Origin of the sequence: Rathayibacter sp. AY1C9 (genome assembly GCF_002932315.1) — a bacterium.
GTDB lineage: Bacteria > Actinomycetota > Actinomycetes > Actinomycetales > Microbacteriaceae > Rathayibacter.
Genome location: NZ_PSVZ01000007.1, coordinates 51,900 through 106,982, shown reverse-complemented (window position 1 = coordinate 106,982; position 55,083 = coordinate 51,900). Strand labels below are relative to the sequence as shown.

The following is a 55,083-nucleotide window of genomic DNA, read 5'->3' as shown; positions in this document are numbered from 1 at the left end:
TCCGCCGGGGTGTTGAGGACGACGACGAGGTCGGCGAGGACCCGCAGGCGCTCGCCCGTGCGCCCCGCCCCGCGCTCCGCCTCGGCGATCTCCTGGAGGATCCTCTCGGCGTCCGCTGCGTTCTGAGGCGTCGCGAACACGACGTCGGCCGAGCGCGCGGCGAAACGGTACGGGATGTCGGCGTGTGCGAGCGCGGCGACGACGGGCTGCCCCTGCGGCGGCCGGGGAGTGATCGCGGGGCCGCGCACCGAGAACCAGCGTCCTGCGAAGTCGACGCGGTGCACCTTGTCGGCGTCGAGGAAGCGATCGGTGGCGACGTCGCGGATCTCGGCGTCGTCCTCCCAGCTGTCCCAGAGTCTCCGTGCGACCTCGACGGCGTCGGCCGCCTCCTCGAAGAGCTCGTCGACGACGGCGCGGATCGCGGGGTCCTCGAGAAGGAGCGTGCCCGGCTCCGGCGGCACGATCGCCGCGATTCGCCGTCCGACGTGCGAGGCTTCGTCGACGCGTGACGACACCCTGACCTGCCAACCGCCCCGCCCCCGGCTCAGGTGGTCGAGCGTCGCGACGGCCTTCGACACGTGGAAGGGCTCCGTGTGCGTCACGGTGACCGTGGGCACGAGACCGATGCGGCTCGTGAGGGGGGCGACGTAGGAGGCGATCAGCAGCGCGTCGAGCCGGCCGCGGACCTCGTCGGTGCGGTCGTCGGCCAGGAAGGGGTCCGCCGATTGCAGGGCGAAGGAGTCCTCGATCGTCACGAAGTCGATCCCGCCGCGCTCCGCCCGCTGCACGATGTCCGCCCAGTACGCGCCGGTGAAGAGCGCGTCGGGACGGGCGCCAGGCTCGCGCCAGGACGCGGGGTGCCAGCCGGCGCCCTCGAGGGCGACGGCGAGGCTGAGGGGTGGGGCGGCGGTCATCGTGCTCCTCGGATCAGGGTGCCGGCTCGGACGAGCTCCTCGTCGTCGAGTGCGCGGAGGCGGCGCAGCAGCGCGCGCGCGACCTTGTCGTTCTCCCGGAACGACACCGCGTTCGTGCCCGGCCGGGAGAAGGCGCCGACGAACGGCGAGTCGGTGTACGGGCCGATCGCGTACCGGCGGCCGACGCGGCCTCCCGCCGTCGAGCGCAGCAGGGTGTCGTCCTGGTGCACGCGCAGCCTCCCGGTCGACAGGAGAGTGTCGCCGACGTCGACGAGGTCCTCGACCGCCGACCCCGACGCGACGAGCGCTCGCATCAGCGCGTCGTCACTCCTCGCAACGGACGTCCGGGGGAGGCGCGCGTCGACGAGAGCGTCAGCGAGGACGACCTGATCGGTCGCCCCGCCGCTCGCGAGGAAGCGGCCCTCCTCTTCGGAGGTCCCCACACGGATGCCCGGGCCGAGGAAGTCGACGACGCCCGCGTCCGAGAGTGCGAGCAGCTCCTCGAGACGGTGCGCGGGCGGCCCGCTCGCGAGGAAGCTGAACCAGCCGAGCCACCATCCGTGCAGATCCTCGATCCGCGAGCGGGGCGTCCACCTCGCGGACGCGGTGAGATCGGCGACGAGGAAGTGGCTGCGCAGAAGCGCGAGGAAGAGCGCCATCGTGGCGCTGTGCTCCTGCCGGCTGCGCAGAGCCAGGTCGTCCCGGATGTAGGCGCGCACCGCCTCCTGCAGCGCCGAGCCGTCGGCGAACCGCACATCGGCGAATGGGCGGTCGAGATCGGGGAGGAGCAGCCTGTCGAGGCTGTCCGGCACAGTGTCCGCGACGAGCGCGGTCAGGGACCGCGCATCTCCGAGGACCCGCTCGGCGTCGGCCCCGAGTGCGGGGAGAGCGTACCCCTGGCCCGCTTCGGGTCGCGGGCCGCGGGAGCCGGCGAGGACCGAGGCGCGCGGGTCGAGCCGCGAGAACACCTCCGAGAAGTGCGTCCAGTCGGTGCTCACCCGGTCGGGGTGCCCGGTGAAGAGCTCACGGTAGTAGCCCCAGAGCATCTCCTGGGCGATCAGGGGCCAGACGTCCTCGCTGAAGTCGAGCGGGCGGTGTCGCGAGCGCAGCTCCTCGACGACGGACGCCGAGAACCAGCGGGGCTCGGGCGCGGCTCCCTGGAGCGTCGAGCCGATCTTCGAGTGGTAGGGGACCCCGCGGCGGCTGCCGATCAGGATGCGCGGCTCACGTCCCGACGGGTGGTAGCGCAGTCCGCCGGCGTCGTCCCGTTCGAAGCGGCCGCCCCGGCCCTCGGTGAGCAGCACCAGGAGGTCGACCGCGACGAGGCCGAGGCCGCGCACGATCACGTCGTGTCCGGCGCGGAGGGATCCGAGGTCGGCGTCGGCCGTGAACGACGGCGGCAGGTAGGCGAGGCCGTGGCGCTCGGCGAACCCGGCCAGCCGGGTCTCGTCGACCGTCGGCAGAGTGCCGCTGTGCCCGAGCGAGAACAGGACCAGGTCCGCCTCGATCACGTCGCCGGAGTCGAGGACGACCCGCTGCGCACCGTTGTCGCGGCCGAGCACCTCGACGACGCGCGCCGCGTGCTCGCGGACCTCGACGTCAGGGCGGAGAGCGGCGAGCGCCTCCCGGTGGAACCAGCGCAGATAGAGGCTCTGCAGCCGGCGGGTGGGGAAGCTGTCGGCGCGGAGCCCGTCGAGCTCGCGGCGCACGGCTTCGTCGCCCTCTGCGAGCGCGATCCGGCCGGCCCGCACCGCCTCCGCCCACTCGATCAGCGAGGGTCCGGGGCGCACCGGCCCCTCGATCGTCGCGCTCGCGTCGGTGAACATCGTCACGTCGGCTGCGCGCGAGTTGAGCTTCAGCAGCGGCGACTGCTCGTAGCGCCAGATCCGGCCGGGGCCGACGGGGTACGGGTCGACGACGTGGACGACGAGCGCGGCCGGCCCGAGGGCGTCCTCGGCGGCATTCGCGGCGAGGCGCTCGAGGACCCCGACCGCGCGGGGACCTCCCCCGACGATCACGAGGGAGCGGGTCCCGTCCGATGGCGCTGACATGCGTCCACGATGACCCTTCCCCCGTGAGGACGCCGCTCTGTGACGACTCGTGACGATGTGAAGAAGTGTGTAGCGGCGGGGTTGGAGCCGGGTGGCCGCGGACCCTAGCGTCGGCCCCGACGGCGTGCAGAACGGTGCGCCCCGACAGGCAGGAGCCTCGAGTGCCCATCGAATTCCTCGGCATCGCCGCGCTCAACGACGGCAGCGAGACACGAGCACGCAGCGGCGCGAGCTTCGACCCGGAGTACACGGTGCGTCTGGCCGCGGCTCATGAGGACAGCGGGTGGGACCGCATCCTGTTCGCCTACCACTCCGGAGCCCCCGACCCCGCCGTCGCCGCCGCTTTCATCGCGTCGCGGCTCGAGCGCATCCAGCTGCTGCTGGCGCACCGGCCCAACGTCTCCTACCCCACGGTCGCGGCGAAAGCCTTCGCGACCCTCGATCAGCTGAGTGGAGGCCGCCTGAGCGTCCACGTGATCACGGGCGGGTCGGACGCGGACCAGGCCGCGGAGGGCGACTACCTGAGCAAGGACGAGCGCTACGCGCGCACCGCCGAGTACATCAGGATCGTCAAGCAGGTCTGGACGACCCGTGAGCCGTTCGATCACGTCGGGGAGCACTACCGCTTCTCCCGGTTCGTCAGCGACGTCTGGCCGGTGCAGCAGCCTCGGCCGCAGATCTCGTTCGGAGGCTCCTCTCCCGCCGCTCTGTCCGTCGGTGCCGCCGAGAGCGACGTCTACGCGCTCTGGGGCGAGCCGCTGCGGGACACCGCCGAGCAGATCCGCAGCATCCGGGAGGCGGCGGCGGCGGCCGGCCGCGACGTCGCGCCGCGCATCCAGGTCGCCTTCCGACCCATCCTCGGGGCCACCGAGGAGCAGGCCTGGGAGAAGGCGGAGGGGATCCTCCGCCGCATCGAGGCGCGCACCCGCGAGACCGCCCCCGGAGGCCTCGCCGCGCCGGAGAACACCGGCTCGCAGCGCCTCCTCGCGATCGCCGCCGCAGGCGACCGTTTCGATCGCGCGCTCTGGACCAGGGCGGGAGTCGCCGCGGGAGCGCGCGGCAACTCGAACGCCCTCGTCGGGACGCCGGAGACGGTGGCCGCCGCGCTGCTCGACTACGTCGATCTCGGGGTCGACATCATCTCGGCGCGCGGCTACGACTACGTCGACGACACCCTCGACTTCGGTCGCCACGTGATACCGCTGGTGCGCGAGGAGGTCGCTCGACGCGACGCCGCGGCCGCCCAGGCCGCCGAGGAGGCCGCTCGTGTCCTCGTCTGACACCGTCGCGGCCGACGAGTTCGTCCATGTGCGGGCCGATGACCCGCGGGCCCGGCCCCTGCTCGACGAGCTCGAGCGCGAGTACGACACCCGCTACGGCACCGCCTGGGGCGAGCCGGCATCGGCCGAGCTCGCGCGCTACCCGAGCGAGGTGTTCGCCCCGCCGGAGGGATCCTTCGTCCTGCTTCTGCGCGACGGCACCGCGATCGCCGGAGGCGCGCTGAAGAGATTCGACGACACGACCGCCGAGCTCAAGCGCATCTGGACATCCTCGGCGCACCGTCGGCAGGGACTCGCCCTGCGCGTGGTCGCAGAGCTCGAGGCGGAGGCCCGCCGGCTCGGCTACTCGACCGTCTACCTCACGACCGGGCCGCTCCAGCCGGAGGCGCAGCGGCTCTACCTCACCGCGGGCTACACACCGCTCTACGACGTGACCCAGCCTCCGGAGGTGGTCGTCCTGCACGGCTATGCGCGGACGCTCACCGATCGGCCGCTCGACGTCGCGAGGATCCGGACCGCGCACGACGACTCCTTCGCGCAGCTCACCGCGTCCCTACCCGACGGCGGAGCACGCCTGCGCGGTGGCGTCACGGGGCGTGCCTCATGAGCGGCACGATCGCGCCGCCTCGACCGCGGGACACGTCCGGCCCCCTTCCCGGAGGCATAGACCTCGCCCGACTCGGCGAGCGGCCGGTGCTGCCGCTGCGCCACCCGGTGCGCTGGGTGGTCGCCGCACTGGTCCTCGTGCTCCTGCTGAACGCCGGACAGACCCTCTTCACGAACCCGTCGTGGGAGTGGCCGAAGGTCGGGACCTGGCTCTTCAGTCCGGCGATCCTGAAGGGGCTGCAGCTGACGCTCCTCGCCACCGCCATCAGCGCCGTGATCAGCTTCGTCGGAGGCATCGTCGTCGCCGTAGCACGGCTCTCGGGCAATCCGGTGCTGTCGACGCTCAGCTGGGTCTACATCTGGCTGTTCCGCTCGGTGCCGCTGATCCTCGTCCTCATCTTCCTGTTCAATCTCGGCAACCTGTATCCGACCGTCGGCATCGGCATCCCCTTCGGTCCGCAGTGGTCGGTGCCGACGGTGTCGCTGCTGCCTCCGCTCGCCCTCGGCGTGATCGGCCTGAGCCTGTCCGAGATCGCCTACAGCGCCGAGGTCGTCCGTTCCGGGGTGCTCGCGGTCGATCAGGGGCAGCACGAAGCGGCGAAGGCGCTCGGGATCCCGCAGCGCCGCCAGTTCACCCGCATCGTCCTCCCGCAGGCGCTCCGCTCGATCGTGCCCGCCTACGTGAACCAGATCATCGGCCTGCTGAAGGCGAGCTCGCTGCTGTTCTACGTCTCGCTGCTCGACCTGTTCGGGGTCGCTCAGAACCTCGGCAGCACGTACCCGACGGACATCATCCCCCTGCTCGTCGTCGCGACGATCTGGTACCTGGTGCTGACCTCGGCGATCTCGGTCGTGCAGTTCTACATCGAGCGCTTCTACGCCCGCGGCGCGCACCGGGAGCTCGCGCCCACGCCCCTCCAGCGGGTGCGGCGCTCGCTCGCCGGCCTGAGGAGTGCGCGATGACCGCCGCCATCGAGATCCACAACGCGACCAAGTCCTACGGCGACCGGACCGTGCTCCGGGGAGTCGACCTGCGCGTCGAGGCGGGCACCGTCACGGTTATCCTCGGTCCGAGCGGCTCGGGCAAGTCGACCCTGCTGCGGGCGATCAACCATCTCGAGAAGCTCGACGAGGGGTTCGTCTCCGTGAACGGCGAGCTGATCGGGGTGCGGCTGCGCGGCGGTCGGCTCAAGGAGCTGCGCGAGAAGGAGATCCTGCGCCAGCGGGCGAGGATCGGCTTCGTCTTCCAGAGCTTCAACCTCTTCCCGCACCTGACGATCCTCGAGAACGTCACCGAGGCGCCGATCTCGCAGGGGCAGCCGCCCGCGGAGGCCCGCGAGCGGGCACGCGCCCTGCTCGAGCACGTCCGTCTCGCCGACAAGGCGGCGGCCTATCCGAGGCAGCTCTCCGGCGGCCAGCAGCAGCGCGTGGCCATCGCGCGTGCGCTCGCGCTCGACCCCGAGGTGATCCTCTTCGACGAGCCGACCTCGGCTCTCGATCCCGAGCTCGTCGGGGAGGTGCTGCAGGTCATCCGGTCGCTGGCCGAGAGCGGCCGCACCCTCATCGTCGTGACCCACGAGATCGGCTTCGCCCGCGAGGTCGCCGACCGGGTGGTGTTCGTCGACGACGGCCTCGTCGTCGAGCAGGGCAGCCCGAGCGAGGTCCTCGACCGCCCGCAGAATCCGCGGACCCGCGACTTCCTCGGCCGAGTCCTCGGCTGAGCCCCCGCACTCCTCCTCCTCTCCATCCGCACGACAGACACAGGAATCGAATCATGACCAGACCGCACATCACTCGTTGGACCAGAGTCGGGGCGCTTCTCGCTGCCGCCGCGCTGACGACGGGCCTCGCGGCCTGCTCCGGTGCCGCCGCCTCCGCCCCGGCCTCCCCGGGAGCCGCCTCCGGCACCACCACCGTCACCGTGGGTGCCCTCTCCAACGGAGCGGCGACCGAGACGGACATCGACGTGCCGGTCGTCGACGAGATCCGCGGCACGCTGCCGCAGGAGATCCTCGACCGCGGGACCCTGACGATCGGCGTCGGCGCTCTCCCCGCAGGCTTCCCTCCGCTCGCGTTCACCGGGACCGACACCGAGACCCTCACCGGCTCGGAGCCCGATCTCGGCCGCCTCGTCGCCGCCGTCCTCGGGCTGCAGCCCGAGGTGGAGAACTCCACCTGGGACAACCTCTTCGTGGGCATCGACACCGGAGGCAGCGACGTCGGCTTCTCGAACATCACCGTCACGGAGAAGCGCAAGGAGAAGTACGACTTCGCCTCCTACCGCGCCGACACCCTCGCGTTCCAGGTCCTCGCCTCGAACGACTGGGAGTTCGACGGCGACTACGAGAACCTCGACGGACTCACCGTCGCGGTCAGCAGCGGCACCAACCAGGAGAAGATCCTGCTCGAGTGGCAGGCCCGTCTGCAGTCCGAGGGCAGGTCCCTGGAGATCACGCGACTGCCCGATGCCAACTCCGTCACTCTCGCTCTCGGCTCCGGCCGGATCGACGCCTACTTCGGGCCCAACCCGACGACGGTCTACCAGAACCGGATCTCGGAGGACGGCGCCGACCCGACCCGCAACGCCGGCACGTTCTCCGGAGCGGGCGAATCGCTCGACGGGCTGATCGCGGCGACTGTGAAGAAGGACTCCGGACTCGCCGAGCCGATCGCCCAGGCCCTCGGCTACCTCATCGGGAACGGTCAGTACCAGGACTGGCTGTCGGCCTACGGCCTGCAGGACGAGGCCGTGGACGAGGCCCTGGTGAACCCGCCCGGGCTCCCGCTCGACAACAGCTGAGCCGCCCCCGCCTCGGGCGCCCCGATCGACCAGCGGGGCGCCCTCCGCCCGCTTCCCCGAGGACTCCCATGCACCTGTTCGACTCGCTCACGCGCGAACGACTCGACCGCCCGACGAGCCGTAAGTGGAGCCTCCGCCCCGGCACCATCGGAGCCTGGGTCGCCGAGATGGACTTCGGTACGGCGCCGGCCGTTCGGAGGGCACTGCACGACGCCGTGGCCGGCGACGTGCTGGGCTATCTGTCCCCCTCGACTGCGGGCGAGCTGGGCGAGGCCGCCGCGGAGTACCTCGCTGAGCAGTACGCGTGGACGGTCGACCCCGCCCGCGTGCACTCCGTCTCGGATGTCATGGCCGCGCTCGGAGTGGCCGTCACCGAGTTCTCCCGCCCCGGCTCACCGGTGATCGTGCCTACCCCCGCTTACATGCCGTTCCTCACCTACCTGTCGGCCATCGGACGCGAGGTGATCGAGGTCCCGGGAACGATCGTCGACCGCCGCTGGGAGCACGACCTCGACGGGATCGATGCGGCCTTCGCGCAGGGAGCGGGCACCGTGGTGCTCTGCAATCCGCACAACCCGACGGGCTCGGTCCTGCCACGGTCCGAGCTCGAAGGTCTCGCCGCTGTCGTCGAGCGCCACGGCGGGCGGGTCTTCGCCGACGAGATCCACGCGCCGCTGCGGTTCGACGGCGTCCCCCACATCCCTTACGCCTCGGTCTCGGAGGAGGCCGCCCGGCATTCCGTCACCGGAACGAGCGCCTCGAAGGCGTGGAACATCCCCGGCCTGAAGGCCGCGCAGCTGATCACCACGAATGACGCAGACGAGGACGTCTACTCGCGCTTCGGGTTCGCGGTGCAGCACGGTGCTTCGAATCTCGGCGTGATCGCCTCGACGGCCGCCTACCGGGAGGGCGGAGCGTGGCTCGACGAGGTCGTCGACTACCTCGACGGCAACCGGCGCCTCATCGCCGACTTCCTCGCCTCCGAGCTGCCCCGGATCGGGCACCGCACCCCGGAGGCGACGTATCTCGCCTGGTTCGACCTGGGTGCTCTCGGCCTCGCCGATCCCGCGCAGCACCTGCAGCGCGAGGCGGGAGTGACGCTCACCTCCGGACGCCTGTGCGGCGCCGGATACGCCGACCACGTGCGTCTCGTCTTCGCCATGCCGCGTCCCCTCCTCCTCGAGACGCTCGAAGCCGTGCGGGCCGCCGTGTGAACGGCGGAGCGCCTTCGCGGGGACTCGACGAGGTAGGACGGCGGAGCACCGAGGCGGGCGGCATCGCACGACAGTGGCGAGGAGCCGTCCTTCAGCGCCTCCGCTCCCTCTGCACCCCCGATGAGGCCGGGCCGCCGGCGGTGGACCGGGCAGCCTCGCGTGTCGAGGCTGTGCAGCTCGCCCACGAGATCGAGCACGGGTTCTTCCGCCCGGTGCCCGGCCGGGCGCAGGATCCGGAGTGAGACGGGGCGGACCCCCCCTACGTCCCGAAGAGGTTGGCGCGGGTCCCGCCGGGAGCGAGCTCGTCGCGGAGGATCCCGCGGCGGCGCAGGACGGGGACGAGGTCGTCGAGCATCCGGTGCAGGGTGACCGGGTGCAGGTCCCCGGAGAGGAGGAGCCCGTCGCTGCCGCCGTCGTCGCCGAGCTCCTCGACGAAGTCGGCGAACTCCTCCGCGGTGCCGACGAAGCCGGCGCGCTCGGCGACGCGGCCCTTGCGCGCCTTCCTGGTGAGCAGCTCCCGCAGCGGAGCGTCCTCCGTGCCGCCGTACAGGCCGGCGATGGTGCCGTGCGAGACGTGCTCGCCGAACACCGACCGCGGGACGGGGAGGTCCAGGTCCAGCCCGGTGAGGTCGGTCTCCAGGTCGCTCGACCAGCCGAGCGCGATCCGCCGCAGCGCGTCCTCGTCGGGGTGGCGCGACGCCTCGACGACGCGCGCGGCCTCCTCCGGGCTCGACACGATCTCGGGCTTCACGACGAAGAGCACGCGCAGGTCGTCCGCCGTCCGCCCGTGCTGCTCGGCCGCGGCGAGCACGCGCGCCCGGTAGTCGCGCACCGCCCGGGCCTCCAGAGGGGCGAGCGCGAGCTGCACGTCCGACTGCGTGCCGGCGAAGGCCAGGCCGCGCGGAGACCCGCCGGGGGAGACGACGATCGGGTCGCCGTTCGCGAAGGGGACGGCGTTCAGGGGTCCGTCCACGTGGAAGTGCTCCCCGCGGTGCCGGAACGCGTCGATCCGGGTGCCGTCGGCGTAGCGGCCCGACCCGGGGTCGGCGATCAGCGCGCCCTCGCCCCAGCTGTGCCAGAGCCGGCGGACGACCGCCATCCACTCGTCCGCCCGGTCGTAGGCCGCGTCGTGCGACAGCGGCTCCAGGCCCACGTGGCGGGCGCTGCCGACGTCGGTGACCAGGTTGATCCCGAAGCGGTCGGAGCTGAGGTGCTGCAGCGTCGCCGCCTGCCGGGCGGCGAGGTACGGGGGCGTGATGCCGGCGTTGATCGTCGGCGCCAGCCCGATCCGCTCGGTCGCCGCGAACAGGTACGGCGCCAGGAGGAGCGGATCGTGCTTCGGCCCGCCGTACGCTCCCCGCACCCGCAGGTCGAGCGTCTCCGGGGAGCCGAGCGAGACGGCGTCCTCCATCACGATCAGCTCGAAGCCGGCCTGCTCCAGCTCGCGGGCCGACTGCTGGTAGAGGCCGGGCTTCGTCCAGTCGTGGTTCCACTCCCGGTAGGGGTGCCCCCATCCCTGCGGTCCGAAGCCCCGGGAGAAGAACCAGCCGAAGTGCTGACGGCGCGCCACGCTCACACCTCCGCGAGCGCGGGGAGGGCGCGTGCGCGCACCGCGGCGAGCCCGCGTTCGAGGTCGCGGAGGAGGTCGTCGACGTCCTCGATCCCGATCGACAGCCGGAGGAGCCCGGGGTGGATCCCGGCGGCGGCGCGCTCGGCGGGGGTGCGTCCGGCGTGGGTGGTCGACGCGGGATGCAGCACCAGCGAGCGCACGTCGCCGAGGTGGGTCATGTGGCTGAACAGCTCGACGGCGTCGATGAAGGCGGCCGCGCCCGCCTCCCCTCCGGCCACGGTGAAGGAGAAGACGGAGCCCTGCCCGCGGGGGAGCAGGCGCTGCGCGAGGGCGAACGACGGGCTCGACTCCAGGCCGGAGTAGTCGACCGACACGACCTCGGGCCGCTCCTCGAGGAAGCGGGCGACGGCGAGGGCGTTCGCCGAGTGCCGCTCGACCCGGAGCGACAGCGTCTCGACGCCCTGCCGCAGCAGGAAGGAGTTCAGCGGTGACGGCGTCGGTCCGAGGCGGGAGACCACGATGTCCCGCGTGTACGAGACGAAGGCGCGCCGGCCGTGCTGCTCGGTCCAGCTGCGGCCGCCGAAGGACCGCTCCTCCTGGTTGAGGTGCGGGAAGAGCGCGGGGCGCGCCGCCCAGTCGAACGTGCCGGCGTCGACGATCACGCCGCCGAGGGCGGAGCCGTGCCCGGCGAGGAACTTGCTGGTCGAGTGCACGACCACGTCGGCCCCGTGCTCGATCGGGCGGAGGAGGTACGGGGTCGCGAGCGTGTTGTCGACCACGAACGGGAGCCCGTGCCGGTGCGCGATCGCGGCCAGCGCCGGGAGGTTCAGCAGATCGTTCTTCGGGTTGGGGATCGGCTCGCCGAAGAGGACCCGGGTGTCGGGCCCGATCCGCCGCTCCCACTCGCCGAGGTCCGACGCGTCGTCGACGAAGTCCACGCCGATCCCGAGCCGACCGAAGTTCTGCACGAGCAGCCCCCGGTTGCCCTCGTACAAGCGGCGCGACGAGAGCACCCGGTCGCCGGCCTGCAGGATCCCCAGGAGAGCGGAGGCGGTGGCCGCCTGGCCGCTCGCCACCAGGATCGCCTCGGCGCCGCCCTCGAGATCGGCGAGCCGACGCTCGACCTCCTCGGTGGTCGGGTTCCCGTTGCGGGTGTAGAGGTAGCCCTCGTCCTCGCCGGCGAACCGCTCGCGGGCGTGCTCGAAGCTGTCGAACACGAAGCCGGCGCTGAGGTGCACGGGCGTGACGCGCGCTCCGTGGGCGCCGTCGGGCGCGGCACCGGCGTGCACCTGGCGCGTGGTGAAGCCGGCCGCCGCGGAGGCGCGGTCTTCGGGCGCCGGGGTCGAGGTCGCGGCGCTCGCCGCAGTGGTCGCTGTGGTCGCCGCAGCGGTGGTCGCGGTGGTCGCCGGTGCAGTGATCGTCACGGTGTGCTCCTGTCCAGACGCCCTGAAGGCGGATGCCGGGAGCCTGTCAGGCCGAGGGGAGTGCGCGCCGGATCGTGACGGAGTGTGACTGCGAGGGGTGCTGTCGCGGGTTGTGGACGTCGACCGCTCGGAGTCCGCGGGTCGTGCCTCAGCTGTGCGTCGTGTTCGCCCGGATCTCCTCGACGGACAGCTCCGGCGCACCGCCCGCCGCAGCCGCCGGGTCCATCCAGACGAAGTCCCAGTGGTGGCCGTCGAGGTCGTCGAAGCTCTTGGAGTACATGAATCCGTGGTCCTGCTCGCCGGCCGGGGTCGCCCCCGCGGCGAGGGCCCTGCCGTGGAGGGTGTCGACCTCCTCCCTGCTGTCGGCGCTGAGGGCGAGCTGCACCTCGGTCGAGGTGGTGGCGTCGATGATCGGCTTGCTGGTGAACTCGGCGAAGAACTCCCGCGTGAGCAGCATCGCCGTGATCGTGTCGCTGATCACCACGCTGACGGCGTTCTCGTCGCTGAAGCCCTCGTTGATCGAGTAGCCGAGCGACTCGTAGAAGGCCCTCGCCCGGGCGAGATCGGCGACGGCCAGGTTGACGAAGAGCATGGTGGGCATCGGTGCACCGTTCCTGTCGGGACGCCGGTGGCGCGCCGCCGCCGGTCGTGACTGCATGATGATGACCGGCCGGCGGCGGTGTCAAGGAAGCGCTGCCGAGACGGCGGTGGATGCCCGGTGCGGGGCGACCGGAGGAGGATGCGGCGCACGGATGCCGCGGATCTGCTGGACTGGCCTCGAGCACCGCAGCACGAGCAGGAGGGAGCGGAGATGATCCGGACCCTCGTTCCCACCGTCCTCGCGGCCGCACTCCTCGCGGCCGTCTGGAGCGCGATCGGACCCTCGCATCCGGTCTTCGCCGCGGTCGCGCAGATGGTCCTCACCAGCTGGGCGGCCCTGACCTTCGGTGCGCGCACGCGTCCGCTCGAGCAGTCCTGGTTCGACGTGGGTCGCCGCGAGCCGGCGCTGCTGCGCGCGCTCGGTGTCGGCGTCTTCGGCCGGCTGCTCGACATCGTCGGGTGGAACCGCCTCGTCACCCGGGAGCGCGGCTTCGACGGCACGCGCGCGGGGCTGGCCGCACTCGATCAGCACACCCGCCGCTCCGAGGCGGTGCACCTCGCGTGCACGGCCGTCGGAGTCGCGCTCGCCCTCGCCGCGACGGTCACGGGTGCGACGGGCGGCGCGGCCTGGCTGCTCGGGTCGACGATCGCCGTCCAGCTCTACCCCGCGCTGCTGCAGCGGCTGGTGCGGGCGCGCATCCAGCGGGCGGGGCGGGCGGCGCGCGGTGCGCTTCACGTCGCGGACTCGGGAGACAGCGCCCCCGGCGGCGGACCGACCACGGCTCTGGAAGGGCAGTGATCACGGGGTCACCGACGCGCCGCGATCGTCACCGGGATCGGCCAGGGGATGGCGGCGCGCAAGGACATCGCGAGCCACGTCGGGCGGATCGCGCCGGTCGTCCTCCGCCGCCGTCAGCAGGAGAGCGAGGGCCGTGTCGGCGGGGACCCGCTGCGCTGCGCTGATGAAGCCGACGGCCTGCAGCACGGCGATCGTCCCCGGCGTGAGCGGGGCGCGGGACGCCGCCCAGCGACGGACCTCGGCGTCGTCCGTGTCCCCGGTCAGAGCGTCGGCCAGGGGGCGTGGAGGGAGGGCATGGGCGGGCCGGTCAGTGTCCGAAGCCGTGCTCGTGCTCGAGCTCGACGTCGAAGGTGATGTCGTCCTCGCTCGGCTGCACGGGGAACACTCCCGTGAGCGTCCTGGTGCGTTCGCGGATGCGGGCGACCTCGGCCGTGTTGTCCGGCTCCGGGAGATCGGAGGGAGTGGTCTCGGCGACCAGGGCGGCGCCGGCGTTGAGCAGGAACACCGCCTGCACGGTGCCGCCGTCGCCGCCGATGCCGGTGTACTCCACACGGTCCGCCGTGCTGCTCGCGGCGAGGGCGACGCCGTACTCGACCAGAGCGTCCGCCGCGTCGTCTCCGACCAGCATCGTCTTGTTCGCGAAGAGGAGATGCTTCATGCCTCCAGCGTGCGCAGCGCCGGCGCCGACGGGGGAGAGACTTGACAGCTCCTGAGGCGGTCGACAGACGCGACCGCGGCACCCGGTGACGCCCGGTCGCGCCCGATCGTCCTCGGCGTCGCCGAGACGGCACCCGTGGCGTCGGCCGTCCTCTGAGCAGGTCCGCGTCACAGGGACGTGGATCGACGGACCCGTGCTGATGTCGGCCGCCGAGACACCCGGCCGAGAGCAGGGCGACGTGACAGGCGGTGTCAGCGGGACATGCGCCGACGCCCGCGCCGCTTCTCCCCTCTGAGGATCAGGGCGGCGAGGAACGCGGCGAGGACTGCGCCGATGGTGTTCATGAACCAGTCGTTCGTGTCGCAGGAGCGGCCGATCGCCGGAACGCCCGCCTGGACCAGCTCGATCAGGGCGGACAGGCCGGAGACGGCGGCGGCGACGAGCAGGGGCCGGCCGACCGCGACCGCGAGCAGCAGGGCCCCGGGAAGCAGGAGCGCGATGTTCGCGAGGGTGTCGATGCCGTCGAACGGCACCGAGAACTGCACGGTGCAGAAGACCCGCGGCGTCCCGTCGGGCGGATACACGGTCAGCGCGATCCCCACGACGAAGGCGAGCGCGGCGAGGACGAGAAGAGACCTTTCCGCGCCGCGCCGGTGCAGCAGCCAGGCGATCGCCGTGACCACCGCGACCGCGATCCAGAAGGCGATCGGGACGAGCGCGGCGTGGTCGACGAGGAACGTGCTGATCACGGTGCTCCGCTTCGAGGTGTCGGGTTGCGGGATCGGAAGAGGCCTTCCATTGACGGACGGCCGCTCACTCCAGGTCGGCCTGTGCCGTCGGCCGGCAGGCCTTCGGCGCGAGTCAGCTCCGGAGGGGAGAGCCTGCTGCGTCGAAGCGGTAGCCGCCGAAGGCGCCGCTGAGCAGCGGGCGCGCCGTCGCGATCGCGGCCTGGACCCGGGGGAGGGCGAGGGAGGCCCGATGCGCCTCGGCGCTCTCCCACAGCTCGACGACGAAGACGGTGTCGGGCTGCTCGTCGTCGACCCCGACCTCGTAGAGCAGGCAGCCGGCGTCGACGAGGTCGTCGTTGTGCTCGGTGAGGACGGCGACGAGCTCGTCGCGTCTGCCGGGGACGGCCCCGAGGGTGCCGACGTTCACGAAGGTCATGCCGCGAGGGTACCGCCGAGGACACCGGCGGCGGGTGGCCGTCTCGCCGGTCGGAGTGCGGTCGGGACGTCACGCTGGACGGAGTCGCCGTGCTCCCGCCTGCGAACCGCAGACCGGTCGCGCTCGGCCCGACGCCACGCCCGCTCGGGAGGATCGCGTCGCGAGAGAGAGGATCCCCGGTGGTCTCCGCGATCCCCGTCGGGTCCCACCGGCCAGGCATGGGCGTGCTCGGACCGACGGAGTGCGCCCGATCAGCCGGCGGGCCTGCTGAACAGATTGACGACGTTCCCGTCCGGGTCGCGGACGAGGGTGGAGCGGTTGCCCCACGGCATGGTGCTCGGCGGGAGCACCACGTCCTCGCTCCGGGGTGCGAGCTCGGCGAAGGCGCGGTCGACGTCGGCCACCTCGAACTCGAGCAGGACGGAGCGGTTCGACGCGGGGACGACGGCGCCGTCGAGCATCGCGACCGTCGAGGTGCGGGCGATCGCGAGGGTCGCACCCGCTCCCGTGAACTGCGCGAAGACCGGCGCCGGGCGCTCGGCCGGTCGGCCGACGACCTGCTCGTAGAAGGCGACGAGGCCGTCGAGGTCGTCGGTGACGATGCGGATGGAGGTGAACGACATGGGGCTCCTTCAGGGCCGGGATGAGGTGATGGCACCAGGCTCGCCGGTCGTCGCGACACCGTCCTGTCGGTGTTTCCGAAGATCGTCCGGGACTCCGCGAGGTCCGCGGCGGCCGTCCCCGGAGCGGGTCAGTCGTCGACGACGGACCGCAGCCGTCCGTACTGGAGCGCGAGGTCCTCGGCTCGCAGGGTGCGCTGCGGAGGCCGCTCGTCGGTCACCTCGACCGACAGCATCCGGTCGCCGCGGAACGCCCTGACCCCCTCCCGCAGCCGGCACCACGCGATCAGGTACCAGTGCTCCTCCTTCCCGATCGAGCCAAGCGGTTCGACGTCGCGGACCGACTCCGCGCCGCTGCTGTCGCGGTAGCGCAGCCGGACGACACGATCCGCTCGGAGGGCCGTCGCGAACTCCGCCGGGACGACCGCCTCCTCCTCGCTCTCGAGGAAGTGCACCCGGGATGCGACCGCGCCGGCGCGGGCGGCCACGTCGTCCGGCAGGACCGCGAGCGTCTTCCGGGCGGCGGTCCGGGCCGCCTGCCGGAACGGACTGCGCTGCAGCGCGCTGAGGCCGATCAGCACGGCGACGGCCTCCTCCACCGTGAATCCGGCCGGCCCGAGGGTCGCGGACGCGTCGATGACGTAGCCGCCCGTGCGGCCGGGCTCCGCCCAGATCGGCAGACCCGCCTGCTGCAGCGCTGACAGGTCCCGCTCGATGGTCCGCACCGACACCTCGAACCGCTCGGCGAGACGGCGCGCGCTCCGCGGCCGGGGCGAGACCGCCCGCAGCTCCTCGACGAGCCCGTACAGACGATCGGTGCGGTTCACCCGACCATCATCCGCCCGGGCCTTCGGGGTGGCGTCCGTCGCCGGACTCACTGCGGAGAGATCTCCGCGGCAGCGGCCGCCGCGGGGCGCCTGCGGGAGGAGCCGTCCTGACGGTGGGCCGCCCCTGGGAGTCGCCCGTCTACTCCGCGAGCGCGCGCAGGTGCACCGCCGCCCAGGAGCGGAACGGCGTCCACGTCTCGGAGATCTCGTCGATCGACCGGTCGTCGCCGTAGCGCTTCGCGACTTCGTCGCTCAGCCTGCCCTCGTTGCGCGGCAGGACGTCGGGGAAGTTCGCGCCGCGGATCACGACGAGCTCGGCCGAGAACGGCCCCATCCCCAGGATGCTCTGCACCTGGACGAAGGCCTCGGCCGGCTGGAGCGAGCGCAGGTGGGAGCCGGAGAGCTGTCCGTCGAGGGCGGCCTCGGCGATCGCCTGCAGGTACTCCGCCTTGCGGTCGGGCAGGTCGAGGGACGCCGCACGCAGGACGGCCGGGGACGGGAAGGCTCCGTCATCACCGAGCTGCTGCGCGAGACGCGTCCTGACCGCCGCCGCCTGCCGGATCTGCAGCCGACGCGACAGGACCGTCCAGACCGCCGCCTCGTAGGGCGAGAAGAAGCCGCACGGCCGGAACCCGGGGAGCCGAGCCTGCGCGTCCGCGATGACCTCGTCGCGCGCCGCGACGTCGGGCCAGCTGCGCCCGTCGATGTCGATGGACAGCAGCCGACGGACCTGCTCGGTCGCGGCGTCCAGGTCGCCCGGGCCCTCGGCCACGATGCGGGCGGACGGCCCGTCCTGGGTGACCGCGACGTCCACTCGCTGCCAGTCGGCATCGCAGAGGAGGGCGGAGCGGATGCCCGCGGCCTGCGGCTGCGACGCGAGCCGGTTCGGGGTGAAGCCCTTCCAGAACCGCTGGGTGGTGGCCAACGACCAGGGCCCGAGGATCTCGTGAACGGTCTCGAGTCGAGTCACGGTCGGGCCTCGGGGCGCTGAGCGGCGGCAGGACCGTCGGTCCCGGAGGGGGTGGACGAGCCGTCGGGCGGTTCATCGGCGTGTGCCGCATCGGTCGACCGTTCTCCGAAGAGGAAGGCCTCGCCGTCGGAGTAATGGCTGTTCACGCTCAAGTGCTCGGCGAAGCGCTCGTCCCCGAACGCCGCTGTCAGGTCGTCGGCCGAGCGCCACTGCACGTACTCGATGATCCGATCGCTCCGGAGGTCGCGGAAGAAGCTCGTCGAGACGAAGCCCTCGAGCGTTCTGATGTGACCGCGCGTCTCGCTCTCGTTGTACTCGGCCATCCATGCCTGCTTGCCCGCGACGGGCGCCAGTCGGATGATCTCGTGGGCCGCCGTCGGGGCAGCGCGCACCGGATCGACGGGAGTCGCGTCGTCCGGGCTCGCCGTCGCCGAGGTGGTGAACCGGTAGATCCCCTCGTCCACGCGCCACGACGATTCAGTGCGGCTCAGTTCCGCCGCGAAATCCTCGGCGTCGTGGCGGCTGCGCCAGAAGAGCAGCCCTAAGAGGAGATCGGTGCCGGGGGAGGAGGGCGGGCCGAGCACGCGGCACTGCGCCAGCCGGATCGCTCCGCCGTACCCCGTCCTCGGACGTGCGAGCGCTGCCGGCGAGGTGGCCGGATCGGACCGTTCCGACCCCGCGCCGCTCGGGTGCGCTTCTGCGCTGACCACGACGACGAAGGGGGACGCGTCACCGTCGACGGTGGTGCTTCGTGGGGACACTGACATGGGAGGACCTCCGGGCTTCGAGGACGCCGGAGGTTTTCAGCCCCGGATCGACACCGCCGGTGAGACGGGTCGACCACTCCGATGAGAATCGGTCAGGCGATGACGGTACACCACTTCCCTCCCGCCGTCCCGATCCCGGACGCCCGATTCGCATCCCTCGGGTGAAGCGGTCGGTCCCGCTCGGCGGTGACGGGGACAGCCGCCCGACCGGCGACCGCGGCTCAGTACTGCGCCGGCTCGTGCACCTCGACGGAGCCGTAAAGGGGGGCGCGTCGGGCGTACCGCACGGCGTCGTCCCGGGTCGGGCAGTCGAGCAGGTAGTAGCCGACGAGGGCGGACCGCTCCTCCGCTCGGGAAGGGGCCGGAGCGCCGCTTTCTCTGCCCGCCACGGTCAGATCCGTCTCGACGGAGACGTCCCCGGAGGCGTCGGCGAAGCGTCCGGAGTCGACGAGGACGCCGTCCGCCTTCAGCGACGCGTCGTAGTCCGCCCAGGCCGCGTAGTCCTCGGGCGCATCGCCCCCGGCGTAGCTGCCGTCCGACCGCATCACGAGCATGATCTTCATCGCGCCTCCTGGTTCATCCGACCACCGTTCCCCCGGCGGCCGCCTCCGCGGTCGGATCGCCCCCGGGAACCGGCACGCCGAGCCTCCGACCATTCTGGGTCGAGGCGACCGTGCAGGGAAGGGATCGCTACGGAGCGGGATCGTCCGCGTCGAGGGCCTGCTGGAGGAGCCGGAGCGCCTTCGGCCCGACTCCGTGGAGGGTTGCGAGACGGTCGAGGCCCACCCGCCTCACGTCGTCCACATCGTGCACGCCCGCGTCCTCGAGCGCACGGGTGGCCGGGGCGCCGACAACGGGAAGCGGTCGCGGATCCATACGTCCGACACTACGAACCGGACGACCGTGCCGACAGCCGATCATTCGGCGACTTCTGGCGGCGGGTGATTCCGGCGGCTGCCGTCACGACAGCAGCGGCGGCGAAGGCGACCATCGTGCCCAGCCCGTCGAGCAGCGCTCCGAGCCCCACTGCGCCCACGGCCTGTCCGGCGATCAGCACCACGAAGAGCAGGGCCGTGCCGGTCGCCGCGCGGTCCGAGTCGAGAGCGGCGGTCCAGGCGATGAGCGACCCGGTGGCGGCGGTGCATCCCCATCCGAAGAGCAGGCAGGCCGCGAGGGCGGACGGCGTGCCGGCGGCGAGCGCCAGGCCCAGGGTTCCCGCGGCGGCGGTCGCGGTGGTGATGGTCCACGCGGTGCGAGGCGACAGGGTACTGGTCCAGCGGGCGGTGGCGATCGTGACGGCGGAGCGCGAGCCGCTGAGTCGAGCGAGACCTGTCGTCCGCCCGGCCCGTGCTCGTGGTGCCGGAAGGCCGTCGACCGTTCCGCCGATCGGAGGTCGGCACGACGCTCCGGAGGGACTCGAGAACGAGGGACGGAGAAGACCACTGTCTCGATAGCCTCTGGATCGAGACGCCCGGTCTCACGCCCTCCTCCTGCCACCGAGGCAGGGCCCTGCAGCCCCGAGAGGACCGCTATGAGCTTCCCGCCTGTCGACTACGCCACGTACCAGGCCCTGCGTGACGAGGAGATCAGCCATCCCGATGTGGAGGGAGGAGGCTGGAAGCTCGGGCACGCGACGTCCTGGGCGAGGTGGGGCGAGCGCGGTGATCTGGCCGGCCCCGTCACGGCGAGCAGTCCCGAGGAGTTCGTCGAGCTGCAGCCCATGACGACATCCGTCGTGCTGTTCGCGATCAACTGGGGCGGGAAGAACCCTCCCTCCGACCCGACGTTCTGGCAGACCTTCCATTCGCCTGGTCATCGGGGCGACGGCGCACTCCGGAACAGTGTGCGCGCCGCCTACGACGAGGTCCTCGACTCGAGTGCGCCTGTCGCCTACATGTCGGACGTCTTCAAACTGGTTCCGACCCGTGACGCGGGGGCTCTTCGGACGACTCTGCGCGACGAGCAGCAGGCGGGCAGGGACCACGTCGAACGCTGCGCCGAGCTGCTGACCTGGGAGCTGATCACCTGTCGCGAAGGAGCCGACGGCCGGACGCCGGTGGTGGTCGGCATGGGCGACGCCGCGTTCGAATGGCTGTCGGGCACAGGACCGGACACCCGGATCGCCGAAGCACTGGAGAAGGCTCTCGGACCCGACGCCCGGTCGTTCGTGAGGAGGATGCCCCACTACACGTTCGGATCGGCCACCAATCACGAGAGGACGACAGCGCTGACCCGCATCCTTCGGGAGGTTCTCGACGACCTCTGAATCCGCGGCTGATGCTCTCGCTGGTCGCGACTGCTGCCGGACTCCGGGGTCCCGACACCCTCCTGCGGTCCGCGGCCGACGCCTCGTGGTCGTGGTCCCGGGTGGAGGGAGAGGGCGCCCGGGGGAGGTCGTACGCTCAGGCCGCGGGAGCCGGACGCGGAGGCGCCGTGCTGCCACGTTCGACGATCTCAGGGCCGAGGAGGCGCACGACGTACGCCTCCTCGGTGTCGGTCGCGCCTTCGATCCGGCGGACGAGCTGACGCACCGCCATGCTCCCTAGCCGGTCGGGTGCGCTCTCCACGAAGGAGTAGGGGAGCGAGAAGGTGCGCGCGAACTCCTCCGAGAACCGGCCGAGCACGGAGACGTCCTCCGGGCTCCTCGTGCTCCGCGCTCCCAGAACGCTCGGAAGTGCCGCTGCGGCCGCCTCGTTGTTGACGAGCAGGCCCGTCGCCCGAGGGTGCGCGTCGAGCAGGTCTCCGAGCGCCCGGCCGACGTCCGGCTGGGTGGAGGGCGCGAACGACGTGTGCAGTCGGATGCCGTGGGCGTCGGCGGCCTCGAGAGCGGCGTCCTGCAGGCGCCAGACGTAGGCGCCGCCGCGATCGACGACGTGCTGGGGCGGGGACACGAGCACGAGCTCCCGATGCCCGAGGGCGTGGAAGTGCTCGATCATCGCGCGACCGGTCTCCTCGAAGTCGAGGTCGAAGACGTCGACGCCGGAGCAGTCCCTCGGCAGGCCGACGAGGGCGCCCGGCTGCCGGGCGTTGCGCAGGATGTCCAGCCGCGGATCGTCCACGGCGACGTTGAGCAGGACGATCCCGTCGACCATGCGGGAGTCGCTGATGCGTCGCAGGGCGCTCGTGCCGTCGGCGTCGGTGACCAGCAGGATGTCGTATCCGAGCTCGCGGGCCATGTTCGAGACGCCGAGGGTGTACTGCAGCATCGCGGGGGCGAACTCGTCCTCGAGGAACTGCGCCAGCAGGCCGATGACCCGGGTCTGCGAGGTCGCCAGCGATCGCGCGCCCGCGTTGGGCGTGAACTCCAGGCGACGAGCCGCAGCGAGCACTCGTCGGCGCACTTCGGCCGAGATCGGGCGGTTGCCCGAGAACGCGTAGGACGCGGTGCTGCGGGAGACGCCCGCTTCGCGGGCGACGTCTGCGATGGTGGCCACTGTCGTTCTCCTCGGAGGCTGTCGGAGGGCGAGGACCGGTCGGACTGCTGCCGGCTCTCCGCTCAGGTGCAGGAGAGCACGCGGCGGTCGCACCTCATGCTCCTGCATCCAGGGGCCGCTGCCGGTCCGGGTGGGGGGCGCCCCAGCTGCGCCCAGCCTGCCGTGGCATGCCCCGCACACGCTCGAGGCGCCCCGTACGGATACGGGGCGCCTCGAGGTCCGGGTCAGTTCAGGGTGAACTGGACGGTGGTGGTGTTCCCGGCGACGTCGTGGACGACCATGGTGTTGGCACCCTTGACCGCGCCGAAGACGCCCGGCTTGATGAAGTTCACGTCGGACCACGCGTTGTCGGTGAGATCCTTCACGCGACCGTTGATGACCGCCCTGTCGATCCTGCCCGCGTCGTACAGCTTGAAGCTCACCTGGTCGTAGACGCCCTTCTCACCGGTGGTGAAGGAGGGCTCGGTCTTGACCGTGGCCGTCGGCGCCGTGCTGTCCAGCGTCACCGCGAAGGTCTTCGTGGGCGCGATGTTGCCCGCGAGATCCTCCGCGTTGTACTTGACGGTGTAGTTCCCGTCGGGCAGCTGCACCGTGGCCGAGTGCGATCCGGTCCTCGCTCCACCGGCGACCGGGGACTGCGTGCTCGTGACGAGCTTGCCGTCCTTGTAGATGTTGGCCACGATGCGCTTCAGTCCGCGGTCGTCCGTCGCGTCGACCTGGACGGCCAGTGCGGAGAAGGGGCCCGCCGTGGTGGGCGACACCAGCGTGACCGCCGGCTTGGTCGTGTCGGCGACGGCGACCGGCGTGAGCGTCCAGAACCGGTCGGCGGTCTGGGCGTCGGTCGCGGTGCTGGTGGTGGCGCCGTCGGTTCCGAGCACGATGGTCCCGTTCCGGTTGTTCCCCGAGGAGTCCTGGAGCGCGGCTCCGGACGCCTCGTCGAACGCGTACTGCGCGACGGTGCCCGCCGCCGCCCGGCCGCCGGCCAGAGCGGCCACGTCGGCCGCGGACAGCGCCCGGTCGTAGACGGCGAAGTCGTCGATCGCGCCGTCGTAGGCCGGGTCCCCGTACTGCGACTTGCCCAGGTAGTTCCGGTTGGTGTTCCCGAGAGCCGACGGCTTCACCGTCATGTTCGGGTTCGTGGCGACGACCGTGCCGTTGAGGTACATCGTGCCCTGCGTGCCCGAGACGGTGACGACCACGTTCGACCACTGGTTGAGCGGGAAGTTCTGACCGCCGTAGGTCAGTCGCTGCTCGCCCCCGGCGCCGGTGTTCGTGATGGCGAACCGCGGTCCGGCGCCCCCGGCGTTGAGGGTGAGGAACATGTTGACGTTCTGGCCCGTGCCGAAGTCGAAGACGCGGGAGTAGTTCGTCAGCGACGCCGGCTTGATCCAGGTCGAGACCGACCAGTCGCCGGTGAGTCCGCTGACGATTCCGCTGGGGAGCGACCCGTACGACGCCGTCTTGCAGAAGTCCAGTGCCGTGCCGAACCTGCCCGGCTGGCGGGCTCCGCTGACCTGGCAGTTGGAGGTCGGTGCGCCGTCGGACCACTGGATGACCGCAGCGCCCGCGTCCTTGCTCAGGTTGAGGACCCCGAGCGTCTTGCCCGTCGCGTAGTTCGCGAGGCGGACCTTCCCCTTCCCGTCGGGGATGAGCTGCCAGAGCTGCTCGTCTCCGCCGTTCGCGTCGGCGATCACCGCGGCTGCTCCGTTGGACGTCGCGGCGCCGGCGATGGTCAGGGCGCGATCGCTGGGCGTGTGGATGACGCGGTAGAGGCCCTGGCCCGCTGCCGTGATCCTCCACGCTTGTCCGGTCGAGGTCGCGGAGTCGGCCTGGACGACCGGCGTCCCGTTCGCGGTCGCGCCGCCCTGCGTGGCGAGCTGCAGACCGGAGTTCGCGTTGTCCACGGTGTAGTCGCCCGCCAGGCTGGTCGGGCTCTTCTCCGGGGTGACGATCACCTGGTAGCCGTAGGTCGGGTTCATCACGATGGGCACCGTGATCGATCCGTCGCTGGCGACCTCGTAGGTCGTGTTCGAGATGGTGACCGGGCCGTCGGTCTTCACCGTGCGGCCGTAGGAGGCGGTGAAGTCCACCTGGACGTCGACCTTCGAGCCGAGCGACAGCTCGTCGAGCCCGTTGACCTTGATGGACGTGGCTCCGGTGTTGCCGCCGGCGATGACGCGCACTTCGTCGCCCTCGTCGCTGACGGAGGCGGCGCCGTCGAGCGGGCTCTCGTTCGACGGCGGCGTGGTGGTCACCATCTGGCCGCTCATCTGGGCGTACCAGGTGTAGAGCCAGTACGCGCCGTTGGGGTCGCCGTTCCGTCCGGTGAGGAGGTCGCCCAGGGCGCCCGACTGGTTCCAGAACGGGAGCTCGGCGCGGGTGATCCCGTAGCGCTCGAGCTTCGCGATGTAGCCGACCAGCGGGCCGGACAGGCCGACCTCGGCGGGTGCCGCGTACTCGGTGATGTCGATGGGCGGCTCGGGGAGGTCGAGGTCGTCGAGGATGGCCCGGACCTTCTCGACGTCGCCCTTGATCTTCGAGGAGCGGATCAGCTCGTGCCACTCGAGGACGTCCGGGAGGGTGTCGGTCGCCTTCGCGTGCTCGTAGAACGCGCGCATGTTCGTGATGTTGTCGGAGTAGGCGGGGCCCTGGATCGGCATCTCGGGGTCGAGGGTGCGGATCAGACGGTAGGTCTCGGTCCAGAGATCGAAGAAGGAGCCGTTCGACGCCTGCCAGGTGATATCGGGCTCGTTCCAGATGGCATAGGCGACGATGTTCGTCTTGCCGGACGCCTGGGTGTCCTGGACCATCTTCTCGACGGCCGGGAGCCAGGAGGCCTTGTCGTATCGATAGGGCCAGCCGGGCAGGTAGTCCACCAGGCGGACGACGACGCCCGCACCGGCCGACTTCGCGGTGTCTGCGACCGACAGGGCGTCACCGGTCGGCTGCTGGGTGCCCCCCTCGGGCTTCTGCACGAAGGTGTGCGGCTTGATGGGGAGGATCTTGTCGAGGGACGGGACGCCGGCGCTCGCCAGTCCGTACAGGGACCCGCTGGCCATGTGAGTGACGGGACGGAAGGGCTGGTCGGCCTCCACGACGAGCGTGGCTGCGGCTCCGGGTGCCGCTTCCGCGGGAGCGCCCACGGCGAGGACGCTCCCCGCTGCGACGACCGCCGCTGAGACGACTGCTGCGAGGACACGACGCCCGCGGATCCTACGGCGCTGTCGCCGGTCGGCATCCGTGGGAGGCGTCTCGCGTAGAGCGATGGATCTGTTCATCTGCTGTATCTCCATTGATCGAGCGATTGGTCGAACCTGTCCGCCCAGTGCTGCATAGATCATCGAACCGGTTCGATGTGGATTAAAGCATCAACTGGCCGAGGCCTCAATACCTCTGAGCTCTTCGAGCCTTTCGCGCCTGATGCGACATGATGCGTTCGTATCTTTCCGACACCTCTGCACCAGAAGTTGCGAAAGCTTATGAGGACCGTCGAGTGACGCAGGAAAGAGCTGTCGACGGCGTCTCGTCCTGGGCGCGTCTTAAGGGGAGGACCGTGCGGGAGCGGATCCTGGCTGGGCCGCATCGTCCAAGGTCTCGGCCCGGACCGTTCACCGGGGCGGGGTCGAGGGAGAAGCCCCTCCGCCGCGACGAGCGGCAGAGCAGCGACCCTCAAGCGGTTCGGACCTCTACCGTTGCACCCGTGCCTCTCCTTCTCGCCGACCTGCTGTCGTGAGAGCGCTCGTCGCCTGGCTCGAGCACCGCCAGATCCCGCTCTACCTCGCCGCGATCGCCGCCGGCGCCGCTCTCGGACTGCTGCTGCCCGCCGCGCACCACCTCGAGGTCGCGATCGAACCGGTGCTCGCGCTGCTGCTGTTCGCCACGTTCCTCGGGGTCCCGTTCGCCGCGATCGGACGGTCTCTGCGCGACGGCCGCTTCCTCGCCGCGCTCGGGGTGCTGAACTTCGTCGTCGTGCCGCTCGTCGCCTACGGGCTGTCCCGATTCGTCGCCGACACTCCGGTGCTGCTGTTCGGGGTCCTCCTGGTGCTCCTGACGCCGTGCATCGACTACGTGATCGTGTTCGCCGGGCTCGCCGGAGGGGCGTCCGACCGGCTGCTCGCCGCCGCACCGCTGCTGATGCTCGCGCAGATCCTCCTCCTCCCCGTGTATCTGCTGCTCTTCATCGGTCCTGCGGGGGTGGCGGTGGTCGACGCCGGTCCGTTCGCGCGGGCGTTCCTGCTGCTGATCGTGGTGCCGTTGTCTGCGGCCGGGCTGGTGCAGGCCCTGGCGCGCCGACACAGAGCCGGCCGAATCGTCGAGTCCACGATGCTCGGGCTCATGGTGCCGCTCATGACGGCCACGCTCTTCACCATCGTCGCCTCCCAGGCCGGCGCCGTGGGCGCCTCGGCCGGCCGGCTTCTCGTCCTCGTCCCGCTCTACGCGGGATTCCTCGTGGTCATGACCGCTCTGGGGCTGGGTGCTGGACGCGTCTTCCGGCTCGACGTGCCCGCGACGCGCGCCCTCGTGTTCAGCGGCGCGACCCGCAACTCGCTCGCCGTGCTGCCCCTCGCACTCGCGCTCCCGGCACCGCTGTCGCTCGCGCCCGTCGTCGTCGTCACGCAGACTCTCGTGGAACTCGTCGGCATGGTCGTCCTCGTCCGACTGCTCCCTCGGCTCGCCCGAGACCGAGCAGCGCGGGCCGGCCCGGTCTGAGGCGGACTCACCAGCGCCCGAGACGACTCGGGCCTGCAGAAGGGCCGCCCGGGGAGTCGCCCGGGAGGTGCTCGCCGGTCAGTCCTTCTCCGGTCTGCCCGCAGTCCCCGCGTCAGCGGGCTCATCGGCCGGGGCGACAGGAGCTGCGGACTCGACCGCGGTGGGCTGGACCTCGGCTGATCTCGCATTCCTGGCGGCGAGGCGCTTCTTCTGGGACTTGCCGGTGCTGAACGGGCTCACCCACAGCCAGGAGAAGCGCCGCAGCGACTGGAAGATGAACAGCGACGCCCAGAGGGAGAACACCGTCAGGGCGACCGGGAAGACCGTCGCCGGAAGGGGCGGGACATTCGTCTCGCCGAGCAGGGGGACGAACGCGACGACGACAGCGATCACGAAGAGGTGCAGGAGATAGATCTGGAAGCTCTGCTGCCCCATGGTGACGAAGATCTTCAGTGCGCGGACCTTGACGAGGTACTGGGAGCCGGCGATGCCCGCGATGATCGCGACCGAACTGGCGATCAGGATGACGCCCGGAATGCGGTTGGCGTCGAAGGCGACGATCACCGCGATGATGCCGAGGTAGGCCACCGCGAGCGCGAGCGCCTGCCAGAGCTTCACGCGAGCGGCGAAGCGGTAGAACGTGCGGGGGATGAACATCGCCACGAGGAAGAAGATGAAGTTCTGGAGCACCCGGTCCCAGCCGATGTTGTCGGTGTCCAGCAGGCCGGTGGTCGTCGCCGCGACGGCCAGCAGCCCGGCCACCGAGAGCTGGATCCATCGGGGCACCTTGCGGATCAGCCAGGCGAGGATGCTGAAGATCGCGAGAGCCCAGATGAACCAGTAGCTGCTCGACGGCAGGATGGGGAGCACCAGCACGTTGAGCGGGTCCGTCGGCGAGGTCGCCTCCGACCGTGAGAACGGGACGATGAGGTAGAAGACGACCCGGATGAACGACCACAGCAGGTAGAGGTACACCAGCGCGAGAACTCGGCGGCGCCACAGTTCGGCGAACGTCCACGTCAGCATCCGGGCGGCCGTGAGGCCCGCGATGAAGAAGAACACGGGCATGGGGAAGTAGAGGAGCACGGTCCGGAGCTTCGGGACGTACCCCGCGAGGTCGAAGAATCCGAGGAACAACGACGAGTGGTAGAGCACGACGAGGCTGATCGCGACGCCCTTGGCGAAGTCGATCCACTCCCGCGACTCGGGGCGCTTCACCACGGCGCCGGTCGCACTCGACCCGGTCATCCGCCGCTCCTCGCGTGGGCGCACACGGCGCGATCACTGTTCACCGATTGCTGCGGATCCATTGCGCCCCCAAGATGTCGAATTCGAACCGGATGCGAATGAGCCCCCGGTTCATTCCCCGTACGGGTCCTGAGAGTACGGGAAAGTTTCCGATCATGGACGAGTCGATGGAGTATCGAGGCGGCAAGGGAAGTCCGGACGCCTCGCCGCCGCCTGTCCGCGGAGATCGCCCGTCCGATCCCGGAGTCGCTCGGTCGATTGGGACGGGCGGCGGAGGATCGCAGACGAATAGACCGTCGAGAGACCCGCAGATGGCGCTTTCGTCCAGCCCCGGGGGTCGCGGACCCGAAGAACGAGACGAAACCGGCGTGCGGCCAGGACACCTCGACCTCTCCGGCATACTCCATGACGTGAACGACGCCACCACCGCCCCCAGTCTCGACGGCCGCGAGTTCGTGATGACCTCCTCGACCAACAGTGCGGTCGACCCCGAGTCGCCGTCGCGATTCCACTACTCCGAGCGCGACGGAGTGGTCTGGGGCGACTACGTCGGCGACACCGTGACCTTCGGCCGGTTCGTGGGCACGCGCACCGGCGACGCGCTGCAGGTCTCGTTCGTGCACCAGCTGCTCGACGGCGGGACCGTGGTCAGCGGCACCGGCGGCAGCCGCGTCGAGCTCGACGGCGAGGGCCTGCTGCGGCTCGTCGAGGAGTTCGAGATCGACGGCGACGACCACGTCAGCATCTGCGTCGAGGTCTGACGCTCAGCGCGCCGCGTCGCGGCCGTTCCCCGCGGTGGTGAACCGCGTCATGCCGAGCCGGTTCGTCGATCCGGAGCGGTCGGGGATGTCGGAGGGCAGCAGGTAGGCCTTGCGCACCACCTCGTCGAGCACGACGACCGAGACCACCGACTTCACCTCGGGCCGGGCCGCGACCACGCCGGTGACGAAGTCGTGCACGCCGCCGATGTCGAGCGAGCGGACCAGGAGCATCGCGTCGTGCTCGCCGGTCGTGATGCAGCAGTACTCCACGTCGGGCATCTGGAGGATGCCCTCGCGGAACCGGTGCCACGACTGCGGGTGCACCGTCACGAACACCAGGGCGCAGACGTCGAGCCCCACCTTCCCCGGATCGACCAGGGCCGAGAACCCGGTGATGACGCCGGATGCGGTGAGCTGCTCGACCCGGTTGTAGACGCTCGCCCGCGAGACGTTCACCCGCTCGGCCAGGGCGGACATCGAGATGCGCCCGTTCTCGCGCAGGACGGCCAGGATGCGCAGATTGAGGTCGTCGAGCCCGCCCGCGCTTTGTCCAGCGACCGCACCGGCGGCCGGATCGGTGATCGACATAATCCACTCCTTCGTCGCTGCGGGCGGCAGTTCGTCCACGATAGCGGCCCTCTGGAAACGGAGTGCGTCGCGATGTGCCATCGTTTCGCAACACGTCCAGCCGAACCCTCGCCAGGAGGCCTCCATGGTTGTCCGCTCCACCCGCACCTCGCGCTCCGCCCCGACGCGAGTGGTGATCGCCGCTGCGGCGGTCTCGCTCGCCCTTCTCGTGGCGGGCTGCTCCTCGGGCCGCGTCGACACCGCCGACGGCAGCAGCGCGACGCTCACCATCAACAAGGCGTTCGACCTCAAGACCGCCGACCCGGGCCGCATGTACGAGCCGACCGGCCAAATGGTCGACAAGGCGCTCTACGAGACCCTCCTCACCTTCGAGGGCGGCGACGTCTCGCAGGTCGTCGACGGCCTCGCGAGCCTCGAGCAGGCCGACGACGCGAAGACCTTCACCCTCACCCTGAACGGCGAGCACACCTTCTCGGACGGCACCGCGATGACCGCCGACGACGTGGTGTTCTCGCTGCAGCGCGTGATCGGCCTCAAGGGCAACCCCTCGTTCCTCCTCGACGGCGTCACCGTCACGAAGAAGGACGACACGACGGTGGTGCTGACCACCGAGAACCCCACGCCCGCCCTGCCGGCGATCCTTGCGAACCCGGCGCTCGGCATCCTGAACTCGAAGGTCGTGAAGGAGAACGGCGGCACCACCGACGAGACCGACACCGCCGAGACGTTCCTCAACACCACCTCCGCCGGCTCCGGCCCGTACGTGCTCGACACGCTCGACCTCGCCTCGCAGGTCGTGCTGACCGCGAACGAGAACTACGACGGCGACGCCCCGGGCTACGGCCGCGTGGTCATCCAGAACGTCGAGGGTGCGACCCAGAAGATCAACGTCGCGGGCGGCAGCGCCGATGTGGCGCTGGACCTCTCGGGCACTCAGGCGGAGGCGCTCGGCGACTCGGTCGCGGTGACCAGCGACCCGTCGGCGAACGTGATCTTCCTGCTGCTCAACCAGAACCCGAGCGTCTCGGCGATCACGTCGAACCCCGACTTCGTGAAGGCTGTGAAGGAGGCCGTCGACTACGACGACCTCGTCTCGATCGCAGGCAACGGCACCGCCCAGGCGTCCGGCGTCATCCCGAGCATGCTGCTCGGCGCCCTGCCCGAGAGCGGCGCGCTCACCCAGGACCTCGACGCCGCGAAGGCTGACCTCGCGAAGAGCGGCTACGCCGGCGAGTCCGTGACGCTCAACTTCCCGAGCGACATCAGCCTGAACGGCATCGACTTCCCGACCATCGCGCAGCGCATCCAGTCGCAGCTGAAGGACGCCGGCATCACCGTCGAGCTCGCCCCGGCCCCCGTCGCCACCGAGCTCGACGCCTACCGCAACGGCACCGAGACCATGGGCCTCTGGTACTGGGGCCCGGACTACCCGGACCCGAGCGACTACCTCGTCTTCACCCCGGGCGACGTCGTGGGTCTCCGCTCCGGCTGGACCGACGGTGCGGCCCCCGCGATCTCGGCGCTGGCCGACGCCGCGGCCACCGGCGGCAGCGACGACGAGCGCCAGTCGCGCTTCGAGGAGCTGCAGACCGCGCTGAACGCCGACGGCCCCTTCATCCCGCTGCTCCAGCCCGGCAACAACATCGCCGCGGCGAAGGACGTCTCGGGTGTCGTCTACAACGCGGTGTGGACCATCGACATCGCGGCCCTCACCGCGCAGTAGCCCGTGTCCACCACCACGACGGCCGCCCGGACCCCGCGTCAGCGCGGGGGCCGGGCGGCCCACCCGTTCCTCCGCTACGCGCTCCGCCGCGTGCTCACCTCGCTGCTGCTGGTGGTGGGCGTGACCCTCGTCACCTTCATCCTGACCAACCTCGTGCCGGGCGACCCCGTGGCGGCCGCCCTCGGCCAGCGCGCTGCGGAGGATCCGGAGATCGTCGCGCAGTTCCGCGCCCAGTACGGTCTCGACCAGCCGCTCGTCGTGCAGTACTTCACCTATCTCGGCAACCTGCTGCACGGCGACCTCGGCGTCTCCACCACCACGCACAACCCGGTGGTCGCCGACCTGGCGAAGGCGCTGCCGGCCACCCTCGAGATCGCCTTCGGCGCCATCGTGCTCAGCGTGATCGTCGGCGTGCTGTTCGGCACCGTCGCCGCCTACCGGCGCGGCAGGGCCTCCGACCAGGTTCTGCGCGTCGTGTCGCTGGCCGGCCTCAGCGTGCCGACCTTCTGGCTCGCGCTGGTCCTCTACTACGTCCTCTACTTCCAGCTGCGGATCGCGCCGGGTTCCGGCCGGCTGAGCAGCGACTTCACCACGCCGCCGACGGTGACGGGCCTCTACACGGTCGACGCCCTGCTCGCCGGCCAGCTCGACACCTTTCTCGACGCGGCGTCGCACCTCTTCCTCCCCGTCCTCGTCCTGACGCTCTACACGGTGGGCCTGCTGACCCGGTTCGTGCGCACCGCGGTGCTCGAGATCCTCGACCAGGACTACGTGCGGGCCGCCCGCGCGAAGGGGCTGCCGAACCGCGCGGTCACCTTCTCCTACGTGCTGCGCGGGGCGAGCATCCCGATCCTCACCGTCGTGGGCCTCGCCTTCGGCAGCCTGCTCAGCGGCACCGTGCTCGTCGAGGCGGTGTTCGGCTGGCCCGGGATCGGCTCCTACGCCTACCAGGCCGCGTCGCACCTCGACCTGCGCGGCATCATGGGCGTCGGCCTGCTCATCGGCGTGATGTACCTGCTCGTGAACCTGATCGTCGACCTGCTGTACGGCGTGCTCGACCCGAGAGTGAGGCTGGCCTCGTGACGGATCCGCGAACCACCCGGTCCGACCCGCGCGACGGCGCTCCTGCCGGTCCGCGCGACGGCGTCGGTGCCGGAGTGCTCGACCCGGTCGCCGCCCCCGGCCTTCGCCGCCCCCGCCCCCGCCTGCGCCTGGGCCGCTGGTCGGCGCCGCTCGGACTCCTCGGCGCCGCCGTCGGCGTGCTCTGGATCCTCATCGCCGTGCTCGCCCCCGTCATCGCCCCGCACGATCCGCTCGCGCAGGACCTGCCCCTCCTCCAGGCACCCGGCGAGGGCACGCTGATGGGGACCGACGCGCTCGGCCGGGACGTGTTCTCGCGCGTGATCTGGGGTGCCCGGGTCACGATCCCGCTCGCCCTGCTGCTCGTCGTGATGTCGGTGCTGATCGGCGCGATCGTCGGATCCGTCGCCGGATTCCTCGGCCGTGCGGTCGACGAGGTCGCGATGCGCATCACCGACCTCGTGATGGCGTTCCCCACGGTCATCCTGGCGATGGTGATCGCGGCCGCGCTCGGAGCGTCGCTCCTGAACGCGGTGCTCGCGGCGCTGATCGTGTCGTGGCCGTCCTACGCCCGGCTGACCCGCGGTCTCGTGCTCGGCCTCCGCTCGTCGAACTACGTCGTGTCCGGACAGCTGCTCGGCTTCTCGCCGCTGCGCTCCCTCGTCCGCGACATCGCGCCCAACATCGTCGGCCCGGTGCTCGTCCTGGCGAGCCTCGACATCGGCACGGCCATCCTCCTGCTGTCGGGCCTGTCGTTCCTCGGGCTCGGCGCGAAGCCGCCGACCGCCGAGTGGGGCTCGATGGTGTCGGACGCCATCCAGAATTTCGACGCGTGGTGGATCGGCGTCTTCCCGGGCCTGGCCATCCTCACCGTCGTCATCGCGTTCAACTTCGTCGGCGACGCCCTGCGCGACGCCCTGGACCCGCGGTCGCAGACGATCCGCGGAGGAGGCGCCACGCTGTGAGCGACGCACTGACCATCAGCGGGCTGCGCATCCGCACCCGCAGCCACGCCATCGTGGACGGCATCGATCTGGCGTTGCGCCGCGGCGGAATCCACGGTCTCGCCGGCGAGTCGGGCTCGGGCAAGACCATGACCGCCCTGGCGGTGCTCGGACTGCTGCCCGGAGCGATGACGGCCAGCGGGAGCATCCGCCTCGCCGACGACACCGGCGACGGCACGACGGAGCTCGTCGGCGCGTCCCGGCAGGTGCTCGGCACGGTGCGCGGACGCCGGGTCGCCATGGTCTTCCAGGACCCGTCGACGAGCCTGCACCCGCAGCTCACCGTGGGCCGCCAGCTCACCGACCACCTGCGCCACCACCTCGGTCTCGGCAAGGAGGCCGCGCGGTCCAGGGCCGAGGCCCTGCTCGAGCGGGTGCGGGTCCCGGACGCCCGGGCCTCCCTCGGGCGCTACCCCCACCAGTTCTCCGGGGGTCAGCGGCAGCGCATCGCGATCGCGGTGGCGCTCGCGTGCGAGCCCTCGGTGCTGCTGGCCGACGAGCCGACGACCGCGCTCGACGTGACCGTGCAGGCCGGAGTGCTGCAGCTGCTGCGGGAGCTGGTCGACGACGGCGGGCTGAGCATCCTGCTCGTCACCCACGATCTCGGCGTGATGAGCGCCGTGGCCGACGAGGTGACGGTGATGCGCCAGGGGCTCGTCGTGGAGTCGGCTCCGCGGGAGAGTCTGTTCACCGCGCCCGAGGACGAGTACACGCGGGCGCTGCTCGCGGCTCTGCCCGGCTCGAGCTTCGAGGAGAGCCCGGAGGAGCTGGTCGCCGAGCTCGTCGAGGGGCACGAGAGGGCCGCCGCCGCGGACGATCCGGGCGCGGCCACGGCAGGCGACGTCGAGAGGGGTGCGCGATGAGCGCGGGAGTGGTTCTCGAGGCCGATGGCATCGTGGTCGAGTACGGGCGGCGACCGCCGCTGCGTGCCGTCGACGGGGTCGGCTTCCGGGTGGCGGCGGGCGAGGTCGTGGCGCTGGTCGGCGAGAGCGGCTGCGGCAAGTCGAGCCTCGCGCGCGCGGTGGTCGGCATCGAGAAGCGCCGCGGCGGCGATGTTCGCCTGAACGGCGTCGACGTGCCCGCGCTCGGACTCCGTCGGCGCAGTCCGGCGATGACCGGCGTGCAGATGGTCTTCCAGGACCCGAACTCCTCGCTGAACCCCCGTCGCCGCATCGGCGAGCAGATCGGCGACGGCGTCCGGGCGGCTCTCGCCCGGGGCGCCGAGGGCTCGGACCCGGCCGACTGGCTGCGCCGCGTCGGGCTGGATCCGGCGATGGCGAGCCGGTTCCCGCACGAGTTCTCCGGCGGGCAGAAGCAGCGCATCGCCATCGCGCGGGCACTGGCGGCGAGGCCGCGGATGCTCGTGGCCGACGAGCCGATCTCGGCCCTCGACGCCTCGACCCAGACGAGCGTCGCCGCGCTGATGCGCTCGCTCAGCGTCGAGGCCGGCGCGGGCATGCTGTTCATCTCGCACGACCTCTCGGTGGTCCGGCGCATCGCCGACCGGGTGCTCGTGATGTACCGCGGCCGGGTCGTGGAGTCGGGGGAGACCGAGACGGTGTGGCAGAGCCCGCTGCATCCGTACACCCGGGCGCTGCTCGCGGCAATCCCGCTGCCGGACGGCCTGGGGCGGCTGCCGCTGGCTCCGCTCGACTCCGACCGGGCGGCCTGGCTCGAGGAGCTGCCCGACGCGCTGGAGCGGGCGGGCGCGTGAGCGCTGTGGAGGAGGCCCGGGCAGAGGAGTCCGCACTCTGGAGCATGCCGAGGGCCGTGAACCGCAGCCCGCTCCCCGGGGACGGCGCGTTCATGACCGCCGGCTGGGCCGATCCGGAGCCGGTGATCGACCCCGACGAGCCGGTGCTCGCCTACACCGCGGAGCGCCGGTCGCGACTGGCGCAGGCGCTGCCCGCCGAGCTGCTGATCATCCCCGCCGGCCTGCCGCGGGTGCGCTCGAACGACAGCGACCACCGCTTCCGCCCGGGCACCGACCACGTGTGGCTGACGGGCAACGGAGTCGCCGAGAGCGTGCTCGTCGTCGACACGACGGGAGGGGAGGCCGGCTCGATCCTGTACCTGCGTGCTCCCTCCGGCCGCGACGGCGACGAGTTCTGGCAGAACGACGCGCTCGGCGACCTCTGGGTCGGGCCGCGGCCGTCGCTCGCCGAGACGCAGGCAGCATTGGGCATCGAGACCCGGCCGCTGGCCGACTTCACCCGCGACGTGGAGCGGGCCGCGCGGCGGGCCCGGCGCATCCGGGTCCTGCCCACCCTCGACGAGAGCGTCGACGAGCTGGTGCGGAGCATCTGCGGGCCGGAGCTCGGACCGCACCTCGTGCTCAAGTCGACGCTCGACGAGCTGCGCCTGATCAAGAACGACTGGGAGATCGGACGGCTGCAGCTCGCCGTCGACGGCACGGCGCGGGGCTTCGACGACTGCCTCGCGGCGTGGCAGGTCGCCCGCGCGATGCCCCGCGGCGAGCGCTACCTCGAGGGCACCTTCGCCCGCCGCGCCCTGGTCGAGGGGCAGGGGCCGGCCTACGGATCGGTCGTCGCCTCGGGAGCGCACGCCACGACCCTGCACTACACCCGGAACACCGGGCCCCTCGCTGGCGGCGATCTCGTCCTGATGGACATGGGCGTCGAGCTGCCCTCGCTCTACGCCGCCGACATCACGCGGACCTTCCCGGTCAGCGGCGAGTTCACTCCGCTGCAGCGGGACGTGTACTCGATCGTCCTGCGCGCGCAGCAGGCCGGCATCGACTCCCTGCGCGCGGGAGTGCGCTTCCAGGACTACCAGGACGCGTGCGGGCGATCCCTCACCGAGGGGCTGATCGACCTCGGCCTGATCCGCTGCTCGGTCGACGAGGCCATGGCCCCGTCCGCGTCGTACCACCGCCGGTGGAGCATCTCCCGCGCCGGGCACATGCTCGGGATGGACGTGCACGACTGCAACCACGCTCCGCACGAGACGTACCTCGGCGGAGTGCTCGCGGCCGGCCACACGCTCACCGTGGAACCGGGCCTCTACTTCCAACCCGGCGACCTGACGGTCCCCGCCGAGCTGCGGGGCTTGGGCATCCGGATCGAGGACGACCTCGTGGTCACGGAGACGTCGTCGATCCTGCTCTCGGCGGCGATGCCGCGCACGCCCGACGCGGTGGAGGAGTGGATGGCGAGGTTGGCGGGCTGAGAGATCGGGCCCTCGACGCGATCGGCCGACGCGGCCTACGGGAGCTGCGGGGGCGCGATCAGTTCGAGGAATCCGCCGAGGGCACCTTCGAGGTAGATGATGCGCGTGCCGGCTCGGGCGCCAGCGGTCATCCGGTGAGGTGTCCCGACCGGTCTCCAACCGTGTCCAGAGCAGAGCTCGAGGACACGATCGAGGTCCGAGACCGTGAGCGCGATGTGCACCGTGCCGACCTGTGCGGGCGAGCCGGCGGACTCGAGCTGTCGGGGCGGGTCGTACTGCAGCAGCTCCACACGGTGGGGGCCGAGGGTCACCGTCGCTGCGCGGATCACGGCTCCACGGACGCCGGTGGTCGCCGCCGTGACCTCCACGTCGAGCGTGAAGGTGCGCTCGAGCACGAACCCGAGACCGGAGCACCACAGCACCAGCGCGTCGTCGAGGTCGGCCACGGTGAGACCGGAGTGAGCGACGTCGGAGACGAGCGGTGATGCCATGACCTCAGTATCGAGCTCCGACACGCCTGCCTGAGGATGTGCGGCACTCCTCACCCTCCCTGGGTGAGGCCGGTGATCAGGTTGATGGCGACGGCGACGACGAAGGTGCCGAAGAAGTAGGACAGCAGGGCGTGGGCCAGGGCTACGCGGCGTGAGGGGGTGGAGGACTGGGTGATGCTGCTCGCGCTGTAGGCCATCCCGATCGAGAACGCGGTGTAGGCGAAGTCGCTGTAGGACGGTTCCTCGTCCTGGTCGAAGTCGAAGCGGTGGCGGTCGTCGAGGTAGTACATGCGCGCGTACTTGAAGGCGTAGACGGTGTTGACGAGCGCCCAGGCCGCGACGACCCCGACGACCGCGAGGATCGCGGCCGCGGATCCGACGGGGTCCTTCTGCTGGCTGCGGAGGAGTGCGACGACTACGAGGACGAGGCTGAAGAAGGTGGCGGCGATGATGAGCGAGTCGACCAGCTTCCGGGACCGGTCCTCGTGGCGGGCGAGGTCGCGGGTGCGTTCCGGGCCGGCCGGCCACGCCGTCGACCAGGCCCAGACGAGGAACACCGCCGCGGCGATCGCCCAGCCGAGCAGAGGCGACAGATCGGGGACCGCAGTGGACCCTGAGCGCTCGGGCCGGAGATCCTTCAGACGGGCACGATCGGCCCCAGCACATTGAGCGCGACGACGGCCACCAGCTGGACGACGCCCGCGGTGACCAGTCGACCACCGAGGTGCGACGTGTCAGCGGGCCGTTCGGTCACCGAGCCGATCCGTACTGCTCCCGACGTCGTCCGGCACGTGAGTCAGGATGTCGCCCACCTGGCAGCCGAGGACCTCGCAGATGGCGTCGAGTGCTGAGGCACTCACACCATCCTCCTGCGAAGAGGGGGCGGTGTCAGCCGGAGAGGGCAGTGCCCGAGAGCGGGTGGGTCAGTCGTCGTCGCTGTCGGGCGCGGGTGCCTGATCGGTGCTGGTGCTCGAGGTGGAGTCGGACCAGACGGCTTGCGCGCCGGAGTCGCCGATGCGGACGACGTCGATGGTCGCTCCGACGGAGATGGCGATCGCTGCGACGGCGAGCACGATTCCGACGAGGGGGCGGCGGGTGGTGGCGGGTCGGTCCTCGGTTCGTCGCGTGCGGCGGAACCAGAGCCACTGGACCAGGGCGACGAGGAACAGGCCGGCAGCCCAGGGGAGCAGGTGGTCGCCGAGCTCGGTGTGCTTCTCGAGGATCGCGGACGGCTCCGTCTGTCGTTCGAGCGCTTCACCGGCCTGCGTGGTGAGCGGGACGGCGATCAGCGCGGCGAGGGCGATGATCGGGGTGAGGATCCCGAACTTGCGGCGGGCGGCCGGCCAGAGGCTGCCGAGGATGAGCATCAGTGCGGCGAGGGGGAGCAGAACCACGACGGCGTGCACGAGGAGCGGGTGGAGGGGGAGGCCGTTGATCTGCCAGTCGTTCATCGGGGGCGCCTTCGGTCGAGAGGGGGGCTGTCCTCGTGACGCTAACGCGCCCCGCCCTGCGCGCTCTGCCGTTGGACGTGTTCGTGTGAGCCCTCGAACGATCACTCGCCCGTCCTCCGAGCCGACTCCCCGCTTCACCGCCGATATGCGGGGAGCCGACCGAGCGGAGTCAGGACGTGTGCCGGCTCGCCGGTGCGATCAGGCGGCGGAGCCGGTCGGTCACGAGAAGGGCACCGGCGGCGTCGATGGTGAGGACGTCGACGTCGAAGCGGTCGGTGACGGTGTCGAGCGTCCCGACGCCGCCGGCGAGGATCGCGGTCGCGAGGACGTCGGCGGTGACGATGTCCTCGGCGATCACGGACACCTGCACGAAGGGGACGTCACCGGGCTCGGCAGGTCGGCGCCAGACGTGCTCTCCGCGTTCGGCGGTCCCGGAGGTGGCGATCGCGCGGCGACCGTCGCCGAGGGGGACGATGCAGAGCAGCGCCTGCCGGTCGCCGGGATCCACGATCCCGATCGTCCAGCTGTCGGCGGGCGAGGTGAGGACGTCTCCCCCGACATCGAGGAGCCATTCGCCGTCGCCGAGCAGCCGGGCCGCGTGCGCCATGGTGGTCGCTTTGACGGTTCCGGCGAGGTCGATGACCCCGTCGGGCCGGTGCGGGGTGAAGGCGCCGTCCGTCGCCGTTCGCCAGTGCAGCGATTCGGTGTAGGCGGTCCGCATCTGCTCGGACGCGGCCGTCAGCGCGAGCTCGCCGCGGGCGATCCGGGACGCCTCCGACTCCGGCCGGTACAGGCTGAAGCGGGCGTCGGCGTCGGCGAAGACGGCTTCGACGTCGCCGACCGGGGTGTCGTCGGCGGCGCGCAGGCTGACGACGGTGCCCATCGTCGTGAACGTGTGCACGGTCAGAGTCCGGCCTGGTCGATCGCCGATTGCAGGGAGGTGAGGTACCCGTCGCTGGTGTAGGTCGCTCCGCTGACCGCCTGCACGTTCGCGGACTGGGCGGCGAGGACTTCTTGACGCAGGATCGGCGCGGCCCGGTGCGAGATCGACACGGACCGGCCGTCCTTGTCCGTGAGGTGCACGGCCGTGACGTCGGTGATCTGCCCGCCGGCGACGGTGATCGCGACCTGCACAGCGCCGAAGCGAGTCGGAACAGATGAGCCGGTCCACGTGCCGTCGGCCGAGGCGGACGGGCTCGCAGTGGCCGTCGAGCTCGTACCGGCCGACGGGTCGGTGGGCGCGCCGGCGGAGGGCGTCGTCGAGGCGGGGGCGCCGGCCGGGGTCGGCGTGGTCACCGCGGGGGATGTCGGGTCCGTGGCCGTGGTGGCGCTCGTCCCGGTGGCGAGCGGGGAACCGGTGGCGCCGGCGGATCCCATCTGCCAGCCGCCGACGAGGACGGCGAGGGAGGCGAGGACGCTGGCGACTGCTGCTCGTGTTCTCACCAGTCGAACCTCTCCACGTGGATCTGCCGGTCGGGCAGGCCTGCCGCTCGCGCGTCGCGGACGACGAGGTCGGCCCAGGCGGTCGGACCGCAGACGAACAGGTCGGATTCGAGCAGGCCCGGCAGTGCCGAGGTGATCGTCACACCTCGGGCGACGGACTCGGCGGACATCCACGTCGCCAGCCCTGCGGGCCGCCGGCCGATCATCCCGAACAGCGCGCCGCGGCTGCTGCGGACCAGGGTCCGAGTCTCGTCCCAGAGGTAGGTCTGGGAGTCCTCGGTGGCGCGCAGCAGGACGGTGGCCTCGCCGGGTCGGAGGCCGCCGTGCTCGAGGAGCGCTCGGGCGGGGGTGATGCCGATGCCGGCGGCGATGATCGCGAGCCGCGGGGCGGTGCGGGCGACGTCGGTGAAGATCCCGTAGGGCCCCTCGATCGAGACCGCGGTCCCGGGGCGCAGTCGTGCGAGACGGTCGGTCCCGGCTCCGAGTGCGCGGACGGTGATCCGAGCGCGGGTGTCGGTCGGGACGGCGGAGAAGGAGATCGGGTGCGCATGCCACCAGGTGCCGCGGCTCCAGAACCGCCAGATCGCGTACTGCCCGCCGATCACGCCGAGGCGGGAGAGGTCGCGGCCGGAGAGGTGGAGCGAGAAGACGCCGGGGGCGATCGTCTCGACGGCCTCGACCTGGACCCGGTGCCGCAGGGTGGCGAGTACGGGCACCGCGAACCGGAACCTGGCGATCGCTCCGAACGCCAGGACGTAGAGGGCGAGCCAGTAGACGCGCTGCGGGGTGCTCCCGGCGAGGACCTGGCCGGCGGAGAGCTGGTGGGGGACGGCGACGAGGACCGCCGCGTAGCTGAGGAGGTGGATCGCGTGCCACGCCTCGTACGCGAAGCGGCGGCGCACGGCGACGAGGGAGGTGACGACGACGAGCACCAGCAGGGTGCTGCCGAGCAGCGCCAGGAGCATGTCGGCGCCGGAGTACAGAGCGAGTGTCTCGTTCCATAGCGTCAGCCCGTCGGTGAGGGCGTAGCCGACGGTGAGCAGGGCACCGTGCCCGAGGATCAGAGACAGGGCGGGCTTGCCGAGGCGACGGTGCAGCGCCATCGCGGTGTCCTGGCCGAAGGTGCGATCGATCCAGGGGATCCGGGCGGCGAGGACGAGCATGATCAGGATCAGGTCGGTGCCGACGAGGCCGGCGACGATCCCTGCGGCCGTGAGAGCTCCGGCGATATCGGTGGCCTCCGCGGGCCCGCCGGCTGCGAGGTAGAGCGCGATGGCGAGGGCGACCGAGACCCAGCCGGCGGTGACGAGCGCGTCCGCGGAACGCAGGCGCCGACGCAGGGATCGCTCGCGGTCGGCCTGCGACCGCCGCAGCGTGGTCGGCGCGTGGGGTGCGGGTGCGCTGGTCGGTCGGATCGTGGTGCTCACGGCGGCGCCCTCCGGTCGGTGTCGCATGCGCCGACCTCGGGTTTCCGGGGGCGCGCTCCTACCGTCGCGGGGGAGTCTTGGTGTCGACTATGAGGGATGCGTGCCGATTCCCCGCCGGAGTCCGATTCGTGTTCGAGGTCTCACATGTCACCGCTCGGGCAGCACGACCGTCACCCTCACTCCGGCGGGTCGACAGTTCTCGATGGTGACCGATCCGTCCGCGGTGTCAACGAGAGCTGCGACGAGGGCGAGCCCGAGCCCGCTGCCGCCGTCGCGGCTGGTGCGCGCCTCGTCGGGTCGAGAGAAGCGCTCGAACGCGTGCGGCACGAACTCCTCCGGGATGCCGTGCCCAGTGTCCCGGACGCTCAGCTCGAGGGTGGAATCGTGCTGCTCGAGGAGGAGGGTGATGCGTCCGGCAGGAGGTGTTGCGGCGATCGCATTCGCGCCGAGATTGTCGAGGATCCGCGAGAACGCGCTCACCGAGAGCGGGTAGGGCGCGTCGGCGCGCTCGATCGCGGTGTCGAGCTCGATGTCGGGGCCGGTGCCGCCGGTGATCGTCCTCAGCCGGTCGACGGAGTCCATCAGCTCGGTCTCCAGCTCGCTCGCCGTCGCGCGCGCGGTGACGGGCGGGTCGGCGTCCAGCCGGGAGAGCTCCAGGAGGTTCGTCGCCAGGCGGGACAGGCGGGCGAGGGACCCCTCGGCGGCGCGGATCTCTTCTTCGAGGGCGTCCGCGTCGCCGAAGTGCCGGTGCGCGAGTTCGAGCTGGGTGATGACGACGGCCAGCGGCGTGCGGATCTCGTGGCTTGCCGCGGACACCATCTGCCGCTCCCGATCGGCGGTGTCCCGCGTCCGGGCGATGAACGCGTTCAACGTCTCCGCCAGATCCGACAGCTCATCAGTCGCCGGGCCTACGGGAAGCTCGCCGCCGTGCCGGTCGCCGAGCGACGCGGCGGTGCGGCGCATCCGCTCGACCGGACGCAGGGCGGCGCCGGTGAGCAGCCATGCGGCGAGGGCGGACAGGATCACGAGGGCCGCGGCGCTGACGAGCAGCGTCCGGTCCAGGGCCGAGACGGTCAGGTCGCTGCCGGCGCCGCTGCGCGCCGCCCACAGCTCCCACGTGCCCGCACTCGTGTCCAGGGTCCGGGAGACGATCGTGAACCGGACGTCCTCGTCGGTCATCACCGTCGAGGTGCCGTCGCTGCCGGTGCTGCGCTCCAGAACCTCGTGGACGTCGTGCGGCATCGTATCGACGGGGACCGCTCCGCCGGGAGCGCGCGCGAAGATCAGGATCCCCTCGGCCGGAGGGTCGGGGGTCTCGGTCGGGTCCGATCCCAGATCGGCGAGATACGGGGCGAGGTCGCCCTCGGCGAGGGTCACCTCGGACGCGACGACGATGCTGCGGAACTGCCCGTGCAGCACGAGGGTGATCACGCCGACCCCGATCAGCGCGACGAGGAGGCTGCCGAGGGTGATCCGGGAGCGGATCGACAGGGAGCGCAGCAGCCTCACTCGGCGCGCTCCAGCCGGTATCCGGCGCCGCGGACGGTCGTGATCCGGAGGCCTGTGTCGGCGAGGGCGAGCTTCTTGCGGAGGTAGCTGACGTACTGATCCACGAGGGTCGGCTCGAACGTCTCCGTAGACCCCCACACTTCGGCGAGGATCTCCGTCCGGGTCAGTACCTCATCGAGATGCACGGCGAAGAAGCGCAGCAGCGTGAGCTCCTTGACACTCAGCGCGAAGGGACGCTCTCGGACCGTCGCGCGCACGGACAGGGCATCCAGGCGCAGCGCTCCGATCTGGACCACTGGCTGCGGGCCGCTGGCTCGGCGCCGGATCTGTGCGCGGATCCGGGCGCTCAGCTCGCCGAAGTGGAACGGCTTGGTGACGTAGTCGTCGGCGCCCGAGTCCAGCCCGAAGATCCGGTCCTCGACGGCGTCCCGCGCCGTGATCAGCACGACCGGGACGGTGCTGCCCGACTCCCGCATCCGACGGCAGACCTCGAACCCGGTCATCCCCGGCAGCATGACGTCGACGACGGCGACGTCGACATCTCCCGCCGTGAAGGCGATCAGCGCATCGACACCGTTGTCGACGAGTTGCACGTCGTAGCCGTCCTCCCGCAGTCCTCGCTCGACGAGGGCGCCCATCTGCGGGTCGTCCTCGACGACGAGGATCCGGGACATCAGATCGCGCCGGACGTGCCGAGCAGCGACCCGATCAGGAACGTCGCGGCGAGGGCCAGCGCGCCGCCGACGACGATGCGGATCATCGGGCGCAGAGCCGGGCTGCCGCCGACCCGTGCGCTGATGTATCCGGTCGCGGCGAGGGCGATCAGCACCACGGCGAAGGTCACCGGAACCCTCCAGTCCGGCGGAGGGAGCAGGATCGCCAGCAGCGGCAGCACGGCTCCCAGGAGGAACGCCAGCGCCGAGGCGCCGGCGGCGGCGAGCGGGCTGGCGACCGCTTCCTCGTTCAACCCCAGTTCCGCTTCCAGATGTGCGGTCAGAGCGTCGTTCTCGGTCAGCTCGCGGGCGACCTGATGCGCTGTCTCCGGGGTTAGACCGCGCGCCTGGTACAGCCAGGCGAGTTCTTCGAGCTCCCCGTCGGGATCCTCGGCCAGCTCGACGCGCTCCTTTGTGATCAGCGCACGCTGACTGTCGCTCTGGCTACTCACCGACACGTACTCGCCCAGCGCCATCGAGATCGCACCGCCGACGACACCCGCGACACCCGCCGTCAGGATCGGTGCCGTCGCGGTCGTCGCACCGGCGACACCCACGACGAGAGCGGCGACCGAGACGATGCCGTCGTTCGCGCCCAGCACGCCCGCTCGCAACCAGTTCAGCCGACCTGAGATCGCGCTGTCGTGCGGTTCCGCGCGGGGCGAGGAGGGCGGAGGCGTGGACGGGGTCGACATGAGGGCCATGCAAGCACCCGCCCCGCGGGAGCGCTAGCCAGGAGAGCCTGCCCAATCCCGTCGGTGCTGCACCGGCTGAGAAGAGACGCAGGGGAGAGGCAGAGCCCAGCGCTGGCCGGGAGCTACGGTGCGAGCACGCCCCGGACTGAAGGAGTCACCATGCCACTCATCCGCATCGACCTGATCGAGGGCCGCTCCGACCAGCAGATCACCGCACTCGGTGACGCGCTGATGCGCACCCTCGTCGAGGTCTACGGCCTCCCGGAGCGTGACCGCTTCCAGATCGTCACCGAGCACAAGCCCGGCCGACTCACCGCCCTGGACGTCGGACTCGGCATCGAGAGGTCCGAGCAGATCGTCATCATCCAGATCTTCACCCAGACCGGCCGCAGCACCGAGGAGAAGCAGGCGTTCTTCGCCGCCCTCGCCGCCGCGCTGGACGCGATCGGCATCGACGGCGCCGACCTCGTCATCGGCTTCATCGAGAACACCGCGGCCGACTGGTCCTTCGGTTTCGGCCGAGCGCAATACATCACCGGCGAGCTCGCGGCGCCCGGGAGCGCTTGACGGTGAGGCTCGGCGGAGGAGCGCTGCCGGCGTACCTGCGGTGAGGGGGTGAGCCTCAGAGTGCGGTGAGCCGATCGAAACGCGGGAGTATTTCGGCGCTGTCGCGCGGAACGACAGTGAACCCCAGCCGCTCCAGCTCTGCCACGGCGGTCATCGGATCGTCGGACACCGCGGCGGCGAGTTGACGCTTGCGCCACCGAAGGCGACCCTCGTGAAGGGCGGCGCCCGCGCCACTGATGGTGTCGATACCGAACTCGATGATCATCATCTCCAGCACGTCCTCGAGGCACGGTCGGAACCGATGGCCGCCAGTCGGGAAGTGAACATCGCCGAATCGCGGCGGGTCACCTTTCGCTACGCGCTTCTGGTAGATCTTGCCGCGACGTCGAGCTCCTGTGGCGGCGAGGGCGTCCGTCATGTCCTGCCGCTCGGCATGCACGTTGTAGTGCGCCGAGGGGACGTCGCTGCCGCTGTCTCGGAGGTAGTCGACGGTGAAGAGCGGCCGGGCCGAGCCGCGCACGTTCACTTTGAACGTCGAGCGTTCCACAGAGACGAGGTGGCTCACCGGACTCAGGACCAGCCGATACTGGACGACGAGACGGAAGGTCTCGGTGCCCTCGATGTCCAGACGAAGCCCGAGCTCCTCGGTGGGCTCGACAGTGACGGCGACACCGCCGCCGCGCATGCGAACCACGCTGCTCTCTAGGTTGACGAGTCCGTTGGGGATGATCTTCGCGAGCATCTCCATGATTTCGAGCATGAAGTCGAAGACCTTCTCTTCGAGGTCCCCGTCGGACTGACCGCCAGGGTCAACGCTCGGCATGCTCCCGCAGGTACGTCAGGTCCTCGAGCTTGCGCAGGATCGACTGTCCCTCCTGGGACAGCTCGTACCGGTCGGCGCGCTGGCGCAGCTCATCAACCGAAGCCCCTGCGCGTGCCTCAAGTTCAGCGAGACGAGCGCTGATCTTCGAAATCGTCAGTACCTCGAGGGTGGGAACCATGCAGTCATGGTGACACGGACCCCCGTCATTCGCACTCGGACAGATTCATCGATGGCGCAGGGCTCCAGTCGAAGCGGCGATCTGCACACCTCGGTGGGTGAGGAGATGCGGACGGTGCCGGCAGGCTCACCGCTGCCAGCCGGACGGCGCTCGCTCGCCCGAAGGGCCAGCCCCCACCTGAGCACGCTCGACAAAATACCCCCGGGGGTATAATTTGGTCATGAGTTCCTACTGAAAGGGGGAGTGATGCTGCTCGAACGCTTCTACGACGACGACCTCGCCCAGGCGAGCTACCTCATCGGCTGCCAGGCCACGGGAGACGCGGTGGTCGTGGACCCGCGACGGGATGTCCAGGTCTACCTCGACACCGCCGCCCGCAACGGCATGCGCATCGTCGCGGTGACCGAGACCCACATCCACGCCGACTACCTCTCCGGCACGCGCGAGCTCGCCCGCGCCACCGACGCCGAGATCTTCGTCTCGGGGGAGGGCGGCGTCGACTGGCAGTACGGCTTCGACGCGACCCGGCTGCACGACGGTGACGTGATCCCCGTCGGCAACCTCCGCCTGCAGGCCCGGCACACCCCCGGCCACACTCCGGAGCACCTCGTGTTCCTCGTCACCGACGGCGCCCTGACTCAGGATCCCGGCTACCTGCTCTCCGGCGACTTCGTGTTCGTCGGCGACCTCGGCCGCCCCGATCTGCTGGATGAAGCGGCGGGCGGTCAGGACACGCGGTTCCAGGGCGCGCAGGACCTCTTCGACAGCCTCAAGCGCGTCCTGCTCACCCTTCCCGATCACGTGCAGATCCACCCCGCGCACGGCTCGGGTAGCGCCTGCGGCAAGGCGCTCGGAGCGATCGCGTCGACCACCGTCGGCTACGAACGCCTCTACACCTGGTGGGGTCCCTACCTCGCGGCGGATGACCGGGACGGGTTCGTCCGCGAGCTGCTCGACGGGCAGCCCGACGCGCACGCCTACTTCGCCCGCATGAAGCGCGAGAACCGCGACGGCCCCGCCGTGCTCGGACCCCTGTCCGAACTGGCGGCGGTGACGTCCGAGGACGCCGCCGAGCTGCTCCGCGACGACGAGGTGATCCTGGTGGACACCCGCGCCCCGGCCGACGTGCGCGCCGGCTCGGTACCCGGTGCCCTGGCGATCCCCGCGACAGGGAAGACCGCCGCGTGGGGTGCCTGGGCGGTGGACCCGGAGCAGGAGAAGCGCCCCCTTCTTCTCCTGGTCGACGGGCCGGAGCAGGCCGATCACGTGCGCGATCACCTGATCCGCGTCGGAATCGACTCCTACCCCGGCTACCTCACCACCCTCGACGGGCTCGAGACGCGACCCTCCGCCACCATCGCCCCCGACGAGGTCGCGGACATCGAGGACGCCTTCGTGCTCGACGTGCGCGAAGCGAGCGAGTACGCCGCCGGCCACGTCCCCGGAGCGACCCGGATCGGCGCAGGACGCGTGCTGTGGGAGACCGACCGGCTCCCGAAGGACCGCACGATCATCAGCTACTGCCAGAGCGGCGCCCGCAACATCATCGCCAGCCAGGCGCTGCGCCGCGCCGGGTTCCCCGTCATCGAGATCGAGGGCAGCTACCTCGGCTACTCCCGCGCCCAGCAGAACGCCGACGCACCCACCGCCTGACACACCCTCCTCACGGCGTCCCGCCCGCCGCGCCCCACCCTGGCGCGTCCTACTCACGCGCCCGAACTCGGGCGCGGCGGGCGGACACCGGCCCGAGCGCGAGTGTCCCCTCGCCGGGCTGCCGGGCCCCGCCGCCCGGCATCTCACCCGTGCCGGCCACGGCCTACCTCTTCGCTTCCCACCATCGGCGACGCCCGCCTTCGGTGTTTCCGCGCTCTCGAAAGGGCAACCATGACGACCACTTCTTCCCCTCTCACCGTCGACTCGAGCACTCTCCAGGAGTGGGTGAGCGAGCACGAGGACCTGCTCGTCATCGACGTGCGCTCCGCAGCGGAGTTCGAGTCGCTGCACATCCGCGGCTCCTTCAACGTGCCCCTGCCGCTGCTGTCCGAGCACACCGACCAGCTCGCCGAGCGCCTCGGAAGCCGCGTCGTGCTGGCCTGCCAGTCCGGGGTCCGTGCGGAGCAGGCTCGACAGCGCCTGGCCGCGACCGGCCTCACCGGCGCCTACGTCCTCGCCGACGGAGTGCCCGGCTACGCCGCCGCCGGCGGCGACGTCGTCCGAGGCGCTGAACGATGGGCGATGGATCGCCAGGTCCGCTTCGCCGCCGGCGTCCTCGTCCTCCTGGGTCTTGTCGGCGGACGCGTCATCGGCTCTCCGCTGCGTCTGCTGTCCGGCGCGATCGGCGCGGGCCTGACGTTCTCGGCCGCGGTGAACAGCTGCCCGATGGCCTCCGTCCTCGGACGACTGCCGTGGAACAAGGCCGCCGTCGAGCCGACGGCCACCGGCGCCATCACCAAGATCCCGGTCCGGAGCGCAGCCTGATGGGTCTTCTCGACCGCCTGTTCCGCCGCTCGTCCCGCACTGTCTCCGTCGCGCAGGCGAAAGAGCTCGTGCTCTTCGGCGCCACCCTGGTCGACGTGCGCACCGCACAGGAATGGCGCACCGGCCACGCCGCAGGAGCGAAGCACGTCCCTCTGGACACGTTGCAGAGCACGAGCGCAGGCATCCGGAAGGACCGTCCCGTGGTGCTCATGTGTCAGTCCGGCGTCCGCTCCGCATCCGCGGCTCGCCTTCTCGCCGACCGCGGCTACAGCACCCACTCCCTGCGCGGCGGGATCACCGCCTGGCGCTCCGCCGGCGAACCCCTCCGCTGACCCCTCTCAGTGAGGCATCACCCCGCTCATTACTTGAAGGAGAACTGATGAACGAGATCACCGTCACCGAAGCCGACCGTCGTCGTCCGACGAGCCAGATCCTCGACGTCCGCGAGAACGACGAGGTCGCCACCGGCATGATCCCCGGCGCACTGCACGTGCCGATGGGGCAGCTGGGGCAGCGCCTCTCCGAGCTCTCGGCCACTCAGCCGATCATCGTCGTCTGCCGCAGCGGAAGACGCAGCGCCGCCGCAGAGGCCGCACTCGCCGGCGCCGGCTTCACCGCCGACACGATGGCCGGCGGGATGGACGCCTGGACCCTCGCCGGCCTCCCCATCACCTGACCTCGGATCGATGACCGTCCACACCCTCACCACGCACACCTTCGACGCCGCCACGACAGCGCACGACGTCGCCCTCATCAGCTACCGGGCGAGCTGGTGCGGACCCTGCCGAGCCTTCGCACCCGTGTTCGCGAGCCTCTCCGAGCACTACCCGGCAATCCTCTTCGCCACCGTGGACACCGAAGCCGAACCGCTTCTCGCTCGAGCAGCCGGAATCCGGTCCATCCCAACAGTCCTCCTCCTGCGCCGCGGCGAGGTGGTGCGCCGCCACTCCGGCATCCTCGCCGCCGCGGCCCTCGCCGACCTCGCGGAGAGTGCCCTCACCCACCCGACAATCCGGAAGAGCGCATGAGCCTCATCTCCCTCCCTCTCGGCCTCCTCATCGGAGCAGTCCTCGGCCTGGTCGGCGCCGGCGGCTCGATCATCGCCGTCCCCGCCCTCGTCTACGGCGTCGGACTGTCGACCGACGAGGCCGTCCCCGCGTCCCTGATCGTGGTCGGGCTTGCCGCGCTCTCCGCCGTGATCCCTCGACTGCGCCGTGCGATCGACTGGCGCACCGCCGCCCTCGTCGGCGCCGCAGGAATCCCTGCCGCGTGGGTCGGCTCCCAGATCAACAAGGTCCTCGATCCGGACGTGCTGATGCTGCTCTTCGCAGCCCTCATGGTCGCTGCCGGCATCCGCATGCTCACCGCCCCACCCACCGGACACGATCACCGGGTCCGCCTCTACGCGCTCCGCGCGATCGGAGTCGGCCTGGTCGTCGGATTCCTCACGGGCCTGCTCGGCATCGGCGGGGGATTCCTCATCACCCCCGCCCTCATCCTCCTTCTCGGCCTGTCCGCCGGCACCGCGGTCGGCACTTCGCTGGTCATCATCGTGATCAACTCAGTCGCAGGTCTCAGCGCCCACCTCCCTGGCGCCACCCTCGACTGGCCCGCCATCCTCCTGTTCAGCGGCGCCGCGATCACCGGATCCCTCATCGCCTCCCGCTACGCTTCCCGCCTCCCGGACAGAACCGTCAAGATCGTGTTCGCCGTACTCGTCCTTGTCGTCGCCGTGTTCGTCGCGTCCGTCAGCATCGCGGGACTCCTCACCCGCTGACGCTCCGGCAATGAGACGGACAAGCGATCGAGAATCGCGTCACAGTCTCCGCGCTGATACCCCCAGGGGTACTCTGATCTGGAAGCTGACGCTCACCCGCAGCATCACAGCACTCGACGCGCCTCCCGCGCCGCGAACAGGAAGAATGAGCATGACCGACACCGCTGGCCAACTCCACGACACGGACGCCATCCGGAAGATCGCGAACCGCCTCAAGCGCGCGCAGGGGCAGCTCACCGCCGTGATCAGCGCGGTCGAGAGCGGCGGTGACTGCCGAGACGTCGTCACCCAGCTCTCCGCCGTCTCCAGCGCTCTGGATCGGGCCGGCTTCGCGATCATCTCCACCGCCATGCGTCAGTGCCTCATCACCGATGACGCGGACTCCGCCGACGACGTCGCGGCTGACGCCTCTCCGCGCAAGCTCACCGTGGAAGAGCTCGAGAAGCTCTTCCTCACCCTCGCCTGACACGCCAGACCGGGCACTTCGTGTCCGGTCATCGTGTTCATGGGGAGCGCCGCGCCGCACGTGCGGCTGGACACTTCCGCGGCCACTACTCGACGTCTGGCAAGAGGAGACGGCGTTCCAGGATGTCGGGGGCGAGGATGCTCAGGTCGGGGCGCAGCTGCTGCGCCTTCTGCTGGAAGGCCCGCGGAGCGTCGCAGGGCGCGCGGATGACGCCGGCGCCGACGCCGTCAGCCCACCCTCTAGAAGGGCCACACCGGTTGCACTTCGACGAGCCCGAAACGCGCCATCGGATGCTCGGAGGCAATCGCGATCGCCGCGTCGAGATCATCAGCCTCGACGATGTCGAAACCGGCCACCTGCCCGGAACCGTCGATGGACGGCCCGTCGACGACGATGCGTTCCCCTCCACGCACGCGCACGGTTCTGGCGTCCTCGGCTGGTCGCAACCGGTCACCGACCGCATACGAGCCGGATGCTCGCAGCGCCTCTACCCGCTCGCCGGTGGTCCCGTCGCTCCCGGTGAACGTCGCTACGCCTAGGTCGCCGGCCAGTGACGTGGCGAAGCCGTCGTCCGTGTTCGTCGCCAGAGGCGGGCCGACGGTGCAGGCTGCGCCGTGCACCCCGTCACGACCATCAGGCATGCCGCGATCGCGACCGTGCTGCGCACTTTCGAGAACGTCCCCACCGGATCAGGCTGAGCGACGTCACCACTTTCCTGGTGGTCGCCTCTCGGCCTGAGCGACTCAGCGCCGTTCCGAAAAGGAGTGTCTGCTGCGGGTCATCAGGAAGCCCGACGGCTCCTAGGCTGACCCGATGAGTTCCCCGGCACCGACCCGCCCATTCGTGGGTGTAGCGCGCATCGCGGTCGGTGCAGCCGCGGTCGCGGTGATCCTCCACACCTACGCGCTGAGCATTGCGGTCGGCGACCCGAATCCGTTCGACTACTTCGGCTACTTCACGAACCAGACCAGCCTGCTCGCGAGCGCGGTGCTCATCGTCGCCGGATCGGTCGCGCTCGCCCGCCGTCCGACGCCGGTGTGGCTGAGCTACGTCCGCGGCGCGGCGACGGCCTACTCGATCGTCGTCGCCGTGATCTACAACACCCTCGTACCCGGTACCGGGACGGCTCCGCCCTGGGTCAGCGCCGTCCTGCATGTGGTGCTCCCCGCGCTCGTCCTCCTCGACTGGATCGTCGTCGCCGACCGCGGACCGCTCTCCTGGCGCCGGCTGTGGGTGGTCCTGCCCTACCCGATCGTCTGGGTCGTCGTCGTGCTCGTCCGCGGAGCGACCGACGGGTGGGTGCCGTACGGTTTCCTGCTCCCCGAGAACGGAATGCCGTCGCTCGTCCTGCACGTCGCCGGGCTGACCTGCGCGGTGCTCCTCGCGGGCGCGCTCGTCTGGGCACTGAGCCGACGCCGCAGATCGGCCGGTTGATGTCCTGTTCTCCGTCGCCGTGAATCATGAGGCGTGCTGATTCCCGACGTCGGGCGCGTCACCTCTCGTGCGCCGCGGCTCGGCCGCAGCGGGCTCTGATCACGCGCGACACGAGATCGATGACCAGCAACCCCGACATCATTTCAGTCTCGCGAACCCGAGCGCCTTGTGCGCGTCCCGTATGGGGATCGTCGAGCGATCACCTGAACGCCGATTCGTGGACCGACGCACGCCGCATCGCGACGGCGGGACGAGAGAACCCCTGGGAGCCGCCGTCTCTCACCATTCGTCGCCCAGCTTGCGGAGCCGGTTGTCCTCCGGCAGGGTCCGGCGCGAGAAGTCGTGCAGAACGTCGGACGACGCCGTTTCCTGTCCGTCGCGTTCAGCTCGTCGGATGGCCGCGAGGACGACGCATGTCACAGCCGCGATCAACGCCGCAGCAGTCGTCAACGTCATCCATGTCGGCTGAACGGTCGAACCGTCCGAGCACAGCGGGTTCCAGAGGAACCCCTCTCCGGTCAGGCTGCCTCCGCCGCGGGTCCGGCACGTCTCGCTCGGGTCCCACATGTAGATGGAGGCAACCGCTCCCATGACGGCTGCGAGACCGCCGAAGACCAAGGCGAGAACGACGGGCGTCGCTGCACTCGGTCGCGGGGGCTCTCCAACGGTCATCGGGACATCATGCACTGCACTCCACGGGATCGATCAAGAACCGGAACAACAGAGGCGGCTGCGAGCGCCCCGCAGGGAGGTCATCGCGCAGCGACAGAGGACTTCAGCACTTCACCGACACGCAGAATCTCGTCCGAAGGGAAGCGGAACGGGTTGAGGGAGAGCAGGTCATCCGCCGTCATCCCCGCTCTTCCCTTTCTCGTGAGGTTGGGGCGACCGGATGGAGTGGCCGCAGTTCCCTCAGGGGCCACAGCGCATTGCTCGTGGCCGGGCTCGTGGATGAGCCCAGAGAGCGCGGACGCCCTTTCGTCGTCGCGGGAGCGACGATCGCGGCTGCAGCCGTTCTCTGCGCTCCCGTGTACGACGCCGGTCTAGCCGTCCTCCGGACCGAGGGGGACGTGCCGACAGCTGCTCTCGGTGCGCCCGCCCGACGCGATGATCCCGAACAGCTGTCGAGCCAGCTCGGAACGACGCCGCAAGCGCGCATCAGCTACGGGCAGCGGTAGGTCTTCGCGAAGTCGGTTGCCGTGAACTGCCTTCCCTCGGTCATGGAGTTCAGTGACGGGCAGATGTCGTTGTTGTGCGCCGCCGCTACGAAGGGGGTCGCTGCTTGTGGGACGCAGCCGTAGTCCTGGTCGGGCTGGTCGAGGATGCGCAGCTGACCCGTCTCCCCGGCGGCGAGGTGAAGATCGGACCAGGAGCAGGACCAGGTGAGTGAGGCTCCGGTGTCGTTGGTGATGCTGACGTAGTGGGAAGGGCCATGCACCCCGAACAGCAGATCACCTACCCACAGAACCGCGGCCGCCACGACGGCTAGAGCGCCCAGCGCGATCGACAGTCTCACCAACCGTCGTTGGCGGGGTGGCGTCTGCCGGTCCGGCGAGGATCTACTCGGGTCCCAGCTGTCCAGACCTTCAACCACGGCGTCTCCCCTCAATGGGCGAGAAACGGCCTCGACCGCTGCCCAGCTCGAGACCGCCCACGGGAGAAGAGTAGGCGTGATGCAGCTCTCACCACGAGGAGCAACCGGCTCGCGACCGAGAGCGTCCGCAAGGCGATCGTTCACAGACGCATTGCGGGACTGGCGATGTTCGTTCGTGAAGTTTGAGACGAAACGGTGCTCTGAGGGCATTCACTACTGAGGGGGTGATGTCGGGTGGTCGGTGCTGCTGAGGCGACGCTGGTGGATCGTCTTCGCGGCGGTGACCCGTCGGCGCTGGACGTTCTCTTCCGGATGCACGGCCGCGCGGTCTACCGCGCCGCGGGAAGCTTCCTCACGGACGCCGGCCATGCGGAGGACGTCGTGCAGGAGAGCTTCTTCCTGCTCTGGAAGCGCCGCTCGAGCGTGCGCATCGTGGGGGAGTCGGTGCTGCCCTGGCTGCTGGTCACGGTACGCAACCTCAGCTTCTCGACCAATCGCCGCGAGCAGCGCCGACGCCACCTGCCCCTTTCCGACGACACCGCCTCTCGCGGCGTCGACGCGGAGGCGAGCGACCGGCTGCTGGACGTGCGACGTCTGGTCGAGCAGATGAGCGCGACGGACCGCGCGATCTGGACGGCGTGCATCGAGGACGACCTCAGCTACAGCGATGCCGCTCGCTCCCTCGGCCTGTCCCACGGGACTGTCCGCAACCGCCTCTCGCGGGTGCGGACATCACTGGCGAGAACCCTGACGGAACGGACAGAAGACCATGGACGATCCTGACCTGAGCGACGAGCAGCTCGAGCGCATCAGCGCACGCCTCGCGCACCGCATCCGCCGCCGCCGACGTCTTCGCCAGGCCGCGGCGGTGACGCTCGCCGGCATCGCCGGCGCCGTCCTCAGCGCGGCAGTCCTCACGGCGGTGACGACCGAGCGCGGCACTCCGGTCGCAGCGCCCGTCACCTGCTGGGAACCGGACGGGCAGGGCGTTGCCCTGTCGGGCGAGATCCAGACACCCGCAGAACACTTCACTGCGTCGCTCGCCGCGGCGTGCGCTGCGCTCGCGGGCACCAACGGAGACGGAACGGACGCCGCCTTGTTCTCCCTAGCAGGAACCCAGGTGTGCCAGGAGGGCGGCCGAATCGACATCTTCACGGGACTGACCACCACAGTCGACTGCACCAACCCGCCCACGACCCGGACCGGAGTCGACCAGTGACCTTCAGACGCACGAGAACCCTCGCCCTCAGTACCCTCTGCCTCTCCGCGGCGCTCCTCGCCAGTGGATGCGCGACGAGCGCCAGCAGCCCCGGGTCGCCGTCGACGGCGCAGCTGCCGGGTGAACTGCTCAGCGCCGAAGACGCGACCAAGCCCGTCTACGGGACCACCGCTGTCATCGGCGATCAAGGATCAGGCGGATGGCTGCTCGATCACCCCGTCAGCCTTCGCATCACCGGCACCGACGGCCGGTCGCAGCTCAGCGTCGACGGTCCCTGCAACACGGTCACCTACGACCTCCAGTCCGCCGGCCTGCAGACCTCCGTATGGGTGGTCACCGGAGGCCCCGCGACGACGTACGTCGGCTGCCTCGACGCCGCCGACGAACGAGAGCAGTGGCTCATGGACGTGCTGGGCGCCGAGGACGTCAGCCTCACCCAGACCTCCACGACGATGCGCATCCGCTCCGGCCCCGTCACCATCGACGCCACCGCCAGCACGACCCCCATCTCCACCGAGACGCCTGCCGAACCAACAGAGATGACGGAGTCCCTGACACCCACCGTCCCGACGGAGGGCCCACCGGGCACCCCCATCGCCACCGCCGCCTCTGAGGGGCCGATCATCGACGTCCAGCAGCTGACGAACCCGGCGCTCGACCTGGCTAACGGCACCGGAGTCCAGCTCTCGACGCTCAGTGCGGAGGAGAAGAAGCAGTACCCGATCTACGCGGTCGGAACCACGTACGAGGAGCTCGCCGCTTATGACCCCGCTCTCGCGGACCACTACTGGGTCGCACAGGACGAGCCGGTCTGGGC

The 55,083-nt window shown here is 70.9% G+C and carries 63 protein-coding genes (2 of these 63 running past the window's edge); 28 read left to right on the top strand and 35 right to left on the bottom strand.

Features of this window, described 5'->3' with window-relative positions; all coding sequences use genetic code 11:
• Together C5D09_RS07440 and C5D09_RS07435 are read right to left on the bottom strand one after the other, a co-directional pair.
• Positions 1-914 carry the 5' portion of an LLM class flavin-dependent oxidoreductase gene (locus C5D09_RS07440; protein WP_104268978.1) on the bottom strand. It extends 310 nt beyond the left edge of the window, so 914 of the gene's 1,224 nt are visible here — the first part of the coding sequence; the start codon lies at positions 912-914; its stop codon lies beyond the left edge, outside the window.
• Entirely contained in the window at positions 911-2,965 is a 2,055-nt protein-coding gene (locus C5D09_RS07435) for an FAD/NAD(P)-binding domain-containing protein (RefSeq protein WP_104268977.1), read from the bottom strand. The genes C5D09_RS07440 and C5D09_RS07435 overlap by 4 nt, the downstream gene beginning before the upstream one ends.
• Positions 2,966-3,126: 161 nt before the next feature.
• On the opposite strand from C5D09_RS07435, the gene C5D09_RS07430 reads away from it, so the two are divergent.
• The 6 genes from C5D09_RS07430 to C5D09_RS07405 all read left to right on the top strand — a co-directional run bounded on the left by C5D09_RS07430 (position 3,127) and on the right by C5D09_RS07405 (position 8,865).
• Positions 3,127-4,245 carry an LLM class flavin-dependent oxidoreductase gene (locus tag C5D09_RS07430; protein ID WP_104223289.1) on the top strand — a complete coding sequence of 373 codons (1,119 nt, stop codon included), beginning with the start codon at positions 3,127-3,129 and terminating at the stop codon, positions 4,243-4,245.
• A complete protein-coding gene (locus C5D09_RS07425; protein WP_219812286.1) occupies positions 4,232-4,852 on the top strand; it encodes a GNAT family N-acetyltransferase in 621 nt (206 codons plus the stop codon). The genes C5D09_RS07430 and C5D09_RS07425 overlap by 14 nt, the downstream gene beginning before the upstream one ends.
• A complete protein-coding gene (locus C5D09_RS07420) occupies positions 4,849-5,814 on the top strand; it encodes an amino acid ABC transporter permease (protein ID WP_104233982.1) in 966 nt (321 codons plus the stop codon). Before C5D09_RS07425 ends, C5D09_RS07420 begins: the two co-directional genes overlap by 4 nt.
• A complete protein-coding gene (locus tag C5D09_RS07415; protein ID WP_104223287.1) occupies positions 5,811-6,572 on the top strand; it encodes an amino acid ABC transporter ATP-binding protein in 762 nt (253 codons plus the stop codon). The genes C5D09_RS07420 and C5D09_RS07415 overlap by 4 nt, the downstream gene beginning before the upstream one ends.
• A gap of 53 nt (positions 6,573-6,625) precedes the next feature.
• Positions 6,626-7,651, top strand: a complete 1,026-nt coding sequence (locus C5D09_RS07410; RefSeq protein WP_104268976.1) for a transporter substrate-binding domain-containing protein — start codon at positions 6,626-6,628, stop codon at positions 7,649-7,651.
• 68 nt (positions 7,652-7,719) lie between these two features.
• Entirely contained in the window at positions 7,720-8,865 is a 1,146-nt protein-coding gene (locus tag C5D09_RS07405) for a MalY/PatB family protein (protein WP_104268975.1), read from the top strand.
• A gap of 259 nt (positions 8,866-9,124) precedes the next feature.
• Here C5D09_RS07405 and C5D09_RS07400 read toward each other — a convergent pair whose 3' ends face one another.
• The 3 genes from C5D09_RS07400 to C5D09_RS07385 form a co-directional block, all read right to left on the bottom strand.
• The gene (locus tag C5D09_RS07400; protein ID WP_104268974.1) at positions 9,125-10,435 is read right to left on the bottom strand and encodes an LLM class flavin-dependent oxidoreductase; all 1,311 of its coding nucleotides are present in this window, start codon (positions 10,433-10,435) and stop codon (positions 9,125-9,127) included.
• 2 nt (positions 10,436-10,437) lie between these two features.
• Entirely contained in the window at positions 10,438-11,724 is a 1,287-nt protein-coding gene (locus C5D09_RS07395) for an O-acetylhomoserine aminocarboxypropyltransferase/cysteine synthase family protein (protein ID WP_104268973.1), read from the bottom strand.
• A 283-nt stretch (positions 11,725-12,007) separates the two neighbouring features.
• Positions 12,008-12,460, bottom strand: coding sequence for a VOC family protein (locus C5D09_RS07385; protein ID WP_104238888.1), 453 nt, complete (start codon positions 12,458-12,460; stop codon positions 12,008-12,010).
• A gap of 210 nt (positions 12,461-12,670) precedes the next feature.
• Here C5D09_RS07385 and C5D09_RS07380 point away from each other — a divergent pair, with 210 nt between their 5' ends.
• Positions 12,671-13,258, top strand: coding sequence for a hypothetical protein (locus C5D09_RS07380; protein WP_146085617.1), 588 nt, complete (start codon positions 12,671-12,673; stop codon positions 13,256-13,258).
• Here the strand turns inward: C5D09_RS07380 and C5D09_RS07375 are convergent, their stop codons facing one another.
• The 11 genes from C5D09_RS07375 to C5D09_RS17465 form a co-directional block, all read right to left on the bottom strand.
• Positions 13,259-13,444: a hypothetical protein gene (locus tag C5D09_RS07375; RefSeq protein WP_104226536.1), complete on the bottom strand. Its 186-nt coding sequence runs from the start codon at positions 13,442-13,444 to the stop codon at positions 13,259-13,261.
• A gap of 121 nt (positions 13,445-13,565) precedes the next feature.
• A complete protein-coding gene (locus C5D09_RS07370; protein WP_104247104.1) occupies positions 13,566-13,916 on the bottom strand; it encodes a hypothetical protein in 351 nt (116 codons plus the stop codon).
• 251 nt (positions 13,917-14,167) lie between these two features.
• Positions 14,168-14,665 carry a VanZ family protein gene (locus tag C5D09_RS07365; protein ID WP_104268970.1) on the bottom strand — a complete coding sequence of 166 codons (498 nt, stop codon included), beginning with the start codon at positions 14,663-14,665 and terminating at the stop codon, positions 14,168-14,170.
• Between the two features lie 112 nt (positions 14,666-14,777).
• Complete coding sequence (locus C5D09_RS07360; RefSeq protein ID WP_104226533.1) at positions 14,778-15,080, bottom strand: putative quinol monooxygenase; 303 nt, start codon at positions 15,078-15,080, stop codon at positions 14,778-14,780.
• Positions 15,081-15,331: 251 nt separating this feature from the next.
• Positions 15,332-15,703, bottom strand: a complete 372-nt coding sequence (locus C5D09_RS07355) for a VOC family protein (protein ID WP_104268969.1) — start codon at positions 15,701-15,703, stop codon at positions 15,332-15,334.
• A 128-nt stretch (positions 15,704-15,831) separates the two neighbouring features.
• Positions 15,832-16,527 (bottom strand): YafY family protein, encoded by a 696-nt coding sequence (locus C5D09_RS07350; protein ID WP_104262256.1) that lies wholly within the window; start codon positions 16,525-16,527, stop codon positions 15,832-15,834.
• Positions 16,528-16,666: 139 nt separating this feature from the next.
• Positions 16,667-17,497 (bottom strand): DNA-3-methyladenine glycosylase, encoded by an 831-nt coding sequence (locus tag C5D09_RS07345; protein ID WP_104268968.1) that lies wholly within the window; start codon positions 17,495-17,497, stop codon positions 16,667-16,669.
• Positions 17,494-18,258 (bottom strand): hypothetical protein, encoded by a 765-nt coding sequence (locus C5D09_RS07340; RefSeq protein WP_146085616.1) that lies wholly within the window; start codon positions 18,256-18,258, stop codon positions 17,494-17,496. The genes C5D09_RS07345 and C5D09_RS07340 overlap by 4 nt, the downstream gene beginning before the upstream one ends.
• A gap of 227 nt (positions 18,259-18,485) precedes the next feature.
• Positions 18,486-18,827, bottom strand: coding sequence for a YciI family protein (locus C5D09_RS07335; protein WP_181135017.1), 342 nt, complete (start codon positions 18,825-18,827; stop codon positions 18,486-18,488).
• 127 nt (positions 18,828-18,954) lie between these two features.
• On the bottom strand, positions 18,955-19,140 hold the full coding sequence (locus C5D09_RS07330) for a DNA-binding protein (protein WP_104268965.1): 186 nt from the start codon (positions 19,138-19,140) through the stop codon (positions 18,955-18,957).
• A gap of 10 nt (positions 19,141-19,150) precedes the next feature.
• Complete coding sequence (locus tag C5D09_RS17465) at positions 19,151-19,324, bottom strand: hypothetical protein (RefSeq protein ID WP_181069175.1); 174 nt, start codon at positions 19,322-19,324, stop codon at positions 19,151-19,153.
• A 471-nt stretch (positions 19,325-19,795) separates the two neighbouring features.
• Between C5D09_RS17465 and C5D09_RS07325 the strand changes: the two genes are divergently transcribed.
• Positions 19,796-20,530 (top strand): hypothetical protein, encoded by a 735-nt coding sequence (locus C5D09_RS07325; RefSeq protein ID WP_104262258.1) that lies wholly within the window; start codon positions 19,796-19,798, stop codon positions 20,528-20,530.
• Between the two features lie 136 nt (positions 20,531-20,666).
• Here C5D09_RS07325 and C5D09_RS07320 read toward each other — a convergent pair whose 3' ends face one another.
• Positions 20,667-21,698 (bottom strand): LacI family DNA-binding transcriptional regulator, encoded by a 1,032-nt coding sequence (locus C5D09_RS07320; RefSeq protein ID WP_104226529.1) that lies wholly within the window; start codon positions 21,696-21,698, stop codon positions 20,667-20,669.
• A 224-nt stretch (positions 21,699-21,922) separates the two neighbouring features.
• A complete protein-coding gene (locus tag C5D09_RS17460) occupies positions 21,923-24,757 on the bottom strand; it encodes a LamG-like jellyroll fold domain-containing protein (protein ID WP_219813057.1) in 2,835 nt (944 codons plus the stop codon).
• A 670-nt stretch (positions 24,758-25,427) separates the two neighbouring features.
• On the opposite strand from C5D09_RS17460, the gene C5D09_RS07310 reads away from it, so the two are divergent.
• Positions 25,428-26,408: an arsenic resistance protein gene (locus C5D09_RS07310; RefSeq protein WP_104268964.1), complete on the top strand. Its 981-nt coding sequence runs from the start codon at positions 25,428-25,430 to the stop codon at positions 26,406-26,408.
• A 78-nt stretch (positions 26,409-26,486) separates the two neighbouring features.
• Here the strand turns inward: C5D09_RS07310 and C5D09_RS07305 are convergent, their stop codons facing one another.
• On the bottom strand, positions 26,487-27,656 hold the full coding sequence (locus C5D09_RS07305; protein WP_104260246.1) for an acyltransferase: 1,170 nt from the start codon (positions 27,654-27,656) through the stop codon (positions 26,487-26,489).
• 410 nt (positions 27,657-28,066) lie between these two features.
• Between C5D09_RS07305 and C5D09_RS07300 the strand changes: the two genes are divergently transcribed.
• Positions 28,067-28,417: a hypothetical protein gene (locus C5D09_RS07300; protein ID WP_244229563.1), complete on the top strand. Its 351-nt coding sequence runs from the start codon at positions 28,067-28,069 to the stop codon at positions 28,415-28,417.
• 3 nt (positions 28,418-28,420) lie between these two features.
• Here C5D09_RS07300 and C5D09_RS07295 read toward each other — a convergent pair whose 3' ends face one another.
• Complete coding sequence (locus C5D09_RS07295; RefSeq protein WP_104223259.1) at positions 28,421-29,005, bottom strand: Lrp/AsnC family transcriptional regulator; 585 nt, start codon at positions 29,003-29,005, stop codon at positions 28,421-28,423.
• A 124-nt stretch (positions 29,006-29,129) separates the two neighbouring features.
• Between C5D09_RS07295 and C5D09_RS07290 the strand changes: the two genes are divergently transcribed.
• The 6 genes from C5D09_RS07290 to C5D09_RS07265 are packed head-to-tail and all read left to right on the top strand — an operon-like array spanning position 29,130 to position 36,001.
• Positions 29,130-30,728, top strand: coding sequence for an ABC transporter substrate-binding protein (locus tag C5D09_RS07290; RefSeq protein ID WP_104268963.1), 1,599 nt, complete (start codon positions 29,130-29,132; stop codon positions 30,726-30,728).
• A gap of 3 nt (positions 30,729-30,731) precedes the next feature.
• Positions 30,732-31,811 (top strand): ABC transporter permease, encoded by a 1,080-nt coding sequence (locus C5D09_RS07285; RefSeq protein WP_104268962.1) that lies wholly within the window; start codon positions 30,732-30,734, stop codon positions 31,809-31,811.
• Complete coding sequence (locus tag C5D09_RS07280) at positions 31,808-32,773, top strand: ABC transporter permease (RefSeq protein ID WP_258062238.1); 966 nt, start codon at positions 31,808-31,810, stop codon at positions 32,771-32,773. Before C5D09_RS07285 ends, C5D09_RS07280 begins: the two co-directional genes overlap by 4 nt.
• Positions 32,770-33,675, top strand: coding sequence for an ABC transporter ATP-binding protein (locus tag C5D09_RS07275; protein ID WP_104268961.1), 906 nt, complete (start codon positions 32,770-32,772; stop codon positions 33,673-33,675). Before C5D09_RS07280 ends, C5D09_RS07275 begins: the two co-directional genes overlap by 4 nt.
• Positions 33,672-34,526, top strand: a complete 855-nt coding sequence (locus C5D09_RS07270) for an ATP-binding cassette domain-containing protein (protein ID WP_104268960.1) — start codon at positions 33,672-33,674, stop codon at positions 34,524-34,526. The genes C5D09_RS07275 and C5D09_RS07270 overlap by 4 nt, the downstream gene beginning before the upstream one ends.
• 56 nt (positions 34,527-34,582) lie before the next feature.
• A complete protein-coding gene (locus tag C5D09_RS07265) occupies positions 34,583-36,001 on the top strand; it encodes an aminopeptidase P family protein (RefSeq protein WP_219813056.1) in 1,419 nt (472 codons plus the stop codon).
• 35 nt (positions 36,002-36,036) lie between these two features.
• Here the strand turns inward: C5D09_RS07265 and C5D09_RS07260 are convergent, their stop codons facing one another.
• The 10 genes from C5D09_RS07260 to C5D09_RS07215 form a co-directional block, all read right to left on the bottom strand.
• Positions 36,037-36,492, bottom strand: coding sequence for a VOC family protein (locus tag C5D09_RS07260; protein WP_104309656.1), 456 nt, complete (start codon positions 36,490-36,492; stop codon positions 36,037-36,039).
• Positions 36,493-36,542: 50 nt separating this feature from the next.
• Positions 36,543-37,076 (bottom strand): DUF1345 domain-containing protein, encoded by a 534-nt coding sequence (locus C5D09_RS07255; RefSeq protein ID WP_258066940.1) that lies wholly within the window; start codon positions 37,074-37,076, stop codon positions 36,543-36,545.
• A gap of 150 nt (positions 37,077-37,226) precedes the next feature.
• Positions 37,227-37,352, bottom strand: a complete 126-nt coding sequence (locus C5D09_RS17985; RefSeq protein WP_181135014.1) for a helix-turn-helix transcriptional regulator — start codon at positions 37,350-37,352, stop codon at positions 37,227-37,229.
• A 63-nt stretch (positions 37,353-37,415) separates the two neighbouring features.
• On the bottom strand, positions 37,416-37,943 hold the full coding sequence (locus C5D09_RS07245) for a DUF2231 domain-containing protein (protein ID WP_104268956.1): 528 nt from the start codon (positions 37,941-37,943) through the stop codon (positions 37,416-37,418).
• A 169-nt stretch (positions 37,944-38,112) separates the two neighbouring features.
• Positions 38,113-38,844, bottom strand: a complete 732-nt coding sequence (locus C5D09_RS07240; RefSeq protein ID WP_258059425.1) for an FAD:protein FMN transferase — start codon at positions 38,842-38,844, stop codon at positions 38,113-38,115.
• 2 nt (positions 38,845-38,846) lie between these two features.
• On the bottom strand, positions 38,847-39,386 hold the full coding sequence (locus tag C5D09_RS07235) for an FMN-binding protein (RefSeq protein WP_258066938.1): 540 nt from the start codon (positions 39,384-39,386) through the stop codon (positions 38,847-38,849).
• Entirely contained in the window at positions 39,383-40,813 is a 1,431-nt protein-coding gene (locus C5D09_RS07230) for a ferric reductase-like transmembrane domain-containing protein (RefSeq protein WP_219813055.1), read from the bottom strand. The genes C5D09_RS07235 and C5D09_RS07230 overlap by 4 nt, the downstream gene beginning before the upstream one ends.
• Before the next feature lie 147 nt (positions 40,814-40,960).
• Positions 40,961-42,322, bottom strand: a complete 1,362-nt coding sequence (locus tag C5D09_RS07225) for a cell wall metabolism sensor histidine kinase WalK (RefSeq protein WP_104268954.1) — start codon at positions 42,320-42,322, stop codon at positions 40,961-40,963.
• Positions 42,319-42,996 (bottom strand): response regulator transcription factor, encoded by a 678-nt coding sequence (locus tag C5D09_RS07220; RefSeq protein WP_104226516.1) that lies wholly within the window; start codon positions 42,994-42,996, stop codon positions 42,319-42,321. The genes C5D09_RS07225 and C5D09_RS07220 overlap by 4 nt, the downstream gene beginning before the upstream one ends.
• Entirely contained in the window at positions 42,996-43,730 is a 735-nt protein-coding gene (locus C5D09_RS07215) for a VIT1/CCC1 transporter family protein (RefSeq protein WP_258063306.1), read from the bottom strand. The genes C5D09_RS07220 and C5D09_RS07215 overlap by 1 nt, the downstream gene beginning before the upstream one ends.
• 159 nt (positions 43,731-43,889) lie before the next feature.
• Between C5D09_RS07215 and C5D09_RS07210 the strand changes: the two genes are divergently transcribed.
• Positions 43,890-44,297: a tautomerase family protein gene (locus tag C5D09_RS07210; RefSeq protein ID WP_104268952.1), complete on the top strand. Its 408-nt coding sequence runs from the start codon at positions 43,890-43,892 to the stop codon at positions 44,295-44,297.
• 55 nt (positions 44,298-44,352) lie between these two features.
• Here the strand turns inward: C5D09_RS07210 and C5D09_RS07205 are convergent, their stop codons facing one another.
• Together C5D09_RS07205 and C5D09_RS07200 are read right to left on the bottom strand one after the other, a co-directional pair.
• Complete coding sequence (locus C5D09_RS07205) at positions 44,353-45,120, bottom strand: hypothetical protein (RefSeq protein WP_104268951.1); 768 nt, start codon at positions 45,118-45,120, stop codon at positions 44,353-44,355.
• Positions 45,107-45,298 (bottom strand): hypothetical protein, encoded by a 192-nt coding sequence (locus C5D09_RS07200; RefSeq protein WP_104268950.1) that lies wholly within the window; start codon positions 45,296-45,298, stop codon positions 45,107-45,109. The genes C5D09_RS07205 and C5D09_RS07200 overlap by 14 nt, the downstream gene beginning before the upstream one ends.
• 246 nt (positions 45,299-45,544) lie before the next feature.
• On the opposite strand from C5D09_RS07200, the gene C5D09_RS07195 reads away from it, so the two are divergent.
• The 7 genes from C5D09_RS07195 (at position 45,545) to C5D09_RS07165 (ending at position 50,019) form a co-directional block, all read left to right on the top strand.
• Complete coding sequence (locus C5D09_RS07195) at positions 45,545-46,951, top strand: rhodanese-like domain-containing protein (RefSeq protein WP_104268949.1); 1,407 nt, start codon at positions 45,545-45,547, stop codon at positions 46,949-46,951.
• Positions 46,952-47,182: 231 nt separating this feature from the next.
• Entirely contained in the window at positions 47,183-47,776 is a 594-nt protein-coding gene (locus C5D09_RS07190) for a rhodanese-like domain-containing protein (protein WP_104268948.1), read from the top strand.
• Positions 47,776-48,108, top strand: a complete 333-nt coding sequence (locus C5D09_RS07185; protein WP_104268947.1) for a rhodanese-like domain-containing protein — start codon at positions 47,776-47,778, stop codon at positions 48,106-48,108. The genes C5D09_RS07190 and C5D09_RS07185 overlap by 1 nt, the downstream gene beginning before the upstream one ends.
• Positions 48,109-48,155: 47 nt before the next feature.
• Complete coding sequence (locus C5D09_RS07180) at positions 48,156-48,452, top strand: rhodanese-like domain-containing protein (RefSeq protein ID WP_104268946.1); 297 nt, start codon at positions 48,156-48,158, stop codon at positions 48,450-48,452.
• A gap of 10 nt (positions 48,453-48,462) precedes the next feature.
• On the top strand, positions 48,463-48,804 hold the full coding sequence (locus C5D09_RS07175; RefSeq protein WP_104268945.1) for a co-chaperone YbbN: 342 nt from the start codon (positions 48,463-48,465) through the stop codon (positions 48,802-48,804).
• Entirely contained in the window at positions 48,801-49,553 is a 753-nt protein-coding gene (locus C5D09_RS07170; RefSeq protein WP_104268944.1) for a sulfite exporter TauE/SafE family protein, read from the top strand. Before C5D09_RS07175 ends, C5D09_RS07170 begins: the two co-directional genes overlap by 4 nt.
• Before the next feature lie 151 nt (positions 49,554-49,704).
• A complete protein-coding gene (locus C5D09_RS07165; RefSeq protein WP_104268943.1) occupies positions 49,705-50,019 on the top strand; it encodes a metal-sensitive transcriptional regulator in 315 nt (104 codons plus the stop codon).
• Positions 50,020-50,258: 239 nt separating this feature from the next.
• Here C5D09_RS07165 and C5D09_RS07160 read toward each other — a convergent pair whose 3' ends face one another.
• Positions 50,259-50,660 (bottom strand): YciI family protein, encoded by a 402-nt coding sequence (locus tag C5D09_RS07160; protein ID WP_104268942.1) that lies wholly within the window; start codon positions 50,658-50,660, stop codon positions 50,259-50,261.
• Between the two features lie 172 nt (positions 50,661-50,832).
• Between C5D09_RS07160 and C5D09_RS07155 the strand changes: the two genes are divergently transcribed.
• Positions 50,833-51,453 (top strand): Pr6Pr family membrane protein, encoded by a 621-nt coding sequence (locus tag C5D09_RS07155; protein WP_104268941.1) that lies wholly within the window; start codon positions 50,833-50,835, stop codon positions 51,451-51,453.
• Positions 51,454-51,732: 279 nt separating this feature from the next.
• On the opposite strand, the gene C5D09_RS07150 is transcribed toward C5D09_RS07155, so the two are convergent.
• A complete protein-coding gene (locus C5D09_RS07150; RefSeq protein ID WP_104268940.1) occupies positions 51,733-52,125 on the bottom strand; it encodes a hypothetical protein in 393 nt (130 codons plus the stop codon).
• A 490-nt stretch (positions 52,126-52,615) separates the two neighbouring features.
• Positions 52,616-52,969 carry a hypothetical protein gene (locus C5D09_RS07145; protein ID WP_104238916.1) on the bottom strand — a complete coding sequence of 118 codons (354 nt, stop codon included), beginning with the start codon at positions 52,967-52,969 and terminating at the stop codon, positions 52,616-52,618.
• A 312-nt stretch (positions 52,970-53,281) separates the two neighbouring features.
• On the opposite strand from C5D09_RS07145, the gene C5D09_RS07140 reads away from it, so the two are divergent.
• The 3 genes in view from C5D09_RS07140 to C5D09_RS07130 are tightly spaced (each overlapping or abutting the next) and all read left to right on the top strand, a layout consistent with a single transcriptional unit that may run on beyond the window.
• Positions 53,282-53,830: an RNA polymerase sigma factor gene (locus C5D09_RS07140; protein ID WP_104268939.1), complete on the top strand. Its 549-nt coding sequence runs from the start codon at positions 53,282-53,284 to the stop codon at positions 53,828-53,830.
• Complete coding sequence (locus C5D09_RS07135; RefSeq protein ID WP_104268938.1) at positions 53,817-54,266, top strand: hypothetical protein; 450 nt, start codon at positions 53,817-53,819, stop codon at positions 54,264-54,266. Before C5D09_RS07140 ends, C5D09_RS07135 begins: the two co-directional genes overlap by 14 nt.
• Positions 54,263-55,083, top strand: partial view of a hypothetical protein gene (locus tag C5D09_RS07130; protein ID WP_104268937.1) — the 5' portion only. 175 nt of this gene lie beyond the right edge of the window; 821 of the gene's 996 nt are visible here — the first part of the coding sequence; the start codon lies at positions 54,263-54,265; the stop codon falls past the right edge of the window. The genes C5D09_RS07135 and C5D09_RS07130 overlap by 4 nt, the downstream gene beginning before the upstream one ends.

Coding starts and splice junctions, on each gene's coding strand:
- C5D09_RS07155 (WP_104268941.1), top strand. CDS start 50,833: ATGAGTTCCCCGGCACCGACCCGCCCATTCGTGGGTGTAGCGCGCATC.
- C5D09_RS07385 (WP_104238888.1), bottom strand. CDS start 12,460: ATGCCCACCATGCTCTTCGTCAACCTGGCCGTCGCCGATCTCGCCCGG.
- C5D09_RS07415 (WP_104223287.1), top strand. CDS start 5,811: ATGACCGCCGCCATCGAGATCCACAACGCGACCAAGTCCTACGGCGAC.
- C5D09_RS07245 (WP_104268956.1), bottom strand. CDS start 37,943: ATGAACGACTGGCAGATCAACGGCCTCCCCCTCCACCCGCTCCTCGTG.
- C5D09_RS07215 (WP_258063306.1), bottom strand. CDS start 43,730: ATGTCGACCCCGTCCACGCCTCCGCCCTCCTCGCCCCGCGCGGAACCG.
- C5D09_RS07260 (WP_104309656.1), bottom strand. CDS start 36,492: ATGGCATCACCGCTCGTCTCCGACGTCGCTCACTCCGGTCTCACCGTG.
- C5D09_RS07355 (WP_104268969.1), bottom strand. CDS start 15,703: ATGTCGTTCACCTCCATCCGCATCGTCACCGACGACCTCGACGGCCTC.
- C5D09_RS07220 (WP_104226516.1), bottom strand. CDS start 42,996: ATGTCCCGGATCCTCGTCGTCGAGGACGACCCGCAGATGGGCGCCCTC.
- C5D09_RS07295 (WP_104223259.1), bottom strand. CDS start 29,005: ATGTCGATCACCGATCCGGCCGCCGGTGCGGTCGCTGGACAAAGCGCG.
- C5D09_RS07175 (WP_104268945.1), top strand. CDS start 48,463: ATGACCGTCCACACCCTCACCACGCACACCTTCGACGCCGCCACGACA.
- C5D09_RS07170 (WP_104268944.1), top strand. CDS start 48,801: ATGAGCCTCATCTCCCTCCCTCTCGGCCTCCTCATCGGAGCAGTCCTC.
- C5D09_RS07195 (WP_104268949.1), top strand. CDS start 45,545: ATGCTGCTCGAACGCTTCTACGACGACGACCTCGCCCAGGCGAGCTAC.
- C5D09_RS07370 (WP_104247104.1), bottom strand. CDS start 13,916: ATGAAGCATCTCCTCTTCGCGAACAAGACGATGCTGGTCGGAGACGAC.
- C5D09_RS07270 (WP_104268960.1), top strand. CDS start 33,672: ATGAGCGCGGGAGTGGTTCTCGAGGCCGATGGCATCGTGGTCGAGTAC.
- C5D09_RS07205 (WP_104268951.1), bottom strand. CDS start 45,120: ATGCCGAGCGTTGACCCTGGCGGTCAGTCCGACGGGGACCTCGAAGAG.
- C5D09_RS07190 (WP_104268948.1), top strand. CDS start 47,183: ATGACGACCACTTCTTCCCCTCTCACCGTCGACTCGAGCACTCTCCAG.
- C5D09_RS07210 (WP_104268952.1), top strand. CDS start 43,890: ATGCCACTCATCCGCATCGACCTGATCGAGGGCCGCTCCGACCAGCAG.
- C5D09_RS17460 (WP_219813057.1), bottom strand. CDS start 24,757: ATGGCCAGCGGGTCCCTGTACGGACTGGCGAGCGCCGGCGTCCCGTCC.
- C5D09_RS07200 (WP_104268950.1), bottom strand. CDS start 45,298: ATGGTTCCCACCCTCGAGGTACTGACGATTTCGAAGATCAGCGCTCGT.
- C5D09_RS07150 (WP_104268940.1), bottom strand. CDS start 52,125: ATGACCGTTGGAGAGCCCCCGCGACCGAGTGCAGCGACGCCCGTCGTT.
- C5D09_RS07405 (WP_104268975.1), top strand. CDS start 7,720: ATGCACCTGTTCGACTCGCTCACGCGCGAACGACTCGACCGCCCGACG.
- C5D09_RS07335 (WP_181135017.1), bottom strand. CDS start 18,827: ATGAAGATCATGCTCGTGATGCGGTCGGACGGCAGCTACGCCGGGGGC.
- C5D09_RS07160 (WP_104268942.1), bottom strand. CDS start 50,660: ATGCCTGATGGTCGTGACGGGGTGCACGGCGCAGCCTGCACCGTCGGC.
- C5D09_RS07360 (WP_104226533.1), bottom strand. CDS start 15,080: ATGACCTTCGTGAACGTCGGCACCCTCGGGGCCGTCCCCGGCAGACGC.
- C5D09_RS07180 (WP_104268946.1), top strand. CDS start 48,156: ATGAACGAGATCACCGTCACCGAAGCCGACCGTCGTCGTCCGACGAGC.
- C5D09_RS07330 (WP_104268965.1), bottom strand. CDS start 19,140: ATGGATCCGCGACCGCTTCCCGTTGTCGGCGCCCCGGCCACCCGTGCG.
- C5D09_RS07435 (WP_104268977.1), bottom strand. CDS start 2,965: ATGTCAGCGCCATCGGACGGGACCCGCTCCCTCGTGATCGTCGGGGGA.
- C5D09_RS07420 (WP_104233982.1), top strand. CDS start 4,849: ATGAGCGGCACGATCGCGCCGCCTCGACCGCGGGACACGTCCGGCCCC.
- C5D09_RS07305 (WP_104260246.1), bottom strand. CDS start 27,656: ATGACCGGGTCGAGTGCGACCGGCGCCGTGGTGAAGCGCCCCGAGTCG.
- C5D09_RS07325 (WP_104262258.1), top strand. CDS start 19,796: ATGAGCTTCCCGCCTGTCGACTACGCCACGTACCAGGCCCTGCGTGAC.
- C5D09_RS07135 (WP_104268938.1), top strand. CDS start 53,817: ATGGACGATCCTGACCTGAGCGACGAGCAGCTCGAGCGCATCAGCGCA.
- C5D09_RS07410 (WP_104268976.1), top strand. CDS start 6,626: ATGACCAGACCGCACATCACTCGTTGGACCAGAGTCGGGGCGCTTCTC.
- C5D09_RS07165 (WP_104268943.1), top strand. CDS start 49,705: ATGACCGACACCGCTGGCCAACTCCACGACACGGACGCCATCCGGAAG.
- C5D09_RS07380 (WP_146085617.1), top strand. CDS start 12,671: ATGATCCGGACCCTCGTTCCCACCGTCCTCGCGGCCGCACTCCTCGCG.
- C5D09_RS07185 (WP_104268947.1), top strand. CDS start 47,776: ATGGGTCTTCTCGACCGCCTGTTCCGCCGCTCGTCCCGCACTGTCTCC.
- C5D09_RS07290 (WP_104268963.1), top strand. CDS start 29,130: ATGGTTGTCCGCTCCACCCGCACCTCGCGCTCCGCCCCGACGCGAGTG.